The organism is Streptomyces sp. NPDC005492 (assembly GCF_040605995.1).
Classification (GTDB): Bacteria; Actinomycetota; Actinomycetes; order Streptomycetales; family Streptomycetaceae; genus Streptomyces.
Window position 1 is genome coordinate 115,344 of the sequence record NZ_JBEXDX010000020.1, and the last position, 47,426, is coordinate 162,769.

The 47,426-nt window shown below is 70.2% G+C and carries 40 protein-coding genes and 5 pseudogenes; 25 read left to right on the plus strand and 20 right to left on the minus strand.

All coding sequences use genetic code 11. The features are described 5' to 3' along the window. Positions 1-178: 178 nt before the first annotated feature. Together mltG and ABZT04_RS25915 are read right to left on the minus strand one after the other, a co-directional pair. Positions 179-1,021: an endolytic transglycosylase MltG gene (mltG, locus tag ABZT04_RS25910; RefSeq protein WP_356059367.1), complete on the minus strand. Its 843-nt coding sequence runs from the start codon at positions 1,019-1,021 to the stop codon at positions 179-181. 43 nt (positions 1,022-1,064) lie between these two features. Further along, on the minus strand, positions 1,065-2,867 hold the full coding sequence (locus ABZT04_RS25915; RefSeq protein ID WP_356059368.1) for an ABC transporter ATP-binding protein: 1,803 nt from the start codon (positions 2,865-2,867) through the stop codon (positions 1,065-1,067). Positions 2,868-3,021: 154 nt separating this feature from the next. On the opposite strand from ABZT04_RS25915, the gene ABZT04_RS25920 reads away from it, so the two are divergent. After that, entirely contained in the window at positions 3,022-3,489 is a 468-nt protein-coding gene (locus ABZT04_RS25920; protein WP_356059369.1) for a MarR family transcriptional regulator, read from the plus strand. A gap of 54 nt (positions 3,490-3,543) precedes the next feature. Here ABZT04_RS25920 and ABZT04_RS25925 read toward each other — a convergent pair. After that, positions 3,544-3,654, minus strand: a pseudogene (locus ABZT04_RS25925) (diguanylate cyclase); the annotation flags it as partial. A gap of 220 nt (positions 3,655-3,874) precedes the next feature. Between ABZT04_RS25925 and ABZT04_RS25930 the strand changes: the two are divergent. Further along, positions 3,875-3,982, plus strand: a pseudogene (locus ABZT04_RS25930) (helix-turn-helix domain-containing protein); the annotation flags it as partial. Between the two features lie 161 nt (positions 3,983-4,143). Here the strand turns inward: ABZT04_RS25930 and ABZT04_RS25935 are convergent. Then, positions 4,144-4,839 carry a TetR family transcriptional regulator gene (locus tag ABZT04_RS25935; protein WP_356059370.1) on the minus strand — a complete coding sequence of 232 codons (696 nt, stop codon included), beginning with the start codon at positions 4,837-4,839 and terminating at the stop codon, positions 4,144-4,146. Positions 4,840-4,898: 59 nt separating this feature from the next. Here ABZT04_RS25935 and ABZT04_RS25940 point away from each other — a divergent pair, with 59 nt between their 5' ends. After that, entirely contained in the window at positions 4,899-5,759 is an 861-nt protein-coding gene (locus ABZT04_RS25940) for an SDR family NAD(P)-dependent oxidoreductase (RefSeq protein ID WP_356059371.1), read from the plus strand. A gap of 65 nt (positions 5,760-5,824) precedes the next feature. Here the strand turns inward: ABZT04_RS25940 and ABZT04_RS25945 are convergent, their stop codons facing one another. From ABZT04_RS25945 to ABZT04_RS25955, 3 genes are all read right to left on the minus strand, one after another. Further along, positions 5,825-7,219, minus strand: a complete 1,395-nt coding sequence (locus tag ABZT04_RS25945) for a cation:dicarboxylase symporter family transporter (protein WP_356059372.1) — start codon at positions 7,217-7,219, stop codon at positions 5,825-5,827. 173 nt (positions 7,220-7,392) lie between these two features. Further along, positions 7,393-9,012 carry a peptide-N4-asparagine amidase gene (locus ABZT04_RS25950; protein WP_356059373.1) on the minus strand — a complete coding sequence of 540 codons (1,620 nt, stop codon included), beginning with the start codon at positions 9,010-9,012 and terminating at the stop codon, positions 7,393-7,395. A gap of 10 nt (positions 9,013-9,022) precedes the next feature. After that, on the minus strand, positions 9,023-9,778 hold the full coding sequence (locus ABZT04_RS25955) for a L,D-transpeptidase family protein (RefSeq protein WP_356059374.1): 756 nt from the start codon (positions 9,776-9,778) through the stop codon (positions 9,023-9,025). A 194-nt stretch (positions 9,779-9,972) separates the two neighbouring features. On the opposite strand from ABZT04_RS25955, the gene ABZT04_RS25960 reads away from it, so the two are divergent. The 4 genes from ABZT04_RS25960 (at position 9,973) to ABZT04_RS25975 (ending at position 14,840) form a co-directional block, all read left to right on the plus strand. After that, positions 9,973-11,814, plus strand: coding sequence for an ABC transporter ATP-binding protein (locus tag ABZT04_RS25960; protein WP_356059375.1), 1,842 nt, complete (start codon positions 9,973-9,975; stop codon positions 11,812-11,814). Continuing rightward, positions 11,811-13,592 (plus strand): ABC transporter ATP-binding protein, encoded by a 1,782-nt coding sequence (locus ABZT04_RS25965; RefSeq protein WP_356059376.1) that lies wholly within the window; start codon positions 11,811-11,813, stop codon positions 13,590-13,592. The genes ABZT04_RS25960 and ABZT04_RS25965 overlap by 4 nt, the downstream gene beginning before the upstream one ends. A gap of 450 nt (positions 13,593-14,042) precedes the next feature. Next, positions 14,043-14,519, plus strand: coding sequence for a DUF5709 domain-containing protein (locus ABZT04_RS25970; RefSeq protein ID WP_356059377.1), 477 nt, complete (start codon positions 14,043-14,045; stop codon positions 14,517-14,519). Between the two features lie 51 nt (positions 14,520-14,570). Next, positions 14,571-14,840 carry a type B 50S ribosomal protein L31 gene (locus ABZT04_RS25975; protein WP_355923981.1) on the plus strand — a complete coding sequence of 90 codons (270 nt, stop codon included), beginning with the start codon at positions 14,571-14,573 and terminating at the stop codon, positions 14,838-14,840. A 38-nt stretch (positions 14,841-14,878) separates the two neighbouring features. Here the strand turns inward: ABZT04_RS25975 and ABZT04_RS25980 are convergent, their stop codons facing one another. After that, positions 14,879-15,673: a metal-dependent hydrolase gene (locus ABZT04_RS25980; protein ID WP_356059378.1), complete on the minus strand. Its 795-nt coding sequence runs from the start codon at positions 15,671-15,673 to the stop codon at positions 14,879-14,881. A 145-nt stretch (positions 15,674-15,818) separates the two neighbouring features. Between ABZT04_RS25980 and ABZT04_RS25985 the strand changes: the two genes are divergently transcribed. Both ABZT04_RS25985 and ABZT04_RS25990 read left to right on the plus strand, forming a co-directional pair. After that, complete coding sequence (locus ABZT04_RS25985; RefSeq protein WP_356059379.1) at positions 15,819-18,332, plus strand: DUF3516 domain-containing protein; 2,514 nt, start codon at positions 15,819-15,821, stop codon at positions 18,330-18,332. 19 nt (positions 18,333-18,351) lie between these two features. Further along, a complete protein-coding gene (locus ABZT04_RS25990; protein WP_356059380.1) occupies positions 18,352-19,218 on the plus strand; it encodes an acyl-CoA thioesterase II in 867 nt (288 codons plus the stop codon). 36 nt (positions 19,219-19,254) lie between these two features. Here ABZT04_RS25990 and ABZT04_RS25995 read toward each other — a convergent pair whose 3' ends face one another. Beyond that, positions 19,255-20,148 (minus strand): DUF6397 family protein, encoded by an 894-nt coding sequence (locus tag ABZT04_RS25995; protein WP_356059381.1) that lies wholly within the window; start codon positions 20,146-20,148, stop codon positions 19,255-19,257. Positions 20,149-20,274: 126 nt separating this feature from the next. Then, positions 20,275-20,688 (minus strand): roadblock/LC7 domain-containing protein, encoded by a 414-nt coding sequence (locus ABZT04_RS26000; RefSeq protein WP_019062680.1) that lies wholly within the window; start codon positions 20,686-20,688, stop codon positions 20,275-20,277. A 93-nt stretch (positions 20,689-20,781) separates the two neighbouring features. Here ABZT04_RS26000 and ABZT04_RS26005 point away from each other — a divergent pair. Continuing rightward, positions 20,782-20,991 (plus strand): annotated as a pseudogene (locus tag ABZT04_RS26005) (pyridoxamine 5'-phosphate oxidase family protein); the annotation flags it as partial. Positions 20,992-21,002: 11 nt separating this feature from the next. On the opposite strand, the gene ABZT04_RS26010 reads toward ABZT04_RS26005, so the two are convergent. The 5 genes from ABZT04_RS26010 to ABZT04_RS26030 all read right to left on the minus strand — a co-directional run bounded on the left by ABZT04_RS26010 (position 21,003) and on the right by ABZT04_RS26030 (position 26,026). Further along, positions 21,003-21,608 (minus strand): ATP/GTP-binding protein, encoded by a 606-nt coding sequence (locus ABZT04_RS26010; RefSeq protein ID WP_356059382.1) that lies wholly within the window; start codon positions 21,606-21,608, stop codon positions 21,003-21,005. Positions 21,609-21,790: 182 nt separating this feature from the next. Further along, entirely contained in the window at positions 21,791-22,204 is a 414-nt protein-coding gene (locus ABZT04_RS26015) for a DUF742 domain-containing protein (RefSeq protein WP_356059383.1), read from the minus strand. A gap of 22 nt (positions 22,205-22,226) precedes the next feature. Continuing rightward, entirely contained in the window at positions 22,227-22,664 is a 438-nt protein-coding gene (locus tag ABZT04_RS26020) for a roadblock/LC7 domain-containing protein (protein ID WP_356059384.1), read from the minus strand. Next, on the minus strand, positions 22,661-25,186 hold the full coding sequence (locus ABZT04_RS26025) for a nitrate- and nitrite sensing domain-containing protein (RefSeq protein WP_356059385.1): 2,526 nt from the start codon (positions 25,184-25,186) through the stop codon (positions 22,661-22,663). Before ABZT04_RS26025 ends, ABZT04_RS26020 begins: the two co-directional genes overlap by 4 nt. A gap of 66 nt (positions 25,187-25,252) precedes the next feature. After that, entirely contained in the window at positions 25,253-26,026 is a 774-nt protein-coding gene (locus ABZT04_RS26030; RefSeq protein ID WP_356059386.1) for an MHYT domain-containing protein, read from the minus strand. Positions 26,027-26,178: 152 nt separating this feature from the next. Between ABZT04_RS26030 and ABZT04_RS26035 the strand changes: the two genes are divergently transcribed. The 3 genes from ABZT04_RS26035 to ABZT04_RS26045 all read left to right on the plus strand — a co-directional run bounded on the left by ABZT04_RS26035 (position 26,179) and on the right by ABZT04_RS26045 (position 28,423). Further along, positions 26,179-26,778 (plus strand): class I SAM-dependent methyltransferase, encoded by a 600-nt coding sequence (locus tag ABZT04_RS26035; RefSeq protein WP_356059387.1) that lies wholly within the window; start codon positions 26,179-26,181, stop codon positions 26,776-26,778. 241 nt (positions 26,779-27,019) lie between these two features. Continuing rightward, positions 27,020-27,316, plus strand: coding sequence for a hypothetical protein (locus ABZT04_RS26040; RefSeq protein WP_356059388.1), 297 nt, complete (start codon positions 27,020-27,022; stop codon positions 27,314-27,316). A gap of 135 nt (positions 27,317-27,451) precedes the next feature. Continuing rightward, complete coding sequence (locus tag ABZT04_RS26045; RefSeq protein ID WP_356059389.1) at positions 27,452-28,423, plus strand: hypothetical protein; 972 nt, start codon at positions 27,452-27,454, stop codon at positions 28,421-28,423. 100 nt (positions 28,424-28,523) lie between these two features. Here ABZT04_RS26045 and ABZT04_RS26050 read toward each other — a convergent pair whose 3' ends face one another. Beyond that, positions 28,524-28,706 (minus strand): hypothetical protein, encoded by a 183-nt coding sequence (locus tag ABZT04_RS26050; protein WP_356059390.1) that lies wholly within the window; start codon positions 28,704-28,706, stop codon positions 28,524-28,526. Positions 28,707-28,878: 172 nt separating this feature from the next. Then, the gene (locus ABZT04_RS26055) at positions 28,879-29,934 is read right to left on the minus strand and encodes an acyl-CoA desaturase (protein ID WP_356059391.1); all 1,056 of its coding nucleotides are present in this window, start codon (positions 29,932-29,934) and stop codon (positions 28,879-28,881) included. Between the two features lie 379 nt (positions 29,935-30,313). On the opposite strand from ABZT04_RS26055, the gene rox reads away from it, so the two are divergent. Then, positions 30,314-31,738 (plus strand): rifampin monooxygenase, encoded by a 1,425-nt coding sequence (gene rox / locus ABZT04_RS26060; RefSeq protein WP_356059409.1) that lies wholly within the window; start codon positions 30,314-30,316, stop codon positions 31,736-31,738. 210 nt (positions 31,739-31,948) lie between these two features. Then, entirely contained in the window at positions 31,949-33,295 is a 1,347-nt protein-coding gene (locus ABZT04_RS26065; RefSeq protein ID WP_356059392.1) for an esterase-like activity of phytase family protein, read from the plus strand. 23 nt (positions 33,296-33,318) lie between these two features. On the opposite strand, the gene ABZT04_RS26070 is transcribed toward ABZT04_RS26065, so the two are convergent. Beyond that, positions 33,319-33,570, minus strand: a complete 252-nt coding sequence (locus ABZT04_RS26070; protein ID WP_356059393.1) for a PT domain-containing protein — start codon at positions 33,568-33,570, stop codon at positions 33,319-33,321. 383 nt (positions 33,571-33,953) lie between these two features. Beyond that, complete coding sequence (gene xylA / locus ABZT04_RS26075; RefSeq protein WP_356059394.1) at positions 33,954-35,120, minus strand: xylose isomerase; 1,167 nt, start codon at positions 35,118-35,120, stop codon at positions 33,954-33,956. Positions 35,121-35,253: 133 nt separating this feature from the next. Between xylA and xylB the strand changes: the two genes are divergently transcribed. The 10 genes and pseudogenes from xylB to ABZT04_RS26125 form a co-directional block, all read left to right on the plus strand. Beyond that, positions 35,254-36,699: a xylulokinase gene (xylB, locus tag ABZT04_RS26080; protein WP_356059395.1), complete on the plus strand. Its 1,446-nt coding sequence runs from the start codon at positions 35,254-35,256 to the stop codon at positions 36,697-36,699. 61 nt (positions 36,700-36,760) lie between these two features. Next, a complete protein-coding gene (locus ABZT04_RS26085; RefSeq protein WP_356059396.1) occupies positions 36,761-37,993 on the plus strand; it encodes an ROK family transcriptional regulator in 1,233 nt (410 codons plus the stop codon). 177 nt (positions 37,994-38,170) lie between these two features. After that, the gene (locus ABZT04_RS26090) at positions 38,171-39,655 is read left to right on the plus strand and encodes an APC family permease (RefSeq protein WP_356059397.1); all 1,485 of its coding nucleotides are present in this window, start codon (positions 38,171-38,173) and stop codon (positions 39,653-39,655) included. Next, on the plus strand, positions 39,652-40,665 hold the full coding sequence (locus ABZT04_RS26095) for an acetamidase/formamidase family protein (protein WP_200676965.1): 1,014 nt from the start codon (positions 39,652-39,654) through the stop codon (positions 40,663-40,665). The genes ABZT04_RS26090 and ABZT04_RS26095 overlap by 4 nt, the downstream gene beginning before the upstream one ends. A gap of 18 nt (positions 40,666-40,683) precedes the next feature. Next, positions 40,684-41,283, plus strand: coding sequence for an N-acetylmuramoyl-L-alanine amidase (locus ABZT04_RS26100; RefSeq protein ID WP_356059398.1), 600 nt, complete (start codon positions 40,684-40,686; stop codon positions 41,281-41,283). 171 nt (positions 41,284-41,454) lie between these two features. Beyond that, positions 41,455-42,762, plus strand: coding sequence for a GAF domain-containing protein (locus ABZT04_RS26105; RefSeq protein ID WP_356059399.1), 1,308 nt, complete (start codon positions 41,455-41,457; stop codon positions 42,760-42,762). Between the two features lie 56 nt (positions 42,763-42,818). Further along, positions 42,819-44,342, plus strand: coding sequence for an aldehyde dehydrogenase family protein (locus ABZT04_RS26110; protein WP_356059400.1), 1,524 nt, complete (start codon positions 42,819-42,821; stop codon positions 44,340-44,342). 250 nt (positions 44,343-44,592) lie between these two features. Further along, a pseudogene (locus tag ABZT04_RS26115) lies at positions 44,593-44,775 on the plus strand (IS256 family transposase); the annotation flags it as partial. Continuing rightward, positions 44,772-45,335, plus strand: coding sequence for a GNAT family N-acetyltransferase (locus tag ABZT04_RS26120; protein ID WP_356059401.1), 564 nt, complete (start codon positions 44,772-44,774; stop codon positions 45,333-45,335). The pseudogene ABZT04_RS26115 and the gene ABZT04_RS26120, both read left to right, overlap by 4 nt. A 243-nt stretch (positions 45,336-45,578) precedes the next feature. After that, positions 45,579-46,027, plus strand: a pseudogene (locus ABZT04_RS26125) (transposase family protein); the annotation flags it as partial. Here ABZT04_RS26125 and ABZT04_RS26130 read toward each other — a convergent pair. Beyond that, positions 45,993-47,426, minus strand: a 1,434-nt coding sequence (locus ABZT04_RS26130) for a glutamate--cysteine ligase (protein WP_356059402.1), incomplete at its 5' end; no start/stop codon positions are given. The pseudogene ABZT04_RS26125 and the gene ABZT04_RS26130 overlap by 35 nt on opposite strands.

Consider the following 47,426-nt stretch of genomic DNA (forward strand, 5'->3'; position numbering starts at 1 on the left):
CTTGCTCACCGACCTGCCCGATCATCACCCGGCACCGCCCGGCCCGGGCCACCCAGCGGCCCCTGGGCAACGCCGCAACAGACCATCCATGCCCCCCCGCTCAGCCCCGCACGACATCAGGCGACCGCCGGCCGGAGGCCGATCGCCGCCTGACTCCACCTTCCTCACCCCGGGCCCGTCACTTCGTCGGCGACGCGCTCTTCCTCTGGGCCGCGTTGAACTCGGCGACATTGCGTTGGTGTTCCTCGTACGTGGCCGCGAAGCGGGTGTCGCCGGGCTTGACCGTGACGAAGTAGAGCCAGTCGCCCGGGGGCGGGTTGATCGCGGCGTGCATCGCTTCCTCGCCCGGGTTGTCGATCGGGGTCGGGGGCAGGCCCATGCGCTGGTAGGAGTTGTAGGGGCTGTCGAGGCGGGTGTCGCTCGTGGTCGTCTTCAATGTGGCGCGGTTGAGCGCGTAGTTGATGGTGGAGTCCATCTGCAGGGGCATGCCGCGTTCGAGGCGGTTGAAGATGACCCGGGCCACCTTCCCCATGTCGGCCGTGGACGCGGCCTCGGCCTGCACGATGCTCGCGATGGTGACCGCCTGGTAGACGTTCAACGCGTTGCGCTGGGCGCCCGCGGCGACCGGGGCGCCGTTGAACTTCCGGTTCGCGGTGTTGACCATGAAGGACAGCAGCGACTCGGGTGTCGCCTTCTCCTTCAGCGGATACGTCGCCGGGAAGAGATACCCCTCGGGGTTGCCCTCCGCGTCGTTCGGCAGCTTCAGGCCGGCTTTCGCGATCGACTTCTTCGTGGTGCCGACCGGCAACGCGAGGGCCTTGTCCACCGCTTCGTAGATCTGGCCCGAACGCCAGCCCTCAGGGATGACCAGTGACGTGGGTCGAGCGTCTCCCTCGTCCCCCAGGCTCAGCAGCGGCACCGCCACGGCGGTGCCGGCCACAACGGCCCCGGTCGCGATGAGGGCGATCCGGCCCCGACGCGTCAGTCGAATCGTGCTCCGTGGCGGAGTGTTCATCTGCATGCGGGCACGGTAACCCGCATAACGTCACAAACCCGGCATATCTTCAGCTTGTCGGTTCCAGTTGGGCATCCCGGCGTACGAGGGCCGCGTACCGCCCGTCCTGCTCGATCAGTTCCTCGTGCGTGCCGCGCTCCGCCACCTTCCCCGAATCGAGGACCACGATCTGGTCCGCGCTCCGGATCGTGGACAGCCGGTGGGCGATGGTGAGCGTGGTGCGGTTGGCCGACAGAGCGTCGATCGCGTCCTGGACGGCCGCTTCAGTGCGGTTGTCGAGGGCACTGGTCGCCTCGTCCAGGATGAGGACCGGCGGATCGCGCAGGATGGTGCGGGCGATGGCCAGCCGCTGCTTCTCGCCGCCGGAGAACCGGTGGCCGCGCTCGCCGACGACTGTGTCGTACCCGTCGAGCAGTCCCGCGATGTGCTCGTGGATCTGCGCCGCCCGCGCCGCCGCGTACAGCTCCTCGTCCGTGGCGTCCGGCTTGGCGAAGCGGAGGTTGTCGGCGACCGAGGCGTGGAAGAGGTACGTCTCCTGGGAGACGACGCCGACGGCACGCGCGAGGGTGTCGAAGTCCAGGTCGCGGACGTCGACCCCGTCGAGGGTGACCCGGCCGCCCGTCACGTCGTAGAGCCGGGGTACCAAATAGCCGAGGGTCGACTTTCCGGCGCCGGTCGGGCCGACGACCGCGAGGCTGTTGCCCGCCGGGACGGTGATGTCGATGCCGTCGAGGATGGGGCCGCTCTTGGTGTCGTAGTGGAACTCGACGTCCTGGAAGGCGACTTCGCCCTTGATGCTGTCGAGGTGGACCGCGTTCTCTCGCTCGGTGATGTCGATCGGGAGGTCGAGGTACTCGAAGATGCGCGCGAAGAGCGCCAGCGAGGTCTGGATCTGGACACCGGTCGACAGCAGGCTCACGGCCGGGCGGAACAGGCCCTGCTGGAGTGAGACGAAGGCGACGATGGTGCCGATCGAGACGTCCGGACCGCCCATCTGGAGGGCGATTCCGGCGGTCCAGTAGATGACCGCGGGCATCGCGGCCATGACGATCGAGATGACGGCCATGCGCCAGCGCCCGGCCATGTTCGACCGGACCTCCAGGTCGACCAGCCCCTCGGACTCCTCGGCGAAGGACCGGGTGAGCGAGTCGGAGCGGCCCATGGTGCGGCCGAGCAGGATGCCGCTGACGGACAGCGACTCGGTGACGGTGGCGGCCATCGCGGCCATCTGCTTCTGGCGCTGGGTGGCGATCTTCTTGCGTTCGTTGCCGACTCGCCGGCTGATCCATACGAAGACCGGGAGCAGCAGCAGCGAGACGACGGTCAGCCGCCAGTCCAGGGCGATCATCGCGATGATCGTGGCGACCACGCTGGTCAGGTTGGAGACCAGGGAGGTGGCCGTCGAGGTGACGGTGGCCTGCATGCCGCCGATGTCATTGGCTATGCGGGACTGGACCTCGCCGGTGCGGGTCCGGGTGAAGAAGGCGAGCGACATCCGCTGCAGTCGGCCGTAGACCGCCGTCCGCAGGTCGTGCATGACGCGCTGGCCGACCGTCGTGGAGATCAGGGTCTGCAGTACACCGAAGATGCTGGTCAGGACGGCGCTCAGGATCATGCCGAGCGCCAGCAGGCTCAGCAGACCGGTGCGGCCCTGCGGGATGGCGACGTCCAGCGTCTCCTTCAGCAGGAACGGGGTCGCCACGGTGACCAGGGACGCGGCGCCGACCAGGAGGCCGACGACCGTGAGCCGGGCACGGTAGGGCTTGAAGAGCTTGAGGATGCGGCGCACCTGCCGGGGCTGGTCGGTCGAGGTGCCGGGGGACGGGGTCCAGTTGATGTCGTCGCGGGGCATGGTCTCCTACGGGTACGGGCGATGAGGCGATCAGGACGGGTGGAGCGGTGATGACTGGTGAAGCGATGAACACTCGTGGAGCTATGAAGACTGGTGGAGCATAGCTCATTGTTACCTATACTCACAATGAACCAGGTCCTGATATTGTTCCCGCATGACCACCCCCGATTCCGACGGCCTGCTGGCGGAGCAGCTCCTGCGGCTCACCCGCAGGGTGCACCGCATCCAGAAGCGCCATCTGGAGCAGCGCGACCTCGGCATCACCCCGGCCCAGTCCCGTCTGCTGCGCACCCTCGCGCACTTCGGTTCCCCGCCCCGGATGGCCGACCTCGCCGAGCGCCTCGAGGTGGTGCCGCGGGCCGTGACGACCCTGGTCGACGGTCTGGAGGCGAGCGGCAAGGTGCGGCGGGTGCCCGACCCGTCCAACCGGCGGGTGATCCGGATCGAGATCACGGACGACGGCCGTAAGGCGCTGAGCGAGGTACGGGGGGCGCGGCGACGGGCGGCGGACGAGATCCTGGCGCCGCTCACGGACGTGGAGCGCGAGGTGCTGCGGACCCTGCTGGACACGCTGGTGGACGGGGCGCCGAGCCCGCACGACGCGCACAGGCGTTCCTGCTGACGGCCGACGCGAGGCGGACGGGCGCTCCCGCAGACCGCCGGCGGTCGTGAGCCGTCACTGCGGCCAGTCCGAGTTCTTGATCTTCTCGACGAGGTCGCCGCGCACGAAGCCCGGCACGAAGTGGGCCGGCACATCCGCCTTGATGTTGCCGAAGGTGGTCTCGGGGCTGTCCTGTCTCGATCTGCCCATCGCACTCGTCGAGGACGACCATGGCGCCGACGTGGCCAGGGACATCGCGCGCGAACTGCTCGTCTTAATGCAACGTCCGGGCGGGCAGTCGCAGTTCTCCGCCGCCACCGCCACCCGTCCACCGCGCGCGGATCCGCTACGGTCGCTGATCGCGTCCGCGCCGGCCGACCCGGCGGCCGACCACAGTCTGCCCGCGATGGCGGCGACCGCGGCCGTCAGCCCCCGGCATCTGACGCGGCTCTTCCGCACCGAACTCGGCACCACACCGGCCCGTTGGGTCGAACGGGTCCGGCTCGACCGCGCCCAGCAGCTCCTCCTCGAAGGCCACAGTGTCACCTCCGCGGCGCACCACAGCGGGCTCGGCACCGACGAGACCTCCGCCGCGCCTTCGCCCGCCATCTGGACACCACACCGACGCACTACCGCAGTCGTTTCGCGAGAACGCGCGGCCAGGCACACATGGGCTCAACCGCCGCCGGGAGTTGACATCTCCGTCGACCGCATCCCGTGCAGCAACGCTACGAGGATGCGCGTCAGTTGGGGCTCGACGTCGACCAGGGCATGCGCCAACTCGGGACGGGACTCGTAGAACGTGCGCAGGCGCGTACCCGGGGCGGCCATCTGCAGGAGCGCCCCGGCCATGCTCGTGGCCGTGGCGATCACATCCACGGCCGCACGCTCGGTGATCGCGAGCAGTCGGCACAACTCGGCTGCCACGGCTGCGACTTCACCGAGGACGACCGTCTTGAACTCGTACACGGCCTCCAGCGAGACATTGCGTTCCAGGTTCAACGGCGCCTGAGCGAGCAGATCGCAGAAGAACGGCCGCGCGACGAGCGACGACGCGATGACGGCCGCGACCGCGCCGGGGTCTCCGTCGGCGAGTTCACCCAGCCGCCGACGGAGCACCGCGGACCACTCCTCCCAGCCTTCGGCGGTCAGCGCCAGGAAGATCTGCTCGCGGGTCTCGAAGTACCGGAGCATGGCGGACTTGTGCATACCCACGGCGGCGGCGATGTCCGTGAGGGTGACCTCGCGCACGCTGCGTTCGGTGCCGAGGGACCGGGCGGCGTCGAGGATCGCCCGCTCGCGCTGCTGCTTGGCCGCCGCGCTGCGGGCGCGCTGCGGGCTGGGACCGGCGCTGGGACTGGGCACGCTCATGACGCAGAGCATAGCGCAACGCGGTTGCATTAATAACGAAACAGTGTTTTGCTAGCTCCATGACTCAGACATGGTTCATCACCGGTTCGTCCCGCGGTTTCGGCCGCAGCCTCACGGTCGCGGCCCTGGAGGCCGGCGACCAGGTCGTCGCGACGGCACGCAAGCCGGAGCAGTTGGACGACCTGGTGGAGAAATACGGCGACCGCGTCCTGCCCGTCGCGCTCGACGTCACCGACCGGTCGGCGGCGACAGCGGCTCTGCGGGCTGGAGTCGACCGTTTCGGCGGGATCGACGTGGTGGTCAACAACGCCGGGTACGCCAATCTCTCCCCGGTCGAGACGACCCCCGAGGACGACTTCCGCCGACAGTTCGACACCAACTTCTGGGGCGTGTACAACGTCTCCACGGCAGCGCTCCCGTTCCTCAAGGAACAGGGCGCGGGCACCGTCGTGCAGTTCTCGTCCGTCGGTGGCCGGGTCGGCGGGAATCCCGGACTCGGGTCGTATCAGGCGGCCAAGTTCGCGGTCGACGGCTTCACCCGAGTGCTCGCGGCCGAGACCGCGCCGTTCGGCATCCGGTACCTCGTCGTGGAACCGAGCGGCTTCGCGACCGACTGGGCCGGATCCTCCATGCGGATCCCCGATGTCGCGCCGGAGTACGACGGGACCGTGGGCGCGCTGATCCGCCACTTCGACAGCAACGTGACCGCGGCGGGTGACCCGATGCGCGCCGGGGAGATCCTGGTCCGGATCGTCAAGCAGCCGAAGCTGCCTTCCCATCTCCTCCTGGGTGTCACCGCCGTGGAGCTGGCGCAGGACTACTCACGCTCCCAACTCGCCGAGGCGGCGGCCTGGGAGCGGTTGAGCCGCTCGGCCGACTTCGACCAGCCCTACCCGGTCGACCTCGTCGACCACATATAGCGAATCGGGCCGCGTCTCCCCCACCGCACCGGCGGATCAGGAGCCACGGCCCACCACGACCGGCGTCAACTGGCTTCGGGAGCCGGCTCCTTGACGAGCTGCGCGGGCATCTCCACGTCCGCTTCCACATCGTCTTCCGCGACGTCTTCTACGACGTCTTCTACGACCGTGGTCTCGCCGTCGAGCACCTTCTTCGCCCGCTCGATGTCGAGCGCGCCCTCCCAGCGGGACACCGCGAATACGGCGACGCAGTTGCCGAGGAGGTTGGTGACTACGCGCATCGTGTCCATAATGCGGTCCACGCCGAGCAGCAGGGCCACCGCTCCGGCCGGGATCGCGCCGAGCGAGGACGCGGTCGCGGACAGGGCGAGAAAGGCCGAGCCGGGGATGCCGGCCATGCCCTTGCTGGTGAGCATCAGCACCAGGACCACGGTGATCTGCTGGCCGAGGCTGAGGTCGACACCGACGGCCTGGGCGATGAACAGGGTGCCGATGGAGAGGTAGAGCGAGGCACCGTCGAGGTTGAAGGAGTAGCCGGTGGGCAGCACCAGTCCCACCGCGTCGTCCCGGGCACCGGCGTTGCGGAGCTTCTGCATGACGCGGGGCATGACGGATTCGGTGGAGGCGGTACCGAGCGCGAGGAGCATCTCCTCGCGGATGTACCGGAGGAACTTCCAGAGGCTGAGGCCGGTGACCATGCGGAGCGCGACGGCGAGGAGGGCGACGAAGAGCGCGGCGGCGACGTAGCAGAGGATGATCAGTTTGGCGTAGGTCTTGATCACGCCGAGCCCGTACTGGCCGATCAGGACGGCCATCGCACCGAACACGGCGAGCGGGGCGAGCCGCATGACGAAGCCGACGATCGCGAAGATGATCTCCTGTGCCTGTTCGATCGCGGGCAGTACCTGGGGCACCTTGGTGTGGCCGAGGTGGAGCAGCGCGGCACCCACCAGGCAGGCCAGGATGAGGACTTGGAGCAGGGAGTTCTCGGCGAAGGCACCGATGAAACTGGTGGGCAGCGCGTTGACGATGAACTCGGTCGTCGACGGCAGCGAGCCACCGCCCGTCTTCGCGTCCACCGCCGAGGAGCTGAGCGTCGACGGGTCGACATGCATCCCCGAGCCGGGCTGGACGACGTTGGCGAGGACGAGACCGATGATCAGTGCCGCCGTGCTGGCGACCTCGAACCAGAGCAGCGCCTTGAGACCGATCCGGCCGAAGGCCTTGAGGTCACCGGCCTTGGCGATGCCGACGACGACCACACAGAACACGAGCGGCGAGATGATCGTCTTGATGAGCCGGGTGAATCCGTCGCCGAGGGGCTGAAGGTCCGTGGCCACGTCCGGCCACAGCTTTCCGACGAGGATTCCGAGTACGAGCGCGCAGGCTACCTGTGCGAAGAGAGAGGTACGCAGTATGCGTGCGACGCGTCGCGGCAGGGGCGGGACGGACGGCGGCACGGGCACTCCTTGAGGGGGACGGTCGATCGCTGGAGTCGAGTGGGGTGACTTCTGCGATACGGAAAACGGCTTCCGTGTGGATCACTCTGGAGCCGTTGTTGATCCCCCGGAAAACCTCCGTGTGACAGCCATGTAAATCACGAACCTGCGTGACGCATCCCACGCACGACAGCTCAGCAGTCGCTGCGGTCCTCGGTGAGCACTCCCTGCACGGTCGTCAGGGCTCGGTCGTAGCAACCGCCCGAGCCGTGAAGCCGATAGCGCTCGCTCGTCGTCGCGACCGCGTGCCGCTGATCACGGGGCACGTTGATCGTGTAGGTGGCGTCGCCGCTGTAGGTGTCGTCGAGCCGCGACCACCCGGTCCGCCGCCCGTCCCTGGTATCGAGGACCGCCGCTCGATCGCCCGCCGTGAGAACGGTACGCAGCCGGTCGTCCGTCCCGATCGTCGTCGAGCCCTTCATCGTGTACGTCCGATGCGTGGCCGTCGTCCGGGCCGGTCCGCGCCCGTCCACGGTCACCGACTCGTCGTCCGTCCAGCTCGCGTCGAGCGCGTCCATGTTCTCGCCGTCGGTCCAGCGGTGTACGGACGTGTTCGCGAGCCTCCGATCGACGGTGGTGGTCACCCGCCCGTGGGAGGTGTCGACGTACCCGGCTACGGTCAGCCGGTGCCCGGCCTCGGTGTCCACGCGTTCCTCCGAACCGGGCGTGTACGTCGAGGAGTTGGCGATCTGGCCCACCCGGTCGGTGGTGAGTTTCCCGGTGACGTGGGCGCGCCTCGCGTCCTGCCAGACGAGCACGTTCACCGGCGCGCTCCAACCGCTCTGCCCCTCGGGCACGCCCACGACGGAGACGTCGATATGGTGCGGGCGGCCGTCGTCGAGGAGCCCGGCGAAGGGCGTGAGGTCGTATTCGATCGGCTTGACGTCGAAGGCACGGGGGCCCGGAATCACGTACCAGAGAAAGGGGTTGGACCAGCCGCCGGTCCACACGTTCGGGAACGGCGCGGCGATTCCGGCGAGTTGACCGTCGACCTTGATCTGCACCTCGCGGTAGGGGCCCTTGTCCGCCTGGCACGAGTACGGCGCCGAGTCGGGCACGGCGAGATACCAGAACTCCTCGCAGCCGCCGCCGGATCCGGTGGCGTACACCTCGGCGACGATGCGTTCGCTGTTGCGCGGGGTGGTGACGGTCGAGTCGGTGGCGGGGGTGAGGACGCGGTCGGGGGTCTGCGCCGCCGCGGGTCTCCCTTCGTAGAAGGTCAGTGTGGCCTTGACGCCGATGACTCCGGTGTAGGTGTCGTCGACGACGTTGCCGATGAGCATCTCGACGTCCTGGGCGGCGCGGAAGGTGGCGCTGTAGCGTGTGACGTCCTTCTCGACGGACCAGGCGATGCCGTCGGGCGAGGGCTCCGGCGTCGAGGTGCGCAGGATCTCGACCCCTCCGACGTGCAGATAGCCGAGCCGATCGTACTGCCGCCCCTTGACGGTGCCGTCGAGGCGCAGTACGACCTTGCTCCAGTGGTCACCGCAGCCCGTGGGTGGCGTGTACGACCCCCGGTACGGGGTGAAGTCGCGGAACTGCGCCTCGGCGAGGGTGACTTGGCAGGACTTGGTGGCGGGTCTGGCGATCGGCGGGGCTGCGGTGAGCGGGTCGTGCCAGTCGGTGCCGAACTCGGCTGGGACGTCTGCCACCTGGGCCTTGCTGTCGGCCGCCTGGACGGGGCTCGCTCCGAGGAGGGTGCTCGCCAGGAGGGTCGCTCCGGCGAGCATGGACATGACTATCCGGCTTCTCATGGGCGGTGTCCTACCCCTTGAGGTCCTCCCTGTCCCCCATCAGCACCACCGGATGCCGCCCCGGGTCGAGCGTGCGCAGCAGGTACTCCATCGCCTCCTTGGGCAGGCTGACGCAGGCCGACGTACCGCCGCCGTGGTCCAGGTGCAGCCAGATCCCGCCACCCTTCTCCTCACCCTCGGGCTGCGCCGCGTCGTCGGGCGGGGTGCCCTTGACGCGGTTGTAGTCGATGGCGATGACGTAGTCGAAGTCGTGCCAGTGCGACTCGTCCCAGTCGCGCGGCGCCTCGTAGGACTCGCCCTGGCTGTACGGGAGCGCCGTGCCCGGGTCGTCGAGCACACCGCCCGCGGCGGTCAGCGTGAACACCCCGACAGGGCTGCGCTCGTCGCCGAGGTGGTGGTCGAGGGTCCAGCCCCGCTTGCCGTTGTGCGCGGGCCAACTGCGGGTCCGGTCCCAGGTGGAGCCGTGTTTGGTGAACAACACGGCGGTGGAGTACGGGGAGTCCTTGCCGTCGCCGTAGACCGCGAGAACCTGGCCTGTGTCGGCGGGAATCTCGCGGTGCAGCCGGTCGCCGACGTCCGGGATGCGGGTCGGGGCCGGGGTGGCGACGGCCTTTCTCGGGTGGGTCGCCGAGGGTCCCGGTCTCCCCTCGTGGCCACCGGTGTGTCCTGTGTGCGCGCTTCCGCACGCGGACAGGGTCGTCATCGTCAGGAGGGAACCAAGAGCCGCCATCGCGACCATCGCACGTCGTGTGCCGCCACTCTGCATCGGCCCATGCTCACATCACGTTCGGTGACATTGCGTGAGGTCACGGACATCTCGCCACGGATGGACGAACGCCGGATCCGATCCCCGGCAGGGAAAACCGGTTGCTTCCGACCACGCTCCGACGCGAACCTTTCACGGTTTGTTGCCGCACTCCGCGGTTCCTTCCACCCCCTGACACGAGCCACTGGGACGTCATGCAGATTCAAGACCTTCCGTATCCCGACCCGGGTGTGCCCGACGCCCGCTCGGGGCCCCGCTTCCTGTGGTGGCTCGGCCGCAACCAGCTCGGCGGCCAGTTCAAGTCCCTGGCCTGGGGGCTGCTGCACTTCGTGTCCGTCTCCGCGCTGCCGTTCTGTGTGGGCTTCGCCGTGCAGGCCGTGGTGGACCGCTCCGGGAACCGACTGGCCCTGACCGGCGGGTTGATGGCGCTGTGCGGGGCGGGCATCGCCGTGGGCGACACCTTCCTGCACCGGGCCGCCGTCACCAACTGGATCACGGCCGCCGCCCGCGTCCAGCAACTGCTGGCCCGCCAGGCGGCCCACCTCGGCTCGGCCCTGACCCGGCGGGTCGCCGCCGGTGAGGTCGTGGCCGTGTCCACTGGCGACGTCGAGAAGATCGGCTGGTTCGTGGAGGCGCTGTCCCGCTTCCTGGCCGCCGCGCTGACCATCGTCATCGTGTGCGTCGGCCTGTTCGTCTACCAGCCCGCGCTCGGTGTCGTCGTCGCCGTCGGTGTGCCCCTGCTGGCGGTCTCCGTGCTGCCGCTGCTGCCCCGCGCCACCCGGCGTGCCGATGTGCAGCGGGAGAAGGCGGGCCGCGCCACCGAGCTGGCCTCCGACACCGTGGCCGGACTGCGGGTGCTGCGCGGCATCGGCGGCGAGGAGCTCTTCCTCGAGCGCTACCGCCGTGCCTCGCAGGAGGTCCGCCACGCGGCCGTCCGCAGTGCCCGGATGTGGGCGATCATCTCCGCTGTCCAGGTACTGATGCCGGGGCTGCTGCTGATCGCGATCGTCTGGCACGGCGTACAACTGGCCCGCCAGGGCCGGATCACCGTCGGGGAACTGGTCACCGTCTACAGCGCGGTGATGGTCATGTCCTACCCGCTGCGGCACTTCGAGGAGATCGCCATGGCGTACTCCTTCTCCCGTCCTTCGGCGAAACGTGCCGCCCGCGTGCTCTCCCTGGAACGGGTCACCGACACCGTGGGTACACGCGCCGCCGAGGTGCCCGCCGGGGATCTGTACGACCCGGACACCGGTCTGCTCGCTCCCTCCGGCCGGCTCACCGCCGTGGTGTGCGGGGACCCGGACGCGGCCGGGCGGCTGGCGGAACGCCTCGGCGGACATCCCGCAGAGGAGGGCATCTCCGTGCTCCTGGACGGCGTACCGCTCGACGAACTCCCCCTCGACTCGGCGCGCACCGCCGTCCTGGTCCAGGACAAGGACCCGGTACTGCTGTCCGGTTCGCTGCGCGAGCTGCTCGATGTGCCCGCCTCGGGCGCCGTCGGCGCCGCGGAGGCACTGGCCGCCGCGCAGTGCGGGGACGTGCTGGTCGCGCTCGCCCAGGGGTCGCTCGACACCGAGGAACCGATGGACGCCCGCATCACCGAACGCGGACGCTCCCTCTCGGGCGGCCAGCGTCAGCGGCTGGCTCTGGCGCGGTCCCTGATCACGGACCCGGGGGTGCTCGTCCTGGACGAGCCGACCTCCGCCGTCGACTCCCACACCGAGGCCCGGATCGCCGACGGCGTACGGGAGTTGAGGACGGGCCGGACCACGGTGGTGTTCACCAGCTCGCCCCTGCTCCTGGACCACGCGGACCGGGTCGTGCTGGTGCACGAGGGCGAGGTCGTGGCGGTCGGCACCCATCGCGACCTGCTGCACGGCGAGCCCCGCTACCGGGCCGTGGTGACCCGCGAGACGGAGGACGAGTCCGCGCAGGGCTCGTCGGATCATGACGAGGCTCCTCTCCGGGGTGCCCTGGACGACGAAGAGGCCGCTCTGCGGAGCGCACTGGAAGAAGTCGAGGAAAGCGCATGATCGGCGTGGCGCCCCCGGCCTACGACCCGGCGGCCCCGACCACGGCCAGCACCCTGCCGGTCGGGGCCCCCGCGACCGTACGGGCCTACGTGTCCGAACTGTTCCAGCGGCATCGCCGTGCCTTCCTCCTCCTCGTCGGTGTGAACACGGTCGCCGTGATCGCCTCGATGGTGGGCCCCTATCTGCTCGGCGACCTCGTCGAGCGGGTGTCGGACGGAGCACGGGAACTCCATCTCGGCCTGACCATCGGGGTGTTCGTGGTCGCGCTCGCCGTCCAGGCCGTGTTCATCCGGCAGGTGCGGCTGCGCGGCGCGATGCTCGGCGAGCGGATGCTGGCCGATCTGCGCGAGGACTTCCTCGTACGGTCGGTCGGGCTGCCCCCGGGCGTCCTGGAACGGGCGGGGACCGGCGATCTCCTGTCCCGGATCACCACCGACATCGACCGCCTCGCCAACGCGATGCGCGAGGCCGTGCCGCAACTGGCGATCGGTGTGGTGTGGGCGGTGCTGCTGCTCGGCGGTCTGGTCGTGACCGTGCCGCCGTTGGCACCCGCCGTGCTGGTCGCGGTGCCGGTGCTGGTGGTCGGCTGCCGCTGGTACTTCAAGCGCGCCCCGGCCGGCTACCGCTCCGAGGCCGCCGGATACGCCGCCGTGGCCGCGGCCCTCGCGGAGACCGTGGACGCCGGCCGCACCGTCGAGTCCCACCGGCTCGGCGACCGGCGCGTCGCCCTCTCCGAGCGCCGTATCAAGGAGTGGACCGCCTGGGAGAACTACACGCTCTGGCTGCGGTCGGTCCTCTTCCCGGTCATCAACGTCACTCATGTCACCGTGCTCTGCTCGGTCCTGATGCTCGGCGGGGTGTTCGTCCTCCAGGGCTGGATCGGGGTGGGCGAGCTGACCACGGGCGCGCTCGTCGCGCAGATGCTCGTCGACCCGGTGAACCTGATCCTGCGCTGGTACGACGAGCTCCAGGTCGCCCAGGTCTCGCTGGCCCGGCTGGTCGGCGTCCGGGACATCGAGCCCGACGCCGGGGACGGCGCCCTGTCCCCGGACGGCCGGGACGTGCACGCGGATCGGGTGCACTTCGGCTACCGCGAGGGCGTCGACGTGCTGCGCAAGGTGTCCCTGGAGGTCGCTCCCGGGACCCGGCTGGCACTGGTCGGCCCCTCGGGTGCGGGCAAGTCCACGCTGGGCAGGCTGCTCGCCGGCATCTACGCGCCCCGGGACGGCCGGATCACCCTCGGCGGCGCCGAACTGTCCCGGATGACCGCGGAACACGTCCGCTCCCATGTGGCCCTCGTGAACCAGGAGCACCACGTCTTCGTGGGCTCCCTGCGCGACAACCTCCTGCTCGCCCGGACAGACGCGGCGGACGCCGAGCTGTGGGCGGCGCTGGGCGCGGTCGACGCGGACGGGTGGGCACGGGCGCTGGACGAGGGTCTGGACACCGAGGTCGGCTCGGGCGGGCTCGCGCTCACCCCGGCCCAGGCCCAGCAGATCGCGCTGGCCCGGCTGGTGCTGGCCGACCCGCACACCCTGGTCCTGGACGAGGCGACCTCGCTCCTCGACCCGCGTGCGGCCCGTCACCTGGAACGCTCCCTGGCCCGCGTCCTCGACGGCCGCACCGTCGTCGCGATCGCCCACCGCCTGCACACTGCCCACGACGCCGACGTCATCGCCGTCGTCGAGAGCGGCCGCATCAGCGAACTGGGCAGCCACGACGAGCTGGTCGCGGCGGAGGGCGCGTACGCGGCGCTGTGGCGGTCGTGGCACGGGTGAGGGGGGCTCCGCCATTGGGGCGGCGGCTGACCTGGGGGTTGGTTGGGGGCTGATGAAGGGCAGGCCCGAGAGGGGGTGACTGGGCTCCAAGCCGGTGAGGGCCGATCGGAGAGACAGATGACCGCACTGCGGGTCGGCGGGGGCTTGCCGGGGACGGAAGTTTCCGGCCCTCGGGCCGGTGCGCGGTTCCCCGCGCCCGTGACGGGGCACGGGCGGCCGCGGCGGATGTGCGGGAGGTGAGTGCCGGTGGGCCGGGGCCGTGTCGCCGCCGGTCCGGTGCCGTGCCGTTGCGCGGTGGGGAATGGGGGTGGAAGGCTGGGAAGCGGCACCGGTTCGGGGAGTGCCCGGGAACCACGTGGTTCGTGCCGGGCGCGGCCTGTGCCCCGCACAGCGGCGACCCGCCGCCGACCGCGGTGAGAACGGGCCGGTCCCCACCACCTGGAGGTACCCGTGAACAGCGTCGACGGATGGGGAGACGACGTCTACCAGCCCGACGGATCCGAGGTGCAGGACGACGCGGGTCTGCTCGACGCGGAGGACACCCTGGTGGCCGACGGCGTCGAGGATCCCCTCGACCGTGGCTGGTCCCCGCCGGACCGCCCCTGGGCGGTGGAACGCGCCGATGTCACGGCCGCCGAGCGCCGGCACGGTGAGACGCTCGACCAGCGCCTCGCCGAGGAGAACCCGGATCTCGCCGCGTCCGACGGCGACGGCCTCGGCGACTCGGAGGACACCGACGGCGAACTCCTGGACATCGAGGTCGGTGACCTTCGCTCCGGCCGGCTCGTGGCTCCCGACGAAGGGGCGCACGAGGACGAGGAGAGCGCCCTGATCGCCACGGACGTGGGCATCGACGGTGCCGCCGCCTCCGCCGAGGAGGCCGCGATGCACATCGTCGACGAGGACGAGGACTTCCTCTACGGCTGACCTCGCCGCCCCCTCGCCGTCACCGACATCCCCGCCGCACGAGGAGCAGCCATGCAGCAGGACAAGCAGCCCGACTACCACCCCGTGGTCTTCCGGGACCGCGCCGCCGGATACGCCTTCCTGACCCGGTCCACCGCGACCAGCGACCGGACCATCGAGTGGGACGACGGCGAGACCTACCCGGTCGTGGACGTGGAGATCTCCTCGGAGAGCCACCCCTTCTACACCGGCAAGGCCCGGACGGTGGACTCGGAGGGCCGCGTCGCCCAGTTCGAGCGGCGCTACGGCGGCGGGGCGGGCCAGGGTTCCGGCGGGGCGTGAGCCGCTGCCCGCGCCGACGCCGGAACTGACACCCGGCCTCAGAGCACGTTGAGCGCCGCCGCGCAGCCCACTCCGCCGAGCAGTATGAACACCGGCATCAGCACCTTGAGCTCGACCCAACTGCCCGCGCGGAACCGCATCACCTTCGGCGGCCCGATCGGGTACCAGCGCTTCCGGCCCAACGGGATCGGCCACAGGATCGGGCAGCCGGAGACCGTCAGCGCGTCCCCGATGTCGTGCACCAGCGCGCCCAGCACGATCGGCAGACCGAGCCACAGGTACTGCTGGTTCGGCTCCGTGAACAGCCAGTTCGCGCCGTTGCCCGGCTTGTCCAGCACTCCGGCGAGAATCCACGCACTGGTCGCGGCCAGGAGCCACACCAGGATGTCGCTGCTGGAGCCGCGCGCGGCCCGCCACAGCAGGCCCTCGATGGCCAGCACCATGTGGACGAAGAGGATCACCAGCACTCCCCACCGTCCGCCCGCGATCGCCACGACGGAACTTCCCGCCCCGATCAGGACGGCCCACAACCAGGTGTGGGTGAGGGTGCGGTGCCCACCGGAGCGACGCGGGTCGCCCTGCTTCCTGGTCCCCTTGTAGACGGCGTACGAGAGCTTGTCGACAACCTCGCACACACCCCGGGAAATGGGTCCGAAGGCCCGGGAGATCGTGGCCGCCTTGTGGTCGAGGTCCGGGGCCAGCGCGGCGCCGGCGCAGATCAGGGCGCCCACCAGGATCACCGGCCAGGGCATCGGGTGCCCGGCCGCGGCCGCCGCCGCCCCGACGCCCAGCCAGGCCGCCGCTCCCGACAGTGAGTGTGCTGGTCCCATCATGGCCGTTCTCCGCCCCATTCCTCTTGTGCCGCCGGTCAGTTGCCCGTTCGCCCTGACACCGCGTCGGCGGCACAGCGTATCGGTAGCGATCTTCGTCCCCGCAGCCGATTCCCCCATCGGCCGGGACGCCAGGCAAGATGGGGTCGTGACCCTCATCGACCAGTTGCCGCCGACCGCAGATCCCGACGCCCTCTACGAAGCCTTCGAGTCGTGGGCCCAGGAGCGCGGTCTCACGCTCTACCCCCACCAGGAGGAGGCGCTGATCGAGGTGGTCTCCGGTGCGAACGTGATCGTGTCGACGCCCACCGGCTCCGGCAAGAGCATGATCGCCGCCGGCGCGCACTTCGCCGCGCTGGCCCGGGACGAGGTCACCTTCTACACCGCCCCGATCAAGGCGCTGGTCTCGGAGAAGTTCTTCGAGCTGTGCAAGATGTTCGGCACCGAGAACGTCGGCATGTTGACCGGCGACGCGTCCGTCAACGCCGACGCGCCCGTCATCTGCTGCACCGCGGAAGTCCTCGCGTCGATCGCGCTGCGCGACGGCAAGCACGCGGACGTCGGCCAGGTCGTGATGGACGAGTTCCACTTCTACGCGGAGGCGGACCGCGGCTGGGCCTGGCAGATCCCGATCCTGGAACTGCCGCAGGCGCAGTTCATCCTGATGTCGGCCACGCTCGGCGATGTCGCGATGTTCGAGAAGGACCTCACCCGGCGCACCGGGCGCCCCACTTCGGTTGTCCGCTCGGCGACGCGGCCGGTGCCGCTGTCCTACGAGTACAAACTGACCCCGCTCACCGAGACGCTGACAGAACTGCTGGAGACCAAGCAGGCGCCGGTCTACATCGTGCACTTCACTCAGGCACAGGCCGTGGAGCGGGCGCAGGCGCTGATGAGCATCAACATGTGCACGCGCGAGGAGAAGGACCAGATCGCCGATCTGATCGGCAACTTCCGCTTCACCACCAAGTTCGGCCGCAATCTCTCCCGTTACGTGCGGCACGGCATCGGTGTGCACCACGCCGGCATGCTGCCCAAGTACCGGCGTCTGGTGGAGAAGCTCGCGCAGGCGGGCCTGTTGAAGGTCATCTGCGGTACGGACACGCTCGGCGTGGGCGTCAACGTGCCCATCCGCACGGTGCTGTTCACCGCCCTGGCCAAGTACGACGGCATCCGGGTACGCACACTGCGCGCCCGTGAGTTCCACCAGATCGCGGGCCGCGCCGGGCGCGCCGGCTTCGACACCGCGGGACTGGTGGTCGCCCAGGCCCCGGAACATGTCGTGGAGAACGAGAAGGCGCTCGCCAAGGCGGGCGACGACCCGAAGAAGCGCCGGAAGGTAGTCCGCAAGAAGGCGCCCGAGGGCTTCGTCGGGTGGTCGGACAGCACCTTCGAGAAGCTCATCGGCTCCGAGCCGGAGCCGTTGACCTCGCGCTTCCGGGTCACGCACACGATGCTGCTGTCGGTGATCGCGCGTCCCGGCAACGCCTTCGACGCGATGCGGCATCTCCTGGAGGACAACCACGAGCCGCGCAAGCAGCAGTTGCGCCACATCCGGCGCGCGATCGCAATCTACCGCTCGCTCCTGGACGGCGGCATCGTCGAGAAGCTCGACACTCCCGACGCCGAGGGCCGCATCGTGCGTCTCACGGTCGACCTCCAGCAGGACTTCGCGCTCAACCAGCCGCTGTCGACGTTCGCGCTCGCCGCGTTCGAGCTGCTGGACCCCGAATCGCCGTCGTACGCGCTGGACATGGTGTCCGTCGTAGAGTCCACGCTGGACGACCCGCGGCAGATCCTGGCCGCCCAGCAGAACAAGGCGCGCGGCGAGGCCGTGGCCGCGATGAAGGCGGACGGCGTCGAGTACGAGGACCGCATGGAGCGCCTCCAGGACGTCAGCTACCCCAAGCCGCTGGAGGAGCTGCTCTTCCACGCGTACAACACGTACCGCAAGAGCCACCCGTGGGTCGGCGACCACCCGCTGTCGCCGAAGTCCGTGATCCGTGACATGTACGAACGGGCCATGTCCTTCACGGAGTTGACCTCGTACTACGAGCTGGCCCGCACCGAGGGCATCGTGCTGCGCTACCTCGCCGGCGCCTACAAGGCCCTCGACCACACCGTCCCGGACGACCTCAAGTCCGAGGACCTGGAGGATCTGATCGCCTGGCTCGGCGAGATGGTGCGCCAGGTCGACTCCAGTCTGCTGGACGAGTGGGAGCAGTTGGCCAACCCGGCGGAGATGACCGCCGAAGAGGCCCAGGAGAAGGCCGACCAGGTCAAGCCGGTCACCGCGAACGCGCGTGCCTTCCGGGTCCTGGTACGCAACGCGATGTTCCGCCGCGTGGAGCTCGCCGCCCTCGACCATGTCGAGGAGTTGGGCGAGTTGGACGCCGAGGCGGGCTGGGACGCGGATGCCTGGGGCGAGGCGATGGACAAGTACTGGGACGAGTACGAGGACCTCGGCACCGGCCCCGACGCCCGCGGACCCAAGCTGCTGCTCATCGAGGAGGAGCCGCAGCACAACCTGTGGCGCGTTCGGCAGATTTTCGCCGACCCGAACGGCGATCATGACTGGGGCATCAGCGCGGAGATCGATCTCGCGGCCTCCGACGCGGAGGGCCGTGCGGTCGTCCGCGTCACCGACGTCGGCCAGCTCTGAGCACAGGAGAATCCCACCCATGACGAACCCGGCGGAGCGGCTTGTCGACCTGCTCGACCTGGAGCAGATCGAGGTCAACATCTTCCGTGGCCGCAGCCCGCAGGAGTCCCTGCAGCGGGTCTTCGGCGGCCAGGTCGCGGGCCAGGCGCTGGTCGCCGCGGGACGCACCGTGGAGGACGACCGGCCGGTGCACTCGCTGCACGCGTACTTCCTGCGCCCGGGGCGGCCGGGCGTGCCGATCGTGTACCAGGTCGAGCGGGTGCGGGACGGGCGGTCGTTCACCACCCGTCGGGTCACCGCTGTGCAGCAGGGCCGCACGATCTTCAATCTGACCGCCTCCTTCCACAAGCCTGAGCAAGGTCCTTTCGAGCACCAACTGCCGCCGGCGCGTGAGGTCCCGGACCCGGAGTCCCTGCCGACGGTGTCGGAGGAGGTCCGGGCCCATCTGGGCGCGCTGCCCGAGCAGTTGGAGCGGATGGCACGCCGTCAGCCCTTCGACATCCGGTACGCCGACGGGCTGCGCTGGAGCGCCGAGGAGATCAAGGGCGCCGAGCCGCGCAGCGCGGTGTGGATGCGCGCGGTCGGTCCGCTCGGCGACGATCCGCTGGTGCACACCTGCGCGCTGACGTACGCCAGCGACATGACGCTCCTGGATGCCGTCCGCATCCCGGTCGAGCCCCTGTGGGGGCCGCGGAACTTCGACATGGCGTCGCTGGACCACGCCATGTGGTTCCACCGGCCGTTCCGCGCGGACGAGTGGTTCCTGTACGACCAGGAGTCCCCCATCGCGACGGGCGGCCTCGGTCTGGCCCGCGGCCGGATCTACGATCTGGAGGGACGCCTGCTCGTCTCGGTCGTCCAGGAAGGGCTGTTCAGAGCGCTGTAGTCATGGCTCCGCAGCCGATGCGAGAGCCGCCGTACGTCACACGTTTCTGCGGCGCAGCCAGCCCAGCACACGTCGTGATCGCTCGGGTTCCCGTACCCGCTCCGGCAGTTGTCCGCTCGGGGCCGGCGGTGGTGCGGCCGGTTCGGAGGCGGGCCGTGGTGCGGGGCGGTGGCGGCGCGCCTCGTCCAGCACCTGGGCCAGATCCGCCCGCAGCCAGCAGATCTCGTCCGGGTCGTCCGCCGTCATGATCCGCTCGGCGAGGTGGGCGGCGGGCGAGCCCGGGGCGCCGTGGGCGGGCGGGGCGGGCCGGAACCGGTTCAGGTGGGCGCGCTCGTAGGGGTCCTGGACGATTTCCGCGATCTGGAGCGGGTCGAGCAGAGCGGACAGGGCACCGGCGCGCTCCCACGGGCCGTCGGCCTCGCGGAGCAGGAAGCCCAGATGGCGTCCGCGCCAGTTGCGGGGCCGCAGGTCCAGGCCCGCGTGGAGTTGGTCCCGCAGTCCTTCGGGTGTACGGCCGTTCAGTAGTCGGGTGTGGTTCTTATCGGTGGCGAACTGCCGTAGTTCTTCGGCGAGATAGAGCCAGACCACGGCCCGATAGCGATTCAGATAAAACTTCACCGGCACCACCAGTCCCAGCCGGGCGAGGCGGGTGAACCTGGCGGAGCTGACCTCCATGAGGGCCGCGCCGTCCGTGGTGCCCACGGTCCTGACGCTCTCCATGAGTGATTCCGGGAACCCCTCCGCCGAGCGCAGTCGGTCGATCTCGGCGCGGGCGACGCTTCGGCCGCCGCCCCCTTCGTCCGGCACGGTACGGATGCGTCCGAGGTGTACGGCGAGGTCGAACTCGCCTCGCTTGAGCCCCAGTTCTCGTGCCGCGCGACTCGGTGTGCACGAGACGTCTGACGGTGTGGTGATGGTGTTGCCTGCCATGGTCGATCTCCCCCGCGGAGTTCACTGCTCACGCTGTGTGCGCTCGCGATGAACAAACCGTAACCGGTTCGGCGGATCTCGTGGCGAGCCTGTGGATAACTCCATGAGAGCAGGAGAACCCGCAGGTCAGAGGTCTGTGACGGGGGTCCGCTCGGGCTGTCGGGCGTCCACGCCGAGGTGCTCGCCGACGCGGTTGACGAGGAGCGTCATCTCGTAGGCGATCTGGCCGATGTCGGCGTCCGCGCCGCTGAGGACGCACAGACAGCTCCCGCTGCCCGCTGCGGTGACGAACAGCACGGCGTCGTCGAACTCGATCATGGTCTGCCGCACCCCGCCCGCGCCGAAGTGGCGTCCCGAGCCCTTGGCCAGGCTGTGCAGTCCGGACGAGACGGCGGCGAGATGTTCCGCGTCCTCACGACGCAGTCCCGTGCTCGCGCCCGTCACCAGGCCGTCGTTGGACAGGACCAGAGCGTGCCGTACGTGCTCGACACGCTCGGTCAGATCGTCCAGCAGCCAGCTCAGCCCCTGGTTCTGCGCCATGTTCCGGCCTCCCCGTGTCGCGTCTCCCCCTGGCCGGAGGATCTCCCGCCAGACTTCACCACCTCGGTCGCCGGGGGCAAGGAGGACAGGGACCTGGCGCAGAAGTTGACCGACGAACAACGGCGGGCGTTCGTCCCGCACGGCACGCGCACCGGCGCGCTGTCGGTCGTCCGCGCCGATGGGGGCCCTCACGCCGCCCCGATCCGATTTCTGCCGGACGGGAACGACGTGGCGTACGACACCGCGAAGAGAACGGCAAAAGGACGCAATCCGGCCCGTGATGGGAGAGTCGCCCTCGGAGTGAGGACTCCAGGTCAGCCCACGGAGTCGAGCATGCGGGCGGTGTGCATCCGCCCGGCGTACTCGACGAGCCGGATCAGCACCTCCTTCCCCGAGTCGCGGTCCCGGGCGTCGCAGAGGACCACCGGCGTTCCCTGGTCGAGGTCCAGCGCGCGGCAGACGTCACGGGCGCCGTAACTCCGGGCGCCGGCGAAGCAGTTGACGGCCACCACGAAGGGGATGTGCCGGTGCTCGAAGTAGTCGACCGCGGGGAAGCAGTCCTCAAGCCGCCGGGTGTCCGCGAGGACCACGGCTCCCAGAGCGCCCTGCGAGAGTTCGTCCCACAGGAACCAGAAGCGGTCCTGGCCCGGTGTGCCGAACAGGTAGAGGGAGAGGCCGGACCTGATGGTGATGCGACCGAAGTCCATGGCGACGGTCGTCGTGACCTTCTGGTCCACACCGTCGGTGTCGTCCACCAACTGACCGGCCTCGCTGAGCAGTTCCTCGGTGCGCAGCGGCCTGATCTCGCTGACCGCGCCCACCATGGTGGTCTTGCCCACGCCGAATCCACCGGCGACCAGGATCTTCAATGCCAGGGCGGGCGTCTCGCCGCCTTCGGCATCGGAGTGCTCGGAGACCATCGATCACTTCTCTCGGGAGTGCCGGCAACGCTCGACGTCCGTAGGTGTGCATCCTGACAAGTCCGGCCTCGCCCTGGGCAGTTGTACCGGTATTTGCCCGATGTGACAGCCTCGCGCCCGTTCGGTGCGCGAAAGGGTGCACAAGGCGGTGCCGTAGTCGTTCGAGTGGTTCTGAAGTTTCGTCACAGTGCCCGAAGCCCTTCGATCACCTCGCGCAGAATCCGTTCGTCGGGTAGCTGCGCGGGCGGCACCGGGCGGCTGACGGTGACGCAACCGAGTTCCAGGAGGTCGCCGAGGAGCACCCTGACCACTCCCAGGGGAAGGTCCGCTCCGGCGGCGAGTTCGGCGACGGACTGCGTTTCCGTGCGGCACAGGTCGATGAGGGCCCGGTGTTCGGGCCCGAGCCCGGTGTCGTCGTCGAAACCGGGCGCGCCCGCGTCCAGGGTGACGAGCGCGATCAGGTCGAAACGCACTCCCGTAGGGCCTGGTTTGGTACGTCCGCCCGTCATGGCGTAGGGGCGGACGAGAGGCCCGGCTTCCTGGTCGTACCACTGGCTGCCCGGCTCTTGCTGGGCGCCGGTCATGTCTTCGGTCATCTGGGTGGACCGCTTTCTCGCCTCATCCGGCGGCGGGCGGCCGCGCACCGACGCGCGGCGGCGTGTAGAGGTGCTCGCCGACGCGCTTGACCAGCCGTGCCATCTCGTACGCCACCAGGCCTATGTCGGCGGTCACGGCGGTGAGGACGGCGAGGCAGGAGCCGTCTCCGGCGGCTGCCACGAACAGGAATCCGTCGTCCATCTCGACCATGGTCTGCCGGACTCCTCCGGCGCCGAAGTGGCGTCCGGCGCCCTTGGCCAGGCTGTTGAATCCGGAGGCGACGGCGGCGAGGTGTTCCGCGTCCTCACGGTCGAGGTCGGTCGACGCGCCAATGGCGAGACCGTCGTTGGACAGCACCACGGCGTGCCGTACTTCGCCCACGCGCAGCACCAAGTCGTCCAGCAGCCAGTCGAGTTCGCCGGACCGTTGGGCGGTCCTCATGCTCGGGTCCTGGATCACGCGGGGTCTCCTTCGCTGCTGTCGCTGCCCGTTGCGGGCCCTGGGGTGGCACTGCGGCCGGGGTGCCTGCCACCGCCGCGCGTCCAGCCCTCGCGGTAGGCCGCCATCCGGTCCCTCACGACCTCCGGGGTGCGGTGTTCGTCGCGTGGGGCTGCCGGTGCCTGTTCCCGTACCTGGGCGGGCTGTTCGCGGAGCTGGGGGGCGAGGTTCGCCTGGCGTACCCGGCGCGGGAGGTCGTCGCTGTCTTCGGTCCCTTCGGTGTCCTCGGGAGGACGGTGCAGTCGCAAGGTGGTCACTCCGGGGGGCGGGGTGTCGTTCGCCGGTTCCGCAGCGGCCCGTGCGGGGGCCGCCAGGGCGGGCCGGTCCGCCGACGCCGGGACGGGCTCCTGGTGCTGGGAGGCCGAGGGCACGCGCGCGTACTCGCGTTCCACGGCCCGCTCCCCGTCCTCCACCGCCGCGCGGGGAGCACGTTCCGACGCACCGCCGTGCAGCAGTGCCTTCGGCAGCAGTACGACCGCGGTCGTCCCCCCGTAGGGCGAGGTCCGCAGGTGCACCTTGATGCCGTGGCGGGCGGCGAGCCTGCTGACCACGAAGAGGCCGAGCCGGTCGCTGTCGAAGAGGTCGAGGGTCTCGGACTGTTCGATGCGGCGGTTCGCCTCGCCCAGGGACTCCTTGCCCATGCCCAGTCCCCGGTCCTCGACCTCGACGGCATAGCCGTTGCCGACGGGTTCGCCGGTGACCCGCACGCGCGTGTGCGGAGGCGAGAACTGGGCGGCGTTCTCCACGATCTCGGCGAGCAGATGCGTGAGGTCGGCGACGGCCGTGCCGACCACGGCGGCCTCGGGGAGTTGGCGCACCTCCACGCGCGCGTAGTCCTCGACCTCGGAGACGGCGGCGCGGACGACGTTGGTCAGGGAGACCGGCATGCGCCACGCTCGCCCCGGTGCCGCCCCGGAAAGGATGATCAGGCTCTCCGCGTGCCGCCGCATCCGGGTGGTGAGGTGGTCGAGGCGGAACAGGTCGCTGAGTTCGTTCGGGTCCTCGGAGCGGCGCTCCATGCTGTCCAGAAGGCTGAGTTGACGGTGCACCAGGACCTGGCTGCGGCGGGCGAGGTTGACGAAGACCCCGGAGATGCCGCTGGCGAGTTCGGCGCGTTCGACGGCGGCCCGCAGCGCGGCGCGGTGCACGGTGCCCAGGGCCTCGGCCACCTGTCCGGTCTCGTCCTCCGCGGGCGGTCCCGGCGGAGCCTCCGCCCTGATGTCGATGACCTCCCCCGCGCGCAGTCTCCGCATGGCTTCGGGGAGTTTGTGGCGGGCGATCCCCAGGGCGTCGTTGCGCAGACTCACCAGTTCGACGACGAGACCCCGTCCGATGCGGACCGAGATGACGAGCGACGCGACGACGGCGGCGAGGCCGAGCAGGACCGCCGCACCGGCCGGTGTGAGCAGCCCGCGGGTGAACGGATCGGCGCGGTCCGCGACACCGCTGCCCGCGTCGGCCTCGATGGCGCGCATCCCGTCCTGCACGCGTGCGTGAGCGTTGTTCCAGGTGGTCTCCGAAGCCGCGGCGATCGCCCGGGAACCGGAGCCTGCGGCGAGGGCCCTGTCCTCGATGCCGCCGACCGCCGTATAGGCGCTGGTGTCGGCGAGTTTCTGCCAGGCGTCGTGTTCGGAGCCGCGCAGATCGGCGACCGCGGAGTCGGTGAGGGTGCGACGGGTGTCGACGGCGCCGGTGAACAGCCTCAGGCGCTCCCCGTCGAGGCTGCCGTCGAGGCGGGCGGCGGCGAGCACCACGTCCTCCTGGGACAGCGACTCGCCGGCCCGGGAGAATTCGAGCAGCACGCGCGCGTCGGATCCGAGTTCGGCGTCCTGGATGCCGGTGAGCGCCCCGCCGACGGCGAAGGCCGACGAGATGGTCTTCGTGTACTGCCCGTACGTCTCGTCCCATCCCGCGCGGTGGCCGAGCACATCGGCCCGCAGCGGCCGCAGTTGCTCGACTCCGGTGACGAAGGTCTTCAGGCGTCCGGCAACTCCGGCCGGCAGTTCCTCGCCTTCGGCGACCGTGCTGTCGTCACCGAGCCGCAACCGGGCGACCGCCCGGTCTGTGTTCGCCGCCAACTGCTTCAGGTCGCCGCTCGGCTCGGCACCGGGATCGACGGCATGGCGCACGGCGGCCGACCGCTCAGCCTGGAGCGCGGCGACGGCCACCGCGACGGGGGTGCGCACCGTGGAGTCCACCCGCTGCAACTGCCGCAGCCTGGCGACGTCCTGGGCGGTGCTGACAGTGGCGTACGCCCACAGGGCGAGCAGGGAGACGACCGGCACCATCAGGAGGCAGACGATCTTGGCTCGTACGGTGCGCGGACGTATCCCCCATCGTCCCGCGCGCGGGGGCATGTCCTCCGGCGACGGGTCGAGGGGCTCGTCGAAGAGTTCGTCGGCTGGTGGTCCGGCGTGCGCGCGACGACCGCGTACGGGCGGCGTCTCAGCGCCGGCTCTCGGGGTCCTACGGGGGGTACGCATGGCCTCCTCGCTCGGAAGTGGTTCGGGGGCGTGTCGTGCGGGCCGTGACTGGTCCGGGGCCGACCGCTAGCGGGCGACGCTCTCGACCGGTCGCTGGGCGGAGGCGGTCGCCTCACGTTCTCCCGTCGTCGGTGACAGTGCGACGTACGCCGAGGTCAGGAACAGGTAGGACCCGAGGCCTACGGCGAGGGGGAAGATGAACTGCATCGCGGTGGCCCCGGGCAGGGCCACGCCGGACGGGGTGACGTGCACGCGCACGGCGAACATGCCCGTGTAGTGCATGCTCGTGACGGCCGCCCCCATGACGAGCGAGGCGACGGTCACCGCGATGGGCGACTTGATGTTGAGGCCCGCCCACAGGGCCGCGGTCGCCGCGACGACGGCGATGAGGACGGAGAGTCCGACGAGCAGCGGGTCGTAGCTCACGGCACCGTGCAGGTGCATCGCCGCCATGCCCAGGTAGTGCATGCTCGCGACGCCCAGTCCGGTCGTGAGGCCGCCCATGAGGAGCGCGCGGGTCCGGTCACGGCCGTAGCCGACCGCGAAGACGCCCGCGCAGACGACGACCATGGCGACGAGGAGGCTGAGCACGGTGAGCGGCACGTCGTAGCGGATGTCGGTGCCGGTGACTCCGAAGCCGAGCATGGCCACGAAGTGCATGGTCCAGATGCCGGTGCCGATCGCGGAGGCCGCGGTGATGAGCCAGTTGCGGCGCGACCGCCCGGTGGCGCCGAGCGCGCGGACGGTGCAGCGCAGGCCGAGTGCGGCGCCCATACAGGCCATCACGTATGACAGCACGGGGGTCAGCCAGCCGAAGGTGGCGTGGTCCAGGTGTCCCATGACCAGGGGACGCTAGTGGGGGCATGGGCGCACAAAGGGGGCGCATTTCGAAAGGTGTTGAAATATGACGCAGAGAGGTGCGTGAACGACCGCGTCACGTTCGAACGTGTGCGCCGAGGCGTCGTCCGTGTCGGTGAGGGATCATGCGGTGCATGAGCGACGACCACACACACGTCCAGGAATTCTTCGGCGCGCGCGCAGCCGACTGGGACAGCCGCTTCCCGGACGACGGCCCCGCCTACGCCGCCGCGGTCGCCGAACTCGCGTTGCGCGCGGGAGACCGTGTGCTCGACGCGGGCTGCGGGACGGGGCGCGCGCTGACGCCGCTCCGTGCGGCCGTGGGGCCGTCGGGAGTGGTGGTCGGGGCCGATCTGACCCCGGCCATGCTGGAGGCCGCCGTGAGGGCAGGACGGGGCCGCGAGGGGTGCCTGCTGCTCGCCGACGTGGCCGCGCTGCCGTTGCGTTCGGAGTCGCTCGACGCCGTGTTCGCGGCGGGCCTGATCGCACATCTGCCTCAACCGGAGCTGAATCTGCGGGAGTTGGCGCGTGTGGTGCGTCCCGGCGGCACGCTGGCCCTGTTCCACCCGATCGGCCGGGCCGCCCTCGCGGCGCGTCAGGGGCGGCAGATCACCCCGGACGACCTGCGCGCGGAGCCCAATCTCCGTCCGCTGCTGGCCAATTCGGGGTGGCGCATGACCTCGTACGCGGACGAGGACGCCCGCTTCCTGGCACTGGCCGTGCGCGTGGCCTGACCCGCTCGCGGGTCACACGTTTCCCGCGACCGCCGCCACGAAGGCGTCGGGGGAACCCGCGAGCTTCTTCTACGACGGTGACAGGCCGCCGGATGCCGAGGAGTTGGACGATCCCCGCGCGGACCGCTGGAGGCGCTTCACCGCACCTTCCCCCTTATGTCGCCGCAACTCCAACTCTACGTTGGGTAGCAGTAGATGGACGGTCGGCGACAGAAAACCACGCAGGGGGAAGGTGGTCAGCATGTTCGACAGGCCCCGTAAGACCTTCGCCAGATTTCTCACCTCCACGCGCGCGGAGGCGGACACGGGCCCGGAACGACGCCCGCACAATTTGTTCGAGGCCGCGGCCGTCTATGTCTCGGCCCGCGCGGAGGACGACCAGGACCGGATCGAGGAGGCCTCGGGCTGGGTGTCGCCGGAGGCGCTGTCCTTCGGGGTGAGCGAGTTGGCGTGCCGGGCCGTTGTGGCGCTCGCCAGGGAGCGTGACGAGTCACCGCGGACGGTGGCCCGTGCCCTTCTTGGGCTCCCCGCGGCCTGACACTTCGGGTTACCGGCGGTCATTTCGCCCTGTCCAGACGGAAAACTGCAGCTCCGGGTGTACTTGGGAGTCGTGACAAGCGGCTTCCGCGCACACTAGGGTGCGCGCGGTTGGACGAACGATGGGGAGGCTGGGATGGCCGACACGGACGAAGAGGCCGTCGCCGCCGAGGACGATGCGCTCTATGTGCTCACGGCGGTGCTGCTGACGCCGGCGAAGTTCCCGAGTGTGCTGGGCGACGACTATTCGGAGGCCTGCGCGGCGCTCGGTCTGGCGCCGCTAGCCGACGGGTACGGCCTGGTGCTCGGCCAGGACGGTGACGGCGCGCGGTGGACGGTCGTGATCGACGACGTGTCGCTGGTCGCGGTGGCCATCGCGTCCTGGGACTGCGGCATGGAGTACGACCTGTCGCCGAGCGAGCGCACGGTGGTCGCGGCTCTGCCGGGCTGGCCGCTCGCGGTCGCCGTCGCGGCCCCCAACGTGCCCGCGCCGCACGATCCGGACCCCGATCTCGTGGACCGGCCGCCGCTGGCGCCGCCCGACACCACCACCTGGGGTCCGGCGCAGCGGCGGCTGGGTGCCGACGAGATCGCGCTGCAGTGGGCTCTGTGGCGGGAGCAGATCGACGACTCGGTCTTCGCGGCTCAGGACGGGGCCAGCGACACGTCCAAGGCGGACAAGGCCACCTCCGAGGAAGACACCGGCGCCGACGAGGAGACCGCCGCCGACACGGAGACCGAGGTGGACTCGGAGACTGCGGCTGAGGTGGAGACCGAGGCGGACGGGTCGTCGTCGGACGACGTCTCGTCGGACAGCACCGCGGAAGGCACGCAGGCTGGCCACAGCGGGATCCGGCGGGTGTTGACGGAGCTCCGCACGTATGTGGACACCCCGCCGCCCCTCGGCCGCGTCAGATCGTCCTTCGCGCCGGGCGAGGCGCGGACGCTGCGCGCCGACGGCCCCGGTTGGTCGATGGTGGCCCGGACCGACGACATCGCGTTCGTCCTGCTCGACGAGGAGCCCGGCGAGGTGCTGCCCGTTGGCCGGGGCCCGGAGCTACCCGGTCTGCTGGAAGCGCTCGACAAAATGGCCGTACGGCCGAGTTGAGCGCCGGACGCCGTTCGCGGGACTGCTGTCGGCAGTCCCGCGAACGGCGCTGTGCTCTGCTCCTGTGTGCCGGACGGGAACGCAGCGGGTCATCCGTGCGTCAGCGGCCGATCTCCTTGCCCGCGACACGCCGCAGCCGACGCCGCTGCGAGGAGTCCAGGGTGAGATACGCGGCCGTCGGCACTCCCACGACGATCAGGAATGAGACCCACCAGGGCAGCCAGAACAACAGGATCAGTCCGACCGCCACACCTCCTACGGCGATCTTCGCGTTCTTCGACATGTGTCGCCTCCTCCGCGGCCGCAGCCGCTCTCTGATCTGAAAACGGCTCCGCGCTTCCCACAGTTCCGGATCGCGACCCTGAGACATCCCTGAGGCGCTTCCCCTACTGGTACCCGACCACCGGTGCCCGGCCGTCGGCCGGTCCGTCACGCGCCGGGTTCCGCCTGCTCCGTCACTCCGTCCTCAGCGGCTCTCCCACCTCGTGGAGGTGTCGCAGGGCCTGCCGGTAGGAGTCCACGAGGCCGGTCTCCACGAAGGGGATACCCACATCCTGACAGTGGGCGCGCACAAACGGCTGCGCGAGCCGCAGATTGGGCCGCGGCATGCTCGGGAAGAGGTGGTGTTCGATCTGGTAGTTGAGGCCGCCGAGGAACCAGTCGGTCAGGGCGCCGCCGCGGATGTTGCGCGAGGTGAGCACCTGGCGGCGGAGATGCCCCCATCGCTCACCATCGGGGTCGGGCATCTCCATGCCCTTGTGGTTGGGCGCGAAGGCCAGGCCGAGGTGCAGGCCGAACAGTGCCTGGTGCAGCGCGGCGAACGCGAGCGCCTTCCCCGGGGACATCGAGGTCAGCAGCAGCGTCGCGTAGGCCACGACGTGGCTCACCAGAAGGGCGCCTTCAAGGGCCCGCTCTCCACGGGGCTGTCGCCGCAGATCCTGGAAACCGTGCACCTTGAGGGCGATGCCTTCGAGCAGGGTGAGCGGGAAGAACAGCCAGGCCTGGTTGCGTGTGAGCCAGCGCCGGAATCCCGAACGGACCTTGGCCTGCTCGCCGGTGAAGACGAGGATGTCGGCGACCACGTCCGGGTCCTTGTCGATGTGGTTGGGGTTGGCGTGGTGGCGGTTGTGCTTGTCGTTCCACCAGGAGTAGCTCATTCCCAGCAGCAGGTTGCCGTGGATCAGGCCGATGACGCGGTTGGCGGCCCGGTTGCCCGCGATCTGTGAGTGGCCGGCGTCATGGCCTATGAACGCGGTCCGGGCGCCGAACACGGCCAGCAACGGGGCGAGGAGCAGGCTCAGCCAGGAGTCCCCGATCAGGACGATGCCGGTAACGATCCCGGCCAGCGCGAGGGCGTTGACCGAGACGCAGAGTGCGTACCAGGCCCGTCGGCGCTCCAGCAGTCCTCTGCCCTTGACCGTGCGCAGGAGGGGCGCGAACTCGCTTCCTGGGGGCGCCGCGACGGCGTCTCCCGGGCCAGGTGCGCCGATGACTGCGGTGATCTGGGACATGTCCGGTCTCCGGCTCTCTCAGGTGACGAGGTGACCTGAGCAAACGTACGAATCGGTGACCGGTCGCGACCATGGCGGCACCCCCCGTGTCCGTACGGGGGTCAGCCGGGTCCCTACAGGGGGGTTGACGACACCCGCGCGAACCCGCTCCCGGAGCATCGGCCCTGAGGAGGAGAAGCACCCGGAAAAAGACGATGGCAAGGAGGTCGTCCACTCCTTGCCACACCCAAGGTATAGCGCAGCGGGGGGCTTGCGGCAAGCCCCGGGTCGTCCTCCAAAATGGCCGACCGAGGCCAGGACCTGCGGAAACGCGAGCTTCGTGAAGCACAGTCACGCGGAGCGGCCGGCCGGAAACCAATCTCGTTGGATGGGCGTTCTGATGATTGACGTGATCGTGGTCGGCGGCGGGCCGACCGGTTTGATGCTCTCTTGCGAGTTGCGGCTGCACGGCGTTCGCGTGGTCGTGCTGGAGAAGCTGACCGAACCGACCGGGGAGTCGCGCGGGCAGGGTCTACACACGCGCAGTGTCGAGATCATGGACCAGCGCGGCCTGCTCGACCGGTTCCTCGCCGTCAGTGAGACGTTCCAGGCCGGCGGTCTCTTCGGCGGCATCGTGAAGCCGTGGCCGGAGGGGATGGACACGGCTCATCCGTACGGCGTCGCCACCCCGCAGCCGGTCACCGAGCGGTTGCTCCACGAGCGCGCGGTCGAACTCGGGGCCGAGATCCGACGCGGGTGCGAAGTCGTCGGGTTGAGCCAGACCGAGGACGGCGTGACCGTCGAACTCGCGGACGGCACGCACGTGCGCTCGCGCTACCTCGTCGGCTGCGACGGCGGCCGCAGTGCGGTGCGCAAGCTGATCGGCGTGGGCTTTCCCGGTGAGCCCGCGACCGTCGAGACACTGCTGGGGGAAATGGAGGTGACCGAGGATCCCGCGACGATCGCCGCCGCCGTCGAGGAGGTCCGCAAGACCCAACTGCGGTTCGGCGTCAGCCCCGGCGAGAACGGCGTGTATCGCGTTGTCGTGCCCGCCGACAGCGTGGCCGAGGACCGGGCGACCGCGCCGACCCTCGACGAGTTCAAGCAGCGGTTGCGGGCCGTCGCGGGCACCGACTTCGGCGCGCACTCGCCACGCTGGCTGTCGCGGTTCGGTGACGCCACCCGGCAGGCCGAGCGCTACCGCGTCGACCGGGTCCTGCTGGCCGGCGACGCCGCGCACATCCATCCGCCGACCGGCGGGCAGGGGCTCAACCTCGGTGTGCAGGACGCGTTCAACCTCGGCTGGAAGCTGGCCGCCGCGGTCAACGGCTGGGCTCCGGAAGGGCTGTTGGACAGCTATCACACCGAACGGCATCCGGTGGGCTCCCGGGTCATCGACAACACGCGCGCGCAGATCGCACTCCTGGGGACCGATCCGGGCGCGACCGCACTACGGGAGCTGTTCTCCACGCTGATGGACTTCGAGGACGTGAACCGTTACGTGACGGGGATGATCACAGCGGTCGGGATCCGCTACGACTTCGGCGAGGGACACGAACTCCTGGGCCGACGCCTACGGGACGTGAAGCTGAAAGAAGGTCGCCTCTACGAGGTGATGCACGGCGGGCGCGGACTGCTGCTCGACCAGACCGGCCGACTCTCGGTGTCGGGCTGGGCGGATCGCGTCGACCGTGTCGTCTACGTCGGCGAGGACTTGGACGTACCCGCGGTGCTCCTTCGTCCGGACGGCCACGTGGCCTGGGTCGGTGACGACCAGGAGGACCTGCTAGGCGAGTTGCCCAAGTGGTTCGGTGCCACGCACTGAGCGCCGAACAGCCCTCCTGGGCGGTCGATCGGTGCCGGGTGGAAGCGAAGGTTGGCGTTTCTCGCAACGGAACAGGGCTCCCTGGGTGGCCGGGGATGCCGCGCCTGCCCGACGAGCGGCCGACACGCTCGATTCACCCGGCGGTCGACCGAAGTTCCCCACTGGGCCCAACTCTGGCCGCTGTCAACGAATTTGTCCTCAGGAGGCCCGATGTCCCCGCACGCCCCCTTCCGGCGCCGTGTCCGTCGTTCTGTCGCGGTAGGTGCTCCGCTGGCCGTGGTGGTCGCCCTCGTGGCTGCCGGTACGGCTGCCGGAGCCCCCGCCGGGAGCCAGGCCGCTCATGTCACGCGCACGGCGGCGCTCGGCGACCTCCCACTCGGCGCGTTCAGCAACGCGCTACTGCCCGGGACGGTGGACAACGACCGGGGAGTGAACCTCGGCGGCATCGGCAGCGACATCTACCCGGCCGGCCGCAACGGCGAGTACTGGACCGTCACCGACCGCGGGCCCAATGGCCAGATCAAAGTGAGCGGGACGAAGCTCCGTACGTTCCCGGTGCCCGGTTTCGACCCGGCGATCGTGAAAATCCGCGCCTCCGGGGACACCATCAAGGTCCTGGACGCCATCCCGATCACCACGTCCTCCGGGAAGGGCGTCACCGGGCTGTCGAACCAGCAGGGGCGCGACGAGGCGCCGTACTCCTACGACGCGCAGACGGCGCTGTCGTACAACCCGAACGGGCTGGACACGGAGGGCATCGTGCGCGCCGGGGACGGGTCGTTCTGGCTCGTCGACGAGTACGGGCCCTCCCTGGTGCACGTCTCCGCACGCGGGAAGGTGCTCACGCGGTACGTGCCCAAGGGGCTGCACCTGACCGGAGCCGACTACCCGGTGGTGGAAGCGCTGCCGGCCGTCCTGCTGCACCGGAAGATCAACCGGGGCTTCGAGGGGCTCGCCCAACTGCCCGGCGGCGACCTGGTGATGGCCCTGCAGAGCCCGCTGTCGCTGCCGGACGGGGATGCCGGGGAGGCGTCGCTCAACACCCGCCTGCTGCGCTTCTCGACGAAGAAGAGGGCGGTCACGGCGGAGTACGCGTACCGGTTCGACCCGGTGAACGTGGTCGACCCCAGTGAGGACGACACCTCGGAGCTCAAGATCTCCGCAGTGGTCGCCGTGGGTGGCGACCGACTGCTCGTAGAGGAGCGGACCGACAAGGCGGCCCGGCTCCAACTGGTCGAGCTGGGGCGCAAGTCGAACATCCTCGGCGGCCCCTACGACGACGACACGACGTCCCCGTCGCTGGAGCAGCTCGACGACCCGGCGGCCTCGGGTGTGCCGGTGTTGGCCAAGAAGCTGGTCGTCGACCTGGGGACCGTCTCCGGGGTGCCGCAGAAGGTCGAGGGCGTCGCGCGCGTGGACCACGACACACTCGCCCTGATCAATGACAACGACTTCGGGATGACGGACGGCGCGGGCGCGTTCGACGCGCAGGGGCCGTTGGTCGACAGCGGTATCAAGACGACCCTGGTGTACCTGAAGCTGCCGCACGGCATCTGAGGGCCCCGTCGACTCTTGGGCAGTCAGCCGAACAGGGAGGGAAGCAGTGACTCGATGTCGCTGGGAACCTCGCTCGGCAGGTCCGAGGGGAGGTTCGACGGAAGCGCCGTCGGAAGCTTGGTCGGCAGGCTGCTGGGGAGTTTCGTCGGGAGGGTGAGGGACGGGCTCCGGCTCGTGCTCGAACTGCTCCCGGCGGGCGCCTTCTTGTCCGGTGAGTCATGTCCCCCGGAGGCCATCAGCGCGACGGCGACGACGGCCCCGACGAGCACGATCACGGCTAGCAGGACGAACAGCGGGCGGGGGCGCCTGCGCGGAGGCGGTCCATAGCCCCCGTAGTCGCCTCCCGCGTCCCCGTAACCCCCGCCCGAGTCCCCGTAGCCCCCTCCCGATGCGCTGCCGAAGCCTTCGGGAGGTGGTCCGAAGCCACCTCCCTGAGGCGGAGTGGCGCCCGGTGGGCCGGGCGGTCGGGGCGGTACGGGCGGCATGGCCATACCGTCCAGAGTCGCCTCGTAGCGGTCATGACGCGACCCCCGCGCGGTGGTTGATACGGACTCATGCCATGGATCGCATGATTCCGGAGCATTCCGCGCGAGGGCCGGTCACCCACGGGCACTCACGAAAACCGATGGGCTCGTGAGTGCCGCACGCGTGCGTGCGGTCAGCCGCGGGCCCCCAGGAGGTGGTCCATGGCGAGCTGGTCGAGCTGCTCGAAGGCCATCCCGCGCTTGGCGGCCGCCTCCACGTCGAAGTCCTCGAACGCCGAACGGTCCGCGAGCAGCGCCTTGAGGCCGTCGGCCGCGGTCTGCTGCGCCAGTTCGTCCAGACGCGAGGCGCGCAGCGCCTCCTGGACCACCGGGTCGGCGCGGAAGGCGGCCGAACGCTCCTTCAGGATCAGGTAGTTGCGCATGCAGCCGGCCGCCGACGCCCACACACCGTCGAGGTCCTCGGTGCGCGGCGGCTTGAAGTCGAAGTGCTTCGGGCCGGCGTAACCGGCGCTCTCCAGGAGGTCCACCAGCCAGAAGGCGGCACGCAGGTCGCCGTTGCCGAAGCGCAGGTCCTGGTCGTACTTGATGCCGGACTGGCCGTTGAGGTCGATGTGGAAGAGCTTGCCCGCCCACAGGGCCTGGGCGATGCCGTGCGGAAAGTTGAGCCCGGCCATCTGCTCGTGGCCGACCTCGGGGTTGACGCCGTAGAGCTCCGGGCGCTCCAGGCGCTCGATGAACGCCAGAGCGTGGCCGACGGTGGGGAGCAGGATGTCGCCGCGGGGCTCGTTCGGCTTGGGCTCGATCGCGAACTTCAGGTTGTAGCCCTGTTCGGTGACGTACTCGCCGAGGAGGTCGAAGGCCTCCTTCATGCGGTCGAGGGCGACGCGTACGTCCTTGGCGGCGCCGGACTCGGCGCCCTCGCGGCCGCCCCAGGCGACGTAGGTCTCGGCGCCCAGCTCGACCGCGAGGTCGATGTTGCGGATCGTCTTGCGCAGGGCGTAGCGGCGCACGTCGCGGTCGTTGGCGGTGAACGCGCCGTCCTTGAAGACCGGGTGCGTGAAGAGGTTGGTGGTCGCCATCGGCACCTTCATGCCGGTCGTGTCGAGGGCCTCGCGGAAGCGCTTGATGTGCGACTCGCGCTCGGTGTCCGAGGACCCGAAGGGGATCAGGTCGTCGTCGTGGAAGGTCACACCGTGGGCGCCCAGCTCGGACAGGCGCTGCACCGTCTCGACCGGGTCGAGGGCACGGCGGGTGGCGTCGCCGAACGGGTCCCTTCCCTGCCAGCCGACGGTCCACAGGCCGAAGGTGAACCTGTCCTCGGGGGTGGGCTGGTAGTTCATGACGCGGCTCCCTTGTTGCTTCGCTCCGACTATTTCGTCATGGCGGTTTACAAATTAGTATGCCGGAGCGTCTCTGGGAAGGGACAATGTGTCTCCGGGCGGAGACGCATGCCGCACACAAGGGAGAAACCCGATGTCAGCAGCCGAGGGTCCGCTCGTCGTCGGCGTGGATTCGTCCACCCAGTCCACCAAGGCACTGGTCGTCGACGTGTCCACCGGACGGATCGTCGCGAGTGGTCAGGCGCCCCACACCGTCTCCTCTGGGGCGGGCCGCGAGAGCGATCCCCGTCAGTGGTGGGACGCCCTGTGCGAGGCCCTGCGCCAGTGCGGGGACGCGGCCCACGAGGCGGCCGCCGTGTCGATCGGCGGTCAGCAGCACGGCCTGGTCACCCTGGACGCGCAGGGCGAGCCGGTCCGCCCGGCCCTGTTGTGGAACGACGTGCGTTCGGCGCCGCAGGCCCGCCGTCTGATCGAGGACCTGGGCGGCCCGAAGGCCTGGGCGGAGCGCACCGGCAGCGTGCCCGGTGCCTCCTTCACGGTCACGAAGTGGGCCTGGCTCGCCGAGCACGAGCCGGAGGCGGTGCGGGCCACGGCGGCCGTACGTCTCCCTCACGACTACCTCACCGAGCGGCTCACCGGGCAGGGCACCACCGACCGCGGCGACGCCTCCGGCACCGGCTGGTGGGCCTCGGGCACCGAGTCGTACGACGAGGAGATCCTCGGGCACGTGGGGCTCGACCCGGCGCTGCTGCCCCGGGTGGTGCGGCCCGGCGAAGTGGCCGGGACCGTGCGGGACCGCCACGATCTGCCGTTCTCCAAGGGCACCCTGGTCGCTCCCGGCACCGGCGACAACGCGGCCGCCGCACTGGGCCTCGGGCTGCGCCCCGGCGTGCCCGTGCTCAGCCTCGGCACCTCGGGCACGGTGTACGCGGTGTCGAAGCACCGCCCCGCCGACCCCTCCGGCACGGTGGCGGGCTTCGCCGACGCGCACGGCGACTGGCTGCCCCTGGCCTGCACCCTGAACTGCACCCTCGCCGTGGACCGGATCGCGGCCCTGCTGGGCCTGGACCGGGAAGCGGTGGAACCGGGCACCTCGGTCACCCTGCTCCCGTACCTGGACGGCGAGCGCACCCCGAACCTGCCCAACGCCTCCGGCCTGCTGCACGGCCTGCGCCACGACACCACCGGCGGCCAGCTCCTCCAGGCCGCCTACGACGGTGCCGTGCACGCCCTGCTGGGCGCGCTCGACCTGGTCCTCGACGAGGACGCGGACCGGACCACACCGCTGCTGCTGATCGGCGGGGGCGCGCGGGGCACGGCCTGGCAGGAGACGGTACGGCGGCTGTCGGGGCGTCCGGTCCAGGTGCCCGAGGCGAAGGAACTGGTCGCGCTCGGCGCCGCCGCGCAGGCCGCGGGCGTGCTGACCGGCGAGGACCCGGCGGCGGTGGCCCGCCGCTGGAACACGGCCGCCGGGCCCGTGCTGGACGCCGTGGAGCGGGACGAGACGACGTTCGCCAGGATCTCCGGGGTACTCTCCGACGCGGCTCCGCTGCTCGAACGGGGGACGGACGCCCGCTGACGCACCGGCCGACGGGGGACGGACGCCCGTTGACGCACACCGATCGAGGATTGACGGAGGCATGACCGCACCGCTGCACGAGGCGCACCCCGCCGGGCCCGGGCGTTCCCTGCCCGACACCCAGCAGGGCATGCGCCGCCGCAATCTCGCCCGGGTGATGCACACGGTGAGCGCCGAGGGTCCGCTCTCGCGCGCGGCCGTCGCCTCGCGCATCGGGCTGACCCGGGCGGCGGTGTCGACGCTGGTGGACGAACTGATCCGGTCGGGCCTCCTCGAAGAGCTGGGCCCCGAGCGGCCCGGTCGGGTGGGCCGGCCCGGATCGGCGCTCGCCGTCAGCGGGCGCGGTCCGGCCGGGATCGGCGCGGAGATCGGGGTCGACCATCTCGCTGTCTGCGCGGTCGATCTGCGCGGCGAGATACGGGCCCGGGCGGTACGGCACGGCGTGAACCGCGGCCGCTCCCCCGAACCCGTACTCGCCGAACTCACCGCGCTGGTACGGCAGGTCGTCGCCGAAGCGGACGCGGAGGGTCTGTGGCCGGCCGGCCTCGCGGTCGCCGTGCCCGGTCTGGTGGCCCGCGACGGCCGCACCGTCGTCCGCGCCCCGAACCTCGACTGGCACGACACGGATCTCGGCGCCCTGCTGTCCCCCGAACTCCCGCCCACCGTCGACAACGAGGCCAACTTCGGCGGGCTCGCCGAACTCTGGCTGGGCGAGACCACCCCGCGTGACTTCCTGCATGTGTCGGCCGAGATCGGCATCGGCGCCGCGGTCGTGGTGGACGGCGGGCTACTGCGCGGAACCCGGGGATTCGCGGGCGAGTTGGGGCATGTGCCGGTGCGTCCGGACGGGCCGGAGTGCGCGTGCGGCGGGCGCGGCTGTCTCGAACAGTACGCGGGTGAGGAGGCGGTGCTGCGCGCCGCCGGTCTGGAGCCCGGCGCGGACCGGGTCGGGCTGCTCGCGACCCGTGCGGCCGACGGCGACGAGGCGGTACGAGGTGCCCTGCACGATGCCGGTACGGCGCTCGGCATCGCGCTGACCGGCGCGGTCAACCTGCTCGATCCGCGACTGGTGGTGCTGGGCGGCGCGCTGTCCGGGCTCGCGCCCTGGCTTCTGCCGTCGCTGGAGGCCGAGTTGGCGCGCCGCACGACGGGTCCCGCCTGCCCGGTGTCGGTGTCGCGGCTGGGGCCCGAGGGCCCGCTGCTGGGCGCCGCGCACTCGGTGGTGCGGGCCGTGCTCGACGATCCGGCTTCGGTGGCCGAGCGGGCTGTGGACATCGTGGCCGAACAGGCCTGAACCACAGCCGACTTCACTCGTCCGGGTGGCCGGGTTGTCCACAGTTCCGCCGTAGTCCACGGGAGCACGCCACGCCCTACTGCCCAACCCGCAAGCGCCGTACCGTGATTCACGCGAGGCGCAGCCGTCGTGTCGTGAGGACGGCGGGCGTGGACGGGTGGACAAGGGGGGATTCACGTGTCGGGGGAGACGGTTCAGGGGCTGCGGCAGGACGCCGTCGGGCTGCGTGAGGTGCTGTTCCAGAGCATCACGGCGATGGCGCCGGCCGCCGCGGTCGCCGCGTCGATCCCGTCGGGCGCGGCCTTCGCGGGCGGCAGTCTGCCGCTGTCGGTGCTGATCGCGCTGGTGGCCTGCCTGTTCACCGCGTCGTGCGTCGCCGAGTTGGCCAGGGAACTGCCCGCCGCCGGCTCGGTCGCCACCTACGCGGCACAGGGACTGCATCCTGCCGTCGGCTTCCTCGTGGGCTGGGGCTATGTCTTCGTCGAGGCCCTGGTCCCGCCGCTGCTGCTCCTGCAACTCGGCTTCACGACGGCGGGCACCCTGCATCAGGAGTGGCCCTCGTATCCGGAGAACCTGTGGTGGCCGTGGGCGCTCGCGGGCGCCGCGGTCATCGCCGTGGCGGGCTGGTTCGGAGTGCGCGCCTCGGCCCGCTTCGGCACGGTCCTCGGGGTCTTCGAGATCCTGGTCTTCCTGGTGTTCGCCGTGTGGCTGATCGGCAAGGCGGGTGGGCACAACACGCTCTCGGTGTTCGGCACTTCGCACACGGCCGAGGACTACTCGGGTCTCGGTGGCGTCTTCGCCGGCTCGGTCTACACGGTCCTCGCGTTCGCCGGCTTCGAGGCCGCCGCGCCGCTCGCCGAGGAGACTCGCGACCCGCGCCGGACGATGCACCGCGCGGTGCTCGGCGCGGCCCTGGGGATCGGCCTGTTCTACGTACTGACGACGTACGCCATGACGGTGTACTTCGGGCCGGACCGCTTCAGCGGTTTCGGGGCCTCCGGCGCGGCGTCCTGGGAGGGGGTGGCACGCGCGTCGTTCGGGCTGTTCTGGGTGCTGGTGTTCCTGGCCGTGGTCAACTCCACGATCGCCAACGCCAACGCGTGCGCCACCGTCTCGACGCGCACGGCCTTCGCCCTGGCCCGCATCCGGGTGCTCCCCCGCGTACTCGCCACCCTGCACCCGCGCCACCGCTCCCCCATGGCGGGAATCGCCGTGCAGACCGTCGTCGCGGTGGGGGCCGTGCTGGGTCTCGGCTTCGGCTACGACCCGGTGACCGCGTTCCTTCTGCTGGCCACGGTGATCGTCACTGTCGTCATCGGCGTCTACATCGTCGTGAACCTGGCCTGTGCGGGCTACTTCCTGCGCCGCAGGCGCGAGTTGCTGAAGCCGGTACGCCACCTGCTGGTCCCGCTGCTCGGGATCGTCGCGTTCGTCCCCGCCCTGCTCACCGCGGCGGGCCTCCCGGTCTTCGACTTCGTGACCGAGCTGACCGCTCCCGTGTCGTACGCCGGACCGGTCGTCGGCGTATGGATGGCGGCCGGGGTCGTGGTCCTGCTCGTTCTGCTACGACGCCATCCCGAGCGAATAGCCGAGACCGCCCGTGTCCATCTCGACGAATCCGCCTCCACCGGCCTTGCGCAGAACGGAGCAGTACAGCCATGAACGACCCCCGGATCCTGACGGTGCGGCCCGAACCGGGCGAGTACGCCTGGACGTTCGGCGGTGCCCCGCCCGTGGCACGAATCGCGCCCGGCACGGTTCTCGACCTGTACACGGAGGACTGCTTCGCCGGACGGGTGCGCTCCGAGAAGGACCTTGTGTCCGAGGTGTGCGAGTTCCCGTTCCTCAACCCGCAGACCGGTCCCTTCCACGTGGAGGGCGCGGAACCGGGCGACACGGTCGCCGTGCACTTCGTGTCGATCGAACCGGCCCGGGACTGGGCCGCCTCCACCACCGTCCCCCTCTTCGGCGCGCTCACCTCGACACACACCACGGCGACGCTGCAGCCGCCGCTCCCGGAGACCGTGTGGATCTGGCAGTTGGACCGGACGCGCCGCACGGCGTTGTTCCGCGCCCGGGACAGTGACATCGAGGTCGAGCTGCCCCTCGACCCGATGCACGGCACGGTGGGCGTGGCACCGGCCAACCTGGAGGTGCGGTCCGCGCTGGTGCCCGACGCGCACGGCGGGAACATGGACACGCCCGAAATGCGGGCCGGGGTCACCTGCTATCTCGGGGTGAACGTGGAGGGCGCGCTGCTCAGCCTCGGCGACGGACACGCCCGGCAGGGTGAGGGCGAGACGTGTGGGGTCGCCGTCGAGTGCGCGATGAACACCGTGGTGATCGTGGAGCTGCTCAAGGGTGTGGCCACGCCCTGGCCGCGCATCGAGTCGGACACCCACATCATCTCGACGGGTTCGGCACGCCCCTTGGAGGACGCGTTCCGGATCTCCCAGCTCGATCTGGTCCGATGGCTGGTGCGCGACTACGGGTTCAGTGAGCTGGACGCCTACCAATTCGCGACCCAGGCGGTGGAGTCGCCGTTGGCCAATGTGTGCGACACCAACTACACCTGCGTGGCCAAGATCCGCAAAGAGTGGCTGCCCGCGCGCGAGACTCACCGTGGGCTGCACGCGCGTCTGCGTGAGACCGCGGCAGCGCTCCTCCACTGAACCGAAAGGCAACCGACCATGGAACGGTCAAGACCGCTCCCGAGCAGGCGATGGCTGCTGAAGGGCGCCGCCCTCGCCGCCGTCCCCTACGCGTTACTCCCCGCCCCGCAGGCCGACGCACAGGCCCAGGCCGTCGACTACCCGTCGGCGGAGTGGCAGCCGGCGAGCACCTCCAACTACACGGCGTCCAACCGCCCCACGGCCTATCCCGTCGACTACGTGATCATCCACGTCACACAGGAGACGTACGCCGACACCCTGTCCATCTTCCAGAACCCGAAGAAGAAGGTCTCCGCGCACTACCTCGTGCGCTCGGCCGACGGGCATGTGGCCCAGTGCGTCCGGGAGGCCAATGTCGCCTGGCACGCGGGGAACTGGGACTACAACACCCGCAGCATCGGTATCGAGCACGAGGGCTGGGTGGATCAGCCCGCGTACTTCACCGACGCCCTCTACGAGCAGTCGGCCAAACTCACGGCGGCGCTCTGCACGAAGTACGGCCTCCCCAAGGACCGGGCGCACATCATCGGGCACTACGAGGTGCCGGGTACGGACCACACCGATCCCGGACCGAACTGGGACTGGACTCGCTACATAAGGATGGTCAATTTCGCCTGATCCTGGCCCGGCCGGGCGCGGTGGACATCGTTCGGGTCCTCCCGGTCGAAACGGTTGTCCGTACCCTCCCCCGGAGTGACGATGTCCGCAGGCGTTCCACCGCCGTACCGCGGGTGTGCCACCGCTGTGCCGCGGTATTCGCGCCGCTGTATCGCCTTCCGGGAGGCCGAGTTGACCGATCCATGGGTGGCCCTGGAGCCGGGGGCCGACCCTGCCGAGCGGGTGCGGGTGCTGCGCCGGGCGCACGAGACGTTCGCCGTCGCCGGCACGGTGCCGCGACCGGTGCGGTCGGTGGTGGCCGATTCCTGGCGGCGTTCCGCGCGGGCCGGCGTCGGTCCCGAGGGCACGGCCGATGTCGAGTTGACGGACGGTGACCTCGGTGTCCATCGCGCGGAGCATCCGCTGGCTCGGGTGATGCCGCTGATCAGGGAGTTGGTGGGCACGTTCGCGGCGGACGGCGAGCATCTGCTGGCGGTGTGCGACGCACAGGGCAGGCTGTTGTGGGTCGAGGGGCATCCGGCGACCCGGCGGAAGGCCGGCCGGATGAACTTCGTGCCGGGTGCGCGCTGGGCGGAGAGCGCGGTCGGGACGAACGCGCCGGGCACGGCGGTCGCGGTGGACCGTCCGGTGCAGGTGTTCGCGGCCGAGCACTTCATCCGGCGGGTGCAGCCGTGGACGTGTGCGGCGGCTCCGGTGCACGATCCGCGCACCGGGCGGGTGCTCGGTGCCGTGGACATCACCGGTGGGGACGGGCTGGCGCACCCGCACAGCCTGGGCTTCGTGCAGGCGGTGGCACGCGCCGCCGAGTCCCAACTGGCGCTGCTCACCCCGGAGTCCACACCCGCCGACGGTCCCGAGCTGACCGCGCTCGGCCGGGACGAGGCCCAACTGTGCCTCGACGGGCGCAAGTTGAGGCTGAGCCGTCGGCACAGCGAGATCATGGTGCTGCTGGCCCGGCATCCCGAGGGGCTGACCGGCGACGAGCTGCTGTGCGCGCTGTACGAGGACGAGTCGGTTCCGCCGGTGACACTGCGGGCCGAACTGGCGCGGCTGCGCAGACTGTTGGGGCCCGACCTGCTCGCCTCACGCCCCTACCGGCTCACAATGCCGGTGGAGTCCGATGTCGCTATCGTCGAGCGGCGGCTGGAAGGGGGTTCGGTCACGGGAGCGGCGACGGCCTACAGCGGTCCGTTGCTGCCCGGTTCGCAGGCCCCGGCGGTGGTCAGGCTCCGGGCCCGCCTCGCGGACGGCCTCCGTGCGGCGCTGATCGCCCGCCGCGATCCTGACCTGCTGGCGGACTGGGCTCACGCGCCGTGGGGCGAGGACGACCTCGACGTATGGCGGGCGCTCGCGGCGGTACGACCGACGGCACCGGTGCGCTCCCGCCTCGCCGCGTTGGAGTCCGAGCTGACGGCAGCGGCGACCCCGCTCCCCTTCACGCGAGGCAACGCAACGTGGATGCAACGTCCTGCTCCTTAGCCTCGCGCCGAGAGCTGTCCAACGGCGGGCAGCGCTGTTCCGGGAGGCAGACCAGAATGACCCGTTACACGGCACCCGGCACCGAGGGCGCGATCGTCTCCTACCAGTCGCGCTACGACCACTTCATCGGCGGCGAGTACGTGCCGCCGGCTCGCGGGCAGTACTTCGAGAACCCGTCCCCGGTGAACGGGCTGCCGTTCACGGAGATCGCGCGCGGCACCGCGGAGGACGTGGAGCGGGCGCTGGACGCGGCGCATGCGGCCGCACCGGGCTGGGGCCGTTCGTCGGTGACCGAGCGGTCCGACATCCTGCTCAAGATCGCCGACCGGATGGAGGCGAACCTCGAACCGCTCGCGGTTGCGGAGAGCTGGGAGAACGGCAAGCCGATCCGCGAGACCCTGGCCGCCGACATCCCGCTCGCCATCGACCACTTCCGCTACTTCGCGGGGGCGATCCGCGCGCAGGAGGGTTCGCTGGGCGAGGTGGACGACGACACGGTGGCGTACCACTTCCACGAGCCGCTCGGGGTCGTGGCCCAGATCATCCCGTGGAACTTCCCCATCCTGATGGCGACTTGGAAGCTGGCCCCGGCCCTCGCGGCGGGCAACGCGGTCGTCATCAAGCCCGCCGAGCAGACCCCGGCGTCCATCCACTACTGGATGAGCCTGATCGCGGACCTGCTGCCGCCGGGCGTGGTGAACATCGTCAACGGCTTCGGCGTGGAGGCGGGCAAGCCGCTCGCGTCCAGCCCCCGCGTGGCGAAGGTCGCCTTCACCGGCGAGACCACCACGGGGCGGTTGATCATGCAGTACGCCTCCGAGAACATCAAGCCGGTCACGCTGGAACTGGGCGGCAAGTCACCGAACATCTTCTTCGACGACGTGTCGGCGGCGCACGACGACTTCCTCGACAAGGCGCTCGAAGGCTTCACGATGTTCGCGCTCAACCAGGGCGAGGTCTGCACCTGCCCGTCCCGGGCGCTCGTCCAGCGCGGCCACTACTCCGACTTCCTCCAGGCGGCCGTCGCCCGCACGGAGTTGATCAAGCCGGGGCACCCCCTGGACACCGACACGATGATCGGCGCCCAGGCCTCCAACGACCAGTTGGAGAAGATCCTCTCTTATCTGGACATCGGCCGGCAGGAAGGCGCGAAGGTCCTCACGGGCGGCGAACGCATCGACTACGACGGTGAGTTGAAGGGCGGCTACTACGTCCAGCCGACGATCTTCGAGGGCGACAACCGGATGCGCATCTTCCAGGAGGAGATCTTCGGCCCGGTGGTCTCGGTGACGTCGTTCAACGACTTCGACGACGCGATCAAGATCGCCAACGACACGCTGTACGGCCTCGGCGCCGGCGTGTGGACCCGGGACATCAACACGGCGTACCGCGCGGGCCGAGCGATCCAGGCGGGCCGGGTGTGGACGAACTGCTACCACGCGTACCCCGCGCACGCGGCGTTCGGCGGCTACAAGCAGTCCGGCATCGGCCGGGAGAACCACAAGATGATGCTGGAGCACTACCAGCAGACCAAGAACATTCTTTGTTCATACAGCCCGAAGAAACTTGGGTTCTTCTAGAGCCTGAAGTCGGTTGCCTGGAGGCGCCGTTGCACTCCAGGCAGTCCGACACCGGAGTCACTCCAGGTAAGCAACAGGCTGCCTCAAGTCGATGGTTGACCTTCAACGAGGACCGCCCCCCGGACCAGTCACGGACCAGACTCCCGCCCGGGGTGAGGCAGGCGACAACCCTCTGACACGCGTGGTGGCACGACGCGCTCACCCCAGAGTGGAGGGGACCGATTACCCGGCGGACTGTCAGTGTCTGCGCACCGTCCGGCTGCGGACCAAGGTCACCCGCGGCGCCGCCCTGGCCATGGTCTTCAAGCTCGTCGAGTCCGCCCAGCATCGGTGGCGGGCCGTGAACGCACCCCACCTTGTCGCCCTCGTCCGCGCCGGAGCCAGCTTCGAACGCGGCCAGCTCGTCGAACGCCCCGAGGCGGTCACGGCGTGAGCACCCTCGCGGCCCAGGCCATCAGCACCAGGCGGCTCGACCTGCCGCCGCTGCACGTCGAGCACGCCGAGGAGATGGCTGCCGTGCTGGCCGATTCGGCCCTGCACACCTTCATCGGCGGCGCTCCGGACACCCCGCAAGCCCTGCGCTCGCGCTACCAGCGCATGACGGCAGGCTCTCCCGATTCTGCCGTGTCCTGGCTGAACTGGGTGATCCTGCTGCGTGAGACGTCCTGTCTGACGGGCACCGTCCAGGCGACAGTCCGCCCCTCCGGCCACGGCCCCATCGCCGAGATCGCCTGGGTGGTGGGGACCCCGTGGCAGGGAAGAGGCATCGCTACCGAAGCAGCCCAAGGACTCGTCGACTGGCTCAGCCGGCAGCCGGTGCACACCGTCATCGCCCACATCCACCCCGAGCATCGGGCATCCGCTGCCGTCGCCGCCGGGCTCACACCGACCGACGAATGGCACGAAGGCGAGATCCGATGGCACCGGAGCATCACTGGAAAGGGAAGTGTTGGCGACAACGCTCCGACCCTTCCTGCAGTCCGCGATATCTGACCTCAAGTACGGCGACCAACCGGCCTTCGTGTGGCATCGACTGACACGCAGTCTCGCTGCGCACATTCAAGCAATCGCTACAACCCAACTCACACGCAAGCCACTTCGCGCCCTGAATCGTCTACAACTCCGGCTCGCAAACGACCGGGTGATACCTGGCTTACCGCCCACCAGTCCAAGGGACGCGAGTGGAACTCACGCGCGCCCGCCTCAACACCATTGCCCTAACTTGAAAGTGGCACGCCCCACTACTCCGGCAAGAAGCGGCACGATGACATGAACGTTCAGGTGCTGGCCGGTCCATTCGGGAGATTGCTGTGGGCCTCGCCCGCACTGCCTGGTGCGATGGCACGACCTGAAGGCGGCGGCCCGCGAGCACGGCATCATCGAGGCCCTCGGCGAGGCCGGCCTCAAGGCTGACGCCGATAAGGCATACCAAGGCGCGGCCCGGAACAGCCGAGTTCCCTTCAAGGGGCGCCGCCTCAAGCGGTGGCATTGACGTCACGACACCACCAACGCCAAGATCCGCTGCGTTGGCGAGCAGGCCATGGCCACGTTCAAGGGCTGGCGTCTCCTGAGCAAGCTGCTGCAGTACCAACCGCATCACCGCGATCGTCGAACCCGTACACCACTTCCCTGGACGCAACCTGGCGGTGATCAGTCCACGGGCCAGGTGTGCGCGGGTGCGTTGAGGTGCATGTAGTCCATGTACGTCAGCGTCATCCGGCGCAGCGCCTCCTGGCGGTCGCAGCCCGCCTTCTCCAGGTGGTGGACCGTCTCCGCCTGCCACAGGGCGCCGTTGCGGGCGGTGACACACCGCTGCTCGATGACGCCCAGCAGGGGCTCGCGCCATTCCGTGTCCATCCCGGCCAGCTCCAGGCCCCGATGGGCGAGGGGCAGCAGCCGCCGCAACACCAGTTCCGTGACCGGTACTTCGCCCACCCCCGGCCAGTACAGGCGGGCGTCGATGCCGTCACGGGCGGCGGTGTGCAGGTTCTCCTCGGCGACCGAGAAGGACATCCGCGTCCACACGGGGCGGTCCTCGTCGACGAGGGCGCGGGTCAGGCCGTAGTAGAAGGCGCCGTTGGCGATGATGTCGGCCACGGTGGGCCCGGCGGGCAGCACCCGGTTCTCGATGCGCAGGTGCGGGCCACTGTCGGTGACGGCGTAGATCGGGCGGTTCCAGCGGTAGATCGTGCCGTTGTGCAGCGTCAGTTCGCCGAGTTCCGGAACGCCCCCGCCGTCGAGCGCCTCCTGTGGGTCCTCCTCGTCGCAGATCGGCAGGAGCGCGGGGAAATAGCGCACGTTCTCCTCGAACAGGTCGAAGACGCTGGTGATCCAGCGCTCCCCGAACCACACCCGGGGTCGTACCCCTTGTGCCTTGATCTCCTGGGGCCGGGAGTCGGTGGCCTGTTCGAAGAGGGGGATACGGGTCTCGCGCCACAGCTCCCTGCCGAAGAGGAACGGCGAGTTGGCCGCGAGGGCGATCTGTACGCCCGCGACGGCCTGTGCCGCGTTCCAGTAGTCCGCGAACTCCTTGGGGGCGACCTGGAGATGGAACTGCGTGCTGGTGCAGGCGGCCTCGGGGGTGATGGCGTCGGCATACATCGCGAGCCGGTCCACGCCGTCCAGCGTGATGCGCAGGTCCTCGCCGCGAGCCGCGAAGATCTGCTCGTTGAGCAGCCGGTAGCGCGGGTCGCCGGACAGGGCGGTCTCGCCGACGTCCGCCTCGCCCAGCGTCGGCAGGATGCCCACCATGATCAGATGCGCGCCGACCGCCGAGGCACGTTCCTCGGCGTGGTTGAGGGCGTCGCGGATCTCCTGCTCCCAGGAGCCGGGGCCGCCGGACAGCAGGCGGCGGGGCGGGATGTTGATCTCCAGGTTGAAACGGCCCAGCTCGCTCGACCAGGCGGGATCGGCGATCGCCTGGAGCACCTCGGTGTTCCGCATGACCGGGAGCCCGTCCTCGCCCACCAGGTTGAGCTCGATCTCAAGGCCGACCTGCGGCCGCTCGCTCTCGAAGCCGGACTCGCGCAGCATCTGCGCCAGGACGTCGAGGCAGGTGTGCATCTTGTCCCGGTACCGTCGGCG

Bases quoted from the DNA above. Each gene is read 5' to 3' on its own strand.
- ABZT04_RS25935 (WP_356059370.1), bottom strand. From the start codon at position 4,839: ATGAGCGTGCCCAGTCCCAGCGCCGGTCCCAGCCCGCAGCGCGCCCGC.
- ABZT04_RS25940 (WP_356059371.1), top strand. From the start codon at position 4,899: ATGACTCAGACATGGTTCATCACCGGTTCGTCCCGCGGTTTCGGCCGC.
- ABZT04_RS26045 (WP_356059389.1), top strand. From the start codon at position 27,452: ATGGCCGACACGGACGAAGAGGCCGTCGCCGCCGAGGACGATGCGCTC.
- ABZT04_RS26110 (WP_356059400.1), top strand. From the start codon at position 42,819: ATGACCCGTTACACGGCACCCGGCACCGAGGGCGCGATCGTCTCCTAC.
- ABZT04_RS25950 (WP_356059373.1), bottom strand. From the start codon at position 9,012: ATGAGAAGCCGGATAGTCATGTCCATGCTCGCCGGAGCGACCCTCCTG.
- ABZT04_RS25960 (WP_356059375.1), top strand. From the start codon at position 9,973: ATGCAGATTCAAGACCTTCCGTATCCCGACCCGGGTGTGCCCGACGCC.
- ABZT04_RS25975 (WP_355923981.1), top strand. From the start codon at position 14,571: ATGCAGCAGGACAAGCAGCCCGACTACCACCCCGTGGTCTTCCGGGAC.
- ABZT04_RS25955 (WP_356059374.1), bottom strand. From the start codon at position 9,778: ATGCAGAGTGGCGGCACACGACGTGCGATGGTCGCGATGGCGGCTCTT.
- xylA (WP_356059394.1), bottom strand. From the start codon at position 35,120: ATGAACTACCAGCCCACCCCCGAGGACAGGTTCACCTTCGGCCTGTGG.
- ABZT04_RS26025 (WP_356059385.1), bottom strand. From the start codon at position 25,186: ATGCGTACCCCCCGTAGGACCCCGAGAGCCGGCGCTGAGACGCCGCCC.
- ABZT04_RS26030 (WP_356059386.1), bottom strand. From the start codon at position 26,026: ATGGGACACCTGGACCACGCCACCTTCGGCTGGCTGACCCCCGTGCTG.
- ABZT04_RS26035 (WP_356059387.1), top strand. From the start codon at position 26,179: ATGAGCGACGACCACACACACGTCCAGGAATTCTTCGGCGCGCGCGCA.
- ABZT04_RS26015 (WP_356059383.1), bottom strand. From the start codon at position 22,204: ATGACCGAAGACATGACCGGCGCCCAGCAAGAGCCGGGCAGCCAGTGG.
- ABZT04_RS26040 (WP_356059388.1), top strand. From the start codon at position 27,020: ATGTTCGACAGGCCCCGTAAGACCTTCGCCAGATTTCTCACCTCCACG.
- ABZT04_RS25990 (WP_356059380.1), top strand. From the start codon at position 18,352: ATGACGAACCCGGCGGAGCGGCTTGTCGACCTGCTCGACCTGGAGCAG.
- ABZT04_RS25920 (WP_356059369.1), top strand. From the start codon at position 3,022: ATGACCACCCCCGATTCCGACGGCCTGCTGGCGGAGCAGCTCCTGCGG.
- xylB (WP_356059395.1), top strand. From the start codon at position 35,254: ATGTCAGCAGCCGAGGGTCCGCTCGTCGTCGGCGTGGATTCGTCCACC.
- mltG (WP_356059367.1), bottom strand. From the start codon at position 1,021: ATGCAGATGAACACTCCGCCACGGAGCACGATTCGACTGACGCGTCGG.
- ABZT04_RS25965 (WP_356059376.1), top strand. From the start codon at position 11,811: ATGATCGGCGTGGCGCCCCCGGCCTACGACCCGGCGGCCCCGACCACG.
- ABZT04_RS26050 (WP_356059390.1), bottom strand. From the start codon at position 28,706: ATGTCGAAGAACGCGAAGATCGCCGTAGGAGGTGTGGCGGTCGGACTG.
- ABZT04_RS26065 (WP_356059392.1), top strand. From the start codon at position 31,949: ATGTCCCCGCACGCCCCCTTCCGGCGCCGTGTCCGTCGTTCTGTCGCG.
- ABZT04_RS26000 (WP_019062680.1), bottom strand. From the start codon at position 20,688: ATGGCGCAGAACCAGGGGCTGAGCTGGCTGCTGGACGATCTGACCGAG.
- rox (WP_356059409.1), top strand. From the start codon at position 30,314: ATGATTGACGTGATCGTGGTCGGCGGCGGGCCGACCGGTTTGATGCTC.
- ABZT04_RS26010 (WP_356059382.1), bottom strand. From the start codon at position 21,608: ATGGTCTCCGAGCACTCCGATGCCGAAGGCGGCGAGACGCCCGCCCTG.
- ABZT04_RS25980 (WP_356059378.1), bottom strand. From the start codon at position 15,673: ATGATGGGACCAGCACACTCACTGTCGGGAGCGGCGGCCTGGCTGGGC.
- ABZT04_RS26100 (WP_356059398.1), top strand. From the start codon at position 40,684: ATGGAACGGTCAAGACCGCTCCCGAGCAGGCGATGGCTGCTGAAGGGC.
- ABZT04_RS26055 (WP_356059391.1), bottom strand. From the start codon at position 29,934: ATGTCCCAGATCACCGCAGTCATCGGCGCACCTGGCCCGGGAGACGCC.
- ABZT04_RS25915 (WP_356059368.1), bottom strand. From the start codon at position 2,867: ATGCCCCGCGACGACATCAACTGGACCCCGTCCCCCGGCACCTCGACC.
- ABZT04_RS25995 (WP_356059381.1), bottom strand. From the start codon at position 20,148: ATGGCAGGCAACACCATCACCACACCGTCAGACGTCTCGTGCACACCG.
- ABZT04_RS26085 (WP_356059396.1), top strand. From the start codon at position 36,761: ATGACCGCACCGCTGCACGAGGCGCACCCCGCCGGGCCCGGGCGTTCC.
- ABZT04_RS26095 (WP_200676965.1), top strand. From the start codon at position 39,652: ATGAACGACCCCCGGATCCTGACGGTGCGGCCCGAACCGGGCGAGTAC.